The organism is Flavobacterium maritimum (genome assembly GCF_040049085.1).
Taxonomy (GTDB): Bacteria; Bacteroidota; Bacteroidia; order Flavobacteriales; family Flavobacteriaceae; genus Flavobacterium; species Flavobacterium maritimum.
Genome location: NZ_JBDLZY010000005.1, coordinates 335923 through 393593 on the forward strand (window position 1 = coordinate 335923; position 57671 = coordinate 393593).

The window sequence follows — 57671 nt, forward strand, 5'->3', positions numbered from 1 at the left end:
CTATTCGAATGATTTTGACCGAATTTTTCTATTTGTAAAAAGAATGAAGAAAGTGTTGGTGCGAAGTTTTTGTGGTTTGACTTTGAGGTAAAGAGGTGTCTTTGAATAGGTAGCAAAAACCTAAGTTCCGAAGTGTCGATAGAACTAGGACATATGAATTGCTCCTTGTTTTTTCAGAAAAGTGTTAAAAACAAAAAACCCGAATATTTCTATTCGGGTTTTGTGGTACCTCCAGGGATCGAACCAGGGACACATGGATTTTCAGTCCATTGCTCTACCATCTGAGCTAAGGTACCTCTCTTGTTGCGGGTGCAAATATAGAACGATTTTTAGTTTATCCAAATATTCGGGCTTATTATAAAGTAGAATTTTGAAAAAAAAATATTTGAAAACAAAAAACCCGAATTCCGAAGCGTCGTAACTATCCTGGTTTTGTGGTACCTCCAGTCCCGAAGGTTCGGGAGAACCGGGTACATGAATTAGTTTTCTGAAAAGTATTAAAAACAAAAAACCCGAATATTTCTATTCGGGTTTTGTGGTACCTCCAGGGATCGAACCAGGGACACATGGATTTTCAGTCCATTGCTCTACCATCTGAGCTAAGGTACCTTGCTTGTTGCGGGTGCAAATATAGGACGATTTTTAATTTATCCAAAACAATTATTAAAAAAAATCAATTCGTACCTTCGTGCCGACAAATGAAAAATTATGATTCTAACTGTTGATGTAGGGAATACCAGGATTAAAGGTGCTGTTTTTGAGGATAATGTCCTATTGGAGGACTTTGTTTTTATGAAAACTGAGCACGAAAAAAACATTCAAAATATTTTAAAAAAATATAAAAAAGTAACTCATTTGGTTGTTGCTTCTGTCGGATATCTCGAAAAAGACTCGTTTTTGCACTATAATAATAGCTTGAAAGTTCATTTTGTATCACACATAGATCCTTTTCCTTTTATAAATCATTATGCAACTCCACAAACTTTAGGGATCGATCGTATGGTATTGGCAGCCGGTGCAACTATTCAGTTTCCAAAACAAAACAGGTTGGTGATTGATGTTGGGACTTGTGTTACCTATGACTTTATAGATGAAAATGATGTTTATCTCGGAGGCGCCATTGCTCCTGGACTGAGGCTTCGTTACGAATCATTACATAATTATACAGCTAAGCTTCCTTTGCTCGCATCCAAAAGCCCAGATAGTTTTATTGGAAAATCTACAGCGGAGTCAATTCATTCCGGAGTGGTAAATGGTTTCGTCTATGAGATTGACGGTTTTATCGATGAATATAAGGCACACTATTCAAATTTTATAATAATTTTAACGGGTGGGGACACAGAATTTTTGGCTAAACGATTAAAAAATACCATATTTGCCAATTCAAATTTCCTTCTCGAGAGTTTGAACCAAACATTTCAATATAAAATCAAAAATGATTAAAAAAATTATAATAAGCGCTTGTTTGCTTTTTTCATTCATGTCTTTTGCACAACAAGGAACCGCTTCTCCTTACTCTTTTTTTGGAATTGGTGACATCAGATACAAAGGAACGGCTGATATTCGTTCTATGGCAGGAGTCGCAATTGAGCAGGACAGTATTCATATTAATTTAGATAATCCGGCCAGTTTTTCAAATTTAAAGCTTACAACTTTTGCAGTTGGAGGAGGGTATAGTTTAATAAAATTGAAAACAGATAGTGAAAAAGCAAATACTAACAGAGCGACTCTTGATTATTTAGCAGTTGGTATACCTACAGGCGGTAGATTAGGATTTGGTTTCGGATTAATTCCGTATTCTTCTGTTGGGTATCAAATAGAGTCTTTGTCGGCTGATCCAAGTGAGAACAACAATCGGTTTGATGGGACCGGTGGTTTGAATAAAGCGTTTTTTGGATTAGGATATAAGATAATGTCAGGACTAAGCATCGGTGCTGATGTAAATTATAATTTTGGAAAAATTCAGACCAATAGTTTGGAATTTATTACCGGTGTTCCGGTTGGGACCCAAGAAATTAATGATGTCCATTTGTCGGGAGTTAATTTTAACACCGGATTAATGTATCAGACTAAAATAAATAATAAGTGGACCTTTTATAGTAGTTTGGCCTATACAATAGAAAGTACTTTAAAATCAGAAAACACAAGAAATATTTCGACTGTAATTTATAATAGTAATTATAATTTGACTGTTGTAGACACAACCGATGATTTTGTAATAAAAACAGATTTACAAATGCCTGGTAAATTTACCTTTGGTGCAGGATTAGGAGAGTCCAAAAAATGGCTTTTAGGTGCTCAGATAACGATGAAAGATGCGGGAACTCTGGCTAATAACTATAATGAAATGGATAATGTTTCTTATGTGAAATCCAGAAGATACAGTATAGGGGGTTATTACATTCCTAAGTACAATTCGTTTTCTGGTTTTGCAAAAAGAATCGTTTACAGAGGAGGTTTTAAGTACGAAAAAACCGGATTGGTTGTTAATTCTGAAGATATAAATGACGTAGGTGTTACATTGGGAGCGGGAATGCCAATATCAGGGTCTTTTTCTAATATAAATATTGGTTTTGAATTTGGAAAAAAAGGAACTACATCCTCAAATCTTGTTCAGGAAAATTACGCTACAATTAGCGTAGGGATGTCCTTGAATGACAGATGGTTTGAAAAAAGAAAATTCAATTAATATAAAGATTAGCATATATAATCACGCATCATTTTGTTAAGATATGGCTTTTCTGAAAAAAAATATAGTATTTCCAATTGTCACGGTTTTGGCCGTGACACTCTTTTTTGGATGTGAAAGCAATTTCAAAGAAGTTCAAAAGATTAACTTTTCAGATTTTGTTCCCAGTAGTGACGCTGATGCGGTTAATTTAAAATATACCGATTCAGGTAGAATTACAGTTGTTTTGATAAGTCCAAAAATGCTGGATTTTGCCAGTGTTGATTTTCCTTTTACCGAATTCCCTAAAGGAATTGACGTTACATTGTATGATAAAAAAGGAAAGAGAACATTTATAAAATCAAACTACGCGGTATCTTATAAGCAAACCGGTATCATAGATTTGCAGGGAAAAGTTAAGATAACCTCAGATGTTGGGCAGGTTTTGGAGACGGAACAATTGTATTTCGATCAAAAAAACGAATGGTTTTTTACCGAAAGAAGATTTAAATTTACTGATCCCAAAGGAGCTTCAAACGGGCAGGGAATAGATTTTAGCAAAGATTTTAAAGTTGTCAATTCACAAAAAATAACCGGTGAGGTCCAGTCCGCCGAATAATTAAAATAAACACAAGCATGAGTTACCTTAAATTTACCCCTTATATTTATCTTGTTTTTGGAATCTATCTAATATATGATGGATTTACAAAGTTTAATGATCCTAATGAAAATCCATGGTTTAGTTTTGTCTTTGCAGGACTGGCAGTTTTTATGTTTTTCTTCAGAATGAAATTTACTAAAAAATTTGAAGACAGAAACAAAAGGTCGTAATTAATGGAAATAAGTATCATAATATTGTGTCTAATACTATGTGCCTTTTTTTCGGGAATGGAAATAGCTTTCATTTCTTCCAATAAAATTTATCTTGAAATCGAAAAAAAACAAGATAATTTTATTTCCAAAATACTTACTAAACTTACTGAAAAACCTTCTCAGTTTATTGTGGCCATGCTTATCGGCAACAATATAGCTTTGGTTGTTTATGGTTTTTTTATGGGTGAATTGCTGATGGGCTGGGTAGATGCTTTGGGATATCATTTTCTCGGAATGGTTAATTTGCTGGTTCAAACGGTTCTTTCCACATTGATCGTTTTAATAACGGCGGAGTTCTTACCGAAGGTTTTTTTTCAAATCTATGCTAATACGCTATTGAAGTTTTTTGCACTTCCAGCGTATTTTTTTTATAAGTTATTCTACTTTTTTTCTACCTTTTTTATTTGGGTTTCCGATTTTGTGTTGAGAAAATTTTTCAAAACGCAAGGAGACCAAGTGCAGTTGTACTTTAGTAAAGTAGAATTAGGGAATTACATCACGGAACAAATGAGTACTGTCGAAGATAGCGAAGAAATAGATTCTGAAATACAAATTTTTCAAAATGCGTTAGAGTTTTCAGGTGTAAAAGCCAGAGATGTGATGACACCAAGAACAGAAATTGCGGCTGTAGATATATACGATTCTGTGACGGAATTAAAAGAACTGTTTATAGATACCGGCTATTCTAAAATAGTAGTTTGTCAAAATTCATTAGACGACATAATAGGATATGTACATTCCTTTGATTTATTTAAAAAACCAAAAAGTATCAAAGAAGTTATGATTTCGGTTGAATTTGTACCGGAGGCTATTTATATTAAGGATGTGATGAATCTGTTAACTAAAAAAAGAAAAAGTGTTGCTGTCGTTTTGGATGAATATGGTGGTACTTCTGGAATCATCACGATGGAGGACATTGTAGAAGAACTCTTTGGTGAAATTGAAGATGAACATGATGCAGAGGAGGAACTAATTGAAAAAGAAATAGAAGAGGGAGTGTATCTTTTTTCAACCCGATTAGATGTAGAGTACTTAAATCAGACGTATAAACTGAATATTCCTGAAGATGATTCATACGGAACACTGGGTGGTTTTATAGTAGATTATACAAAAGATATTCCTCAAAAAGGAGACCTTATAACCATAGGAATCTATCATTTTGTTATTGAAGAAGCTACAAATAAGAAAATAGAATTGGTTAAAATGACTGTGCGGGAGTAATTTTTTTTAGAAAATTAAAATTTCTTGTAAAATAAAACGCTACTAGTATTATTATTAATTAGATAATTGTATTTTCGCAAACTGAATATAAAAATTAACAACAATAAAAATGGCAGTTTTAGCAAAAATTAGACAACGTTCCGCTTTATTGATAGCAGCTATTGCACTTGCATTATTTGCATTTATAGTACAAGATCTTATCGGTAAAGGTGGCTTTGGTCAAAACACAAAAGATGTAGGAAGTATCGATGGAAAAGATATTTCATTTGAAGACTTTAGAATTAAAGTTAGCAATGTTGAAAAAAGCGGTCAGGGAATTTCTTCCACAGAAGCTGCAAACAGAGTTTGGGACCAAGAAGTTTCTATTGCTCTATTGACATCTGAATTTGATAAATTAGGATTGAGAGTAGGTGAAAAACACATAATTGAAGTTTTCAAAGCTGACCAAAATATAGGTAAAAATCCAATGTTCTTGAACGCTGCCGGTATGTTTGATTTAGCAAAATTCAAAGAATATTTCAAATCAAATCCAGAGCAGGCTCAATATCTTGTTGACAGAGAGAAAGACGCTGAACTAAATGCTAAATTTCAAATTTACAACAACCTTATCAAAGCGGGAATTTATACAACTGAAAGTGAAGGGAAATTGAAATATGAAATGGAGTCTAATAAAGTAGAGTTCGCTTATGTTGCTGGTTTATATTCTACAATTAAAGACAGTGAAGTAAAAGTTACTGACGATGAGATTGTAGAGTACATGAAGAAAAATGAGAAAAAATACAAAGCTGATGAATCTCGTGAAGTGGAGTATGTTTTAATTGAAGATAAAGCTTCGACTGAAGATGAAAATGAAGTTAAAGCTAAAATAACTGCATTGTTATCTGGTAGTGTTGTATACAATCAGGCAACTGGTAAAAACGATACTTTACCTGGTTTTAGAACTGCTGCCAATACAATTGACTTTGTGAATTCAAATTCAGATGTTCCTTATGATTCTTCTTATGTTGCCAAAAAAGATTTACCTGCTATCGATGCAGATAAATTGTATAATTTAGCTCCAGGTGAAGTTTATGGTCCTTACAGATTTGGTAACTACTACTGTCTTTCAAAATCTTTAGGTAGAAAAACTGGTGTGAATGCAAAAGCTAGTCATATCTTAATTAGTTATGAAGGAACACAAGTGCCTAATAAAAAAGAGGTAAGAACAAAAGAGGAAGCTAAAGTTAAAGCGGAAGCAATTTTAGCTCAAGTAATTGCGAATCCAGATAGTTTCATGATGTTAGCATTTACTGCTTCTGATGATTCTTCTGCACAACAAGGTGGTGATTTAGGTTATTTTGGTCCAAACCAAATGGTAAAACCTTTTAATGACTTTGTGTTTAATAATGGAATTGGGAAAGTTGGTTTAGTTGAAACTACTTTCGGTTATCATATTATCAAAATTACTGATAAGCAAGACGGTATTCGTTTGGCTACGGTAGCACAAAAAGTAGAAGCTTCTGAAGCTACTTCTGATAAATTGTTTACTCAAGCAACCAAATTTGAAATGGAAGCTGCAGATAAAGACTTTGGTAAATTAGCTCAAGAAATGAAATTGACTGTTGCTGCTCCAGTTAATGTAAAAGCAATGGACGAAGCTTTTGGAGCTTTAGGAAGCCAAAGATCAATTGTAAGATGGGCATTCGAAGATGATACTAAAGTTGGTGATGTTAAGAGATTTGAGGTGGCTAATTTAGGTCACGTTATAGCAAAAGTTAAAAAGGTAGATAACTCAGGATTAGTAGCTGTTACTTTAGTAAGACCTTATGTTGAGCCAATTCTTAAAAACAAGAAAAAAGCTGAGTTGATCAAAGCAAAAATGACAGGAACTTCATTAGAAGCGATTGCTAAAGCTACAGGTTCAACAGTGCAACAAGTTTCAGGCGTAACTATGGAGAATCCGGTTTTAGCTGGAGGAGTAGGACAAGAGCCTAAAGTAGTTGGAAATGCATTTGCATTAGCTGCTAATAAATTATCAGCTCCAATTGAAGGAAACACTGGAGTTTATGTTGTTAAAAACATCAGTACTGTAAAAGCACCAGCTTTAAAAAGCCACGCTCCTTATATTACAAAATTGAAAGCGCAAAGTGGTTCTGATGCAAACAGAGTTGTTCCTGCATTGAAAGCTAACGCTAAAATTGAAGACAATAGAAGATTATTCAACTACTAGACTTTTGTTTAGAATAGTTTAAAAATAAAAACCCGATACATTTTAAATGTATCGGGTTTTTATTTAATCAGAAGTTAACTTGAAGAAGAAATAGGCTTCATCAAATAAGGCAAGCATAACTTTATAATATCATTTCGCTATAAGGGATTATGGTTTCATATCCTTTTGCGTTAAAATAGACGGTTGGGTTTTCTTTTGAGATTACCAAAACAAAATCACCTCCCCATGCCCCAAGGCTTTTTACAATACCTTTAAAATCTGGAAATAAGGCTTCCTTCACAGTTTTCATCTGAAGAATATTGCTCATGGCTACTTCATGTTTCTCTATCGCTAAAGCAAATGCTTTTAGTGTTTCTGCTGCAACGACAGACTGAGTTATGGCATTGTTCGTGATGATGTTTTTTTCCAGATGATTGTTCTTGTTATTGTAGTAGGAAGCGATGGCTACTTTGCTGCTCTGTTTTTGGTTTAGGTAAACAAAATATAAATTTTCTGTAAAGTCAGGATTAAAACTTACTTCTTCAACTTTCGCATTTCCTTCCTCTATGGAATACAAAATAGGAGAGTCGTTTTGTGCACAGGCAATGTCGTAACCACTGCCTCCAAAACTGTTTTTAAGAAGGATGAACGCATTAATTTGCAACCATTGTGCAATATTGTTTATTAAAGTGGAAGAGGTGCCCAAACCCCAGTTTTTAGGAAAGCTCAGTTCAGTAGTAACGATGTATCCTTCAGCATGATTTATGAAGTCTGGATTTAAGAGATAAGCTTCATGTAAAATTGTTGTCAATGTGGTTTTAACCGTTTCAATTTCGGAATTTATTTTGCTTGAAATTTCAGAAAATGAGATCGTTTCTTCAAACCAGATACTGCCGTCAAAATCATAACTTTTCCATTGAATCTCTTGGTTGCTTCCTTTTTGTACAATTAGGTTTTGTCCAAATTTTGTTGGCAATGCAAAAGCTTTGGCGCCATCTAATACCAAATATTCGCCTGTGATTAAAAGTTTTCCGTTACTGTAAAATGTCTGTTTCATGTATTCTTTTTTAGCCCCGATGGAAACGGCATCCTTTTGTTCTGGAGTTCAGAACAAAAGATAGAGTGTACAGCGGGATTAAGCTCCTAATGAATAGGGTGTTATTTTCTTAAATTTTCGATATAGTCCACCACGGCACTGTGTGAAACTACATGGTGTTTAAAATGTTTGCGAATTACGATGCGTTCCTCTTCATTGGCTTCAAATTGGTTCAGAATGTTGTTGAGATGCATTTTCATGTGCCCATCTTGAATTCCGGTTGTAGTCAGAGAACGCAGTGCAGCAAAGTTTTGTGCTAATCCTGCAACAGCAACAATTTTCATAAGCTCCTTTGCAGAAGGTTTTTCGAGCATTTCTAACGAAAGTTTTACCAGTGGATGTAAAGAAGTCAAACCGCCAACCGTTCCCAGAGCTAAAGGGATTTCGAGCCAAAAAGTAAAAATATCATTCTCTATTTTGGCATGGGAAAGACTGGAATATTGTCCGTTTCGTGAGGCATAAGCATGAATACCGGCTTCAACGGCACGGAAATCATTTCCTGTAGCCAAAACAACAGCATCTACACCATTCATGATTCCTTTATTATGGGTAACAGCGCGGAAAGGCTCAATTTCTGCGATTTGAACCGCTTGAACAAATCGTTCCGCAAACTCTTGTGGATTTTGAATGTGCTTTTCTTCTAAATCGGCTATCGGGCAGGAAACTTCAGCGCGGACAAGACAATTTGGAACATAATTAGAAAGAATGCTCATCACGACTTGAATGTCTTTTTCAGTCTCTGAAAATAATTCGTGGGATTGTGCTTCTTCTTTTAATGTCTTGGCAAATTGTTCCAAACACGAATTGATAAAGTTGGCACCCATACTGTCCTTCGTTTCAAAAGTAGCATGCAGTTGAAAGTAATTTGGAATTAAATCTGTTTTGTCTTTTAGGATAATATCGAGGATTCCACCACCACGTTTTTGCATGTTCTTGGTGATGTTTTCTGTATTTGTAAAAAACTTGACTTTAGTTTCGTTGAAAAAGCTGTTCAATTTTGAAGAATCGCCTTTGAAAATAAAGTGAACCTGACCAATCTTTTCGGTATCGATAACAGTTGCTTTGAAACCACCACGAGTGGACCAGAATTTTGCTGATTTTGCGGCTGCGGCAACAACAGAACTTTCTTCAATCGCCATAGGAATGGTACTGTTTTTTCCGTTGATTAAGAAGTTTGGAGCCACTCCAAGAGGGATATAGAAATTAGATATCGTGTTTTCGATAAATTCATCATGTAATTTCTGTAGATTTTCGTCAGAATTCCAATACTTTTTCAGTAGTTCTATGGCTTCCTGTGGATTAGTAAAATATTCTTTGGCAATCCAGTTTATTTTTTCTTCTTTGGATAATTTAGAAAATCCGGCAACGACTTTATTCATTCTCAATTAATTATAGGATAATTTTTTGCAAAGATACGGTTTAGCTGTTTTGGTTTTACCATAGAATATTCAATAAATATTTTTGTCGGATATTGTTTTTAACATTTAACACATCGAATGTGAAATAATTGTAAATTTTTCACTAAAATTGACGGTTTTTAAATTTAAATCAATCTTATGAATTCGAACAGGTTAACGACCTTACTTTTATTCTTGTGTTTTACTGTTTTTGGGCAACAAAAGATCACTGTAGAAGAGATTTTTAATGGCGCTTTTCGTGCCAAAGCAATGGATGAATTGCAGTCCTTAAAAAATACTAACCAATACACTGTATTAAATCTTGATTATAAAACCGGAAGTATGCAAATCGATTTATATGATTTTGCAACGCTAAAAAAGACGGCTACTTTAATTGATACAAAGGATCATAAAGAGTTGCCTAAAATAAGTAGTTACACTTTCGATTCTTCAGAGAAAATGATCTTGTTGGCTTGTAATTCTAATAAGATTTTCCGTCATTCATTTACAGCCGATTATTATTTGTATGATATTGCAACGAAGCAATTGACAAAATTGTTTGATTTTCAAATACAACAACCAACTTTTTCGCCGGACGGAAAAAAGATTGCTTATGCCAAAGAAAATAATCTTTATGTTTATGATCTGGCCACAAAAAAATCAACTCCAATTACAACAGACGGGAAGAGAAACAGTGTAATCAATGGAATTACTGACTGGGTTTATGAAGAGGAATTTGCTTTTGTGAAGGCATTCGATTGGAGTAAAGACAGTAAAAAAGTGGCTTACATTCGTTTTGACGAAACAAAAGTTCCTGAGTTTTCGATGTCGATGTTCCACAAAGAATTGTATCCTACAATCCGGACATTTAAGTATCCGAAAGCGGGTGAAAAAAATTCAGTAGTGTCTTTACATATTTATGATGTTAATACTACTGGTACCAAAGAAGTAAATTTAGGTAATTATTCGGATTTTTATATTGCCAGAATGCAATGGACAAATGATGCTAATGTTTTATCTGCCCAAGTATTGAACCGCCATCAAGATAATTTAGATTTATTGTTTATCGATGGTAATTCAGGAACTGCCAAAGTAGTTTTGAATGAAAAAGACAAAGCTTATGTTGATATAACGGATAATTTGACTTTCTTAAAAGATAATAGTTTTATTTGGACCAGTGAGAAAGGTGGTTTTAATCATATTTATCTATATGACAAAACGGGTAAACTCAAAAATCAAGTGACCAAAGGAAATTGGGAAGTGACTTCTTATTATGGTTTTGACGAAAAAACCAATACCATTTTTTATCAATCTACAGAAAACGGATCTATCAACAGAGATATTTACCGAATAAATTTAAATGGTAAAAGCAAGTTACGTTTGTCTCAAAATACGGGGACTAATGTCGCTACTTTAAGCCCAAACTTTCAATATTACATCAACAACTTCTCTAGCGCTTCACAACCAACAACCTATACGTTGAACGAAGCAAAATCAGGAAAACAAATTCAGGTTATTGAAAATAACGAAGGATTAGCTTCTAAACTAAAAGGCTATAATTTACCTTCAAAAGAATTTTTTGTTTTAAAAACGGAAAAAGGAAATGAATTGAATGCCTGGATGATCAAACCAAATGATTTTGACCCCGCCAAAAAGTATCCGGTTTTTATGTACCAATATTCGGGTCCGGGATCACAACAAGTGAACAATGACTGGAACAGTTCTGATGATTATTGGTTTATGATGTTAGCGCAGCAAGGCTATATCGTTGCTTGTGTTGACGGTCGTGGAACAGGTTTTAAAGGAGCTGATTTCAAGAAAGTAACCCAAAAAGAATTAGGGAAATACGAAGTGGAAGATCAAATTGATGCTGCCAAAGTAATAGGAAACTATACATTTGTGGATAAATCAAGAATGGGTATGTTTGGTTGGAGTTATGGAGGATTTATGGCTTCGAACTGTATCTTGAAAGGAAACGACGTTTTTAAAATGGCAATTGCTGTGGCACCAGTAACCAATTGGCGTTTTTATGACAGCGTGTATACGGAGAGATATATGCAGACACCACAAGAAAACCCGAGTGGGTATGATGAAAATTCACCAATAAACCATGTGGATAAATTGAAAGGAAAGTTTCTTTTAATTCATGGTTCAGGGGATGATAATGTACACGTACAGAATTCGATGCAAATGATGGAGGCCTTAATTCAGGCTAATAAACAATTTGATTCTCAAATTTATCCTGATAAAGACCACGGAATTCGAGGAGGAAAAACCAGAATACAATTGTATACTAAAATGACTAATTTTATCAAAGAAAATTTATAATTCAACCTTTATACCATAATCAAAAATAAATAACATGACAGAAGCTCAAGTAAAAACAGCACATCCAAAAGGACTTTGGGTATTGTTTGGAACAGAAATGTGGGAACGATTCAATTTCTATGGAATGCGGGCAATTTTAACATTATTCATGGTGAATTCTTTAATGATGAAAGAAGCAGACGCTTCGCTTATCTACGGAGGTTTCTTAGGTTTGTGTTATTTAACGCCAATGTTGGGAGGATTTATTGCTGATAGATTCTTCGGAAATAGAAACTGTATTCTCTTGGGTGGTTTAATGATGGCAATAGGACAATTTTTGTTGTTTTTTAGCGCCAGTATTTTCGGTTCAAACCTTTCTTTAGCCAATACTTTACTTTGGTCGGCTTTGGGAATCATTATTTTTGGTAATGGGTTTTTCAAGCCAAATATTTCTTCAATGGTGGGGAGTTTATACCCAAAACAAGAAAAAAGTAAATTAGATACTGCATTTACAATTTTTTACATGGGGATTAACCTAGGAGCTTTTTTGGGTCAGTTGATATGTCCAATTATTGGAGATGTTAAAGATGCGGGTGGTATTAGAGATATTCATGCTTTTAAATGGGGATTTTTGGCAGCATCCATCGCTATGTTAGTGGGAACCCTGATCTTTTACTTTTTGAAAGATAAATATGTGGTAACACCGGAAGGAAGACCTATTGGTGGATTGCCATCTAAAAATGAAGCTTCAGATTTTGAAGAGGGAGAATCTCAAAAAGCTGTATTTTCTTCTGTCGCTTTAATCGGAGCCGTTTTTGCTTTTGTTGGATTTGGATTTTTATTCCATTTTGCTTTCGGTCAAAACGTTATTTATTCTGTTATTTACGCCAGTGGACTTGCATTAGCGGGTTTAATTATTTCGGACTCTTCCTTAACCAAAATTGAAAGAGATAGAATTTTGGTTATTTATATTGTAGCTTTCTTTGTGATTTTCTTCTGGGCAGCTTTCGAGCAAGCAGGTTCTTCTTTAACTTTTATTGCAGATAATCAAACGGACAGAAATTTCTTTGGATGGCAAATGCCTCCTTCAATGGTTCAAATTTTTAACGGGCTATTCGTTGTCATTTTTGCGGTTCCTTTTAGTATGTTGTGGGATAAATTAAGAGCTAACGGAAGAGAACCAATTTCGCCAATGAAACAAGCTTTTGGTTTGGCTTTAATCGCAATAAGTTATTTTATCATTGCACATAATGTAAAAGATTTGGGTAACAATGGTTTGTTGGCTATCCAATGGTTAATCTTGTTGTACTTAATCCAAACGGCAGCTGAACTATGCTTGTCACCAATCGGTTTGTCTTTAGTGGGGAAATTATCACCAAAAAGATTTTCTTCTTTGTTGTATGGTGTTTTCTTTTTATCGAATGCAGCAGGTTATGCTTTAGCGGGAACATTAGGTTCAATTTTACCGGCTACTGGAGATAAATTTAATAAAGCGAAAGAATTAGGAATCGATTTGCAGGCAGTTTTAGATAAAAAAGTGACCCTTTCAGCGGACCAATTGGCTTTATTGGATAAGAATCAAATCAGTCCTAGCAATCCGATTTTTGTTGGATTTGAAATTCATAATCTTTTCGAATTCTTTATGGTATTCGTTATATTGACGGGACTTGCGGCAGTAATCTTGTTTGCACTTACTCCAAAATTGAAAAAAATGATGCATGGTGTCAACTAAATGAAAATACACTGTTTTTAATACCTACTTGGATTACTAAGTAGGTATTTTAATTTAAATTTTTTACTTATTTCAATAGTGAATATTGAAATCGATTTACAAATCATTTAAGAATTGTACTATGAACAGCAAACACCCAAAGGGATTAGCCTTTCTTTTTTTTACCGAAATGTGGGAACGTTTTGGTTATTATCTTATTATTGGAATTTTTGTCCTTTATATGATAGATCCGGCCGCTACTGGTGGATTGGCTTTTTCGGATAAAAATGCCGATGATATTTTTGGAACTTATATAGCTCTAACGTATTTGACTCCTTTTTTGGGAGGGTACTTAGCCGATCGATTTTTAGGATATTTTAAAGCCATTTATTTGGGTGGATTTTTAATGGCGTTGGGTTACATCGGGTTGAGTTTCCATGATGTGACTTTTTTTTATATTTCCATGGGACTTATCATCATAGGTAACGGATTTTTTAAGCCTAGTATTTCAACTTTAGTTGGGAATTTATATTCTACGGAGGAGTATAAAGCTAACAAAGATGCGGGATACAATATTTTCTATATGGGAATCAATCTCGGTGCTTTTGCTTGTAATATCATCGCTGCTTTTATGCGAAACCAATACGGATGGGGTGCTGCTTTTTTTACAGCAGGAATTGGAATGTTATTAGGCTTAGTTATTTTCTCTATCGGACGTAAACATTTAGATAGTGCCAATGTGATGAAACCAGTTCAAGAAGGAGATATTTCTTTAAGCCGAATCTTAGGAGTAGTTTTTTTACCAGCTATTATTTGCGGCGCGGTTGGATGGTTAATTCCTGGAACTATTTTTAAAAGTGATTCTACGGATGCCTTTATTTTTGCTTGTGTCCCAGTGATTATTTTCTACATCAGTTTGTATGTAAAAGCCAATAAAGAAGACAAACGGCCGCTAGGCGCTTTGCTGGCTATTTTTGCAGTAGGGATGTTGTTTTGGGCTGTTTTTAAACAAAATGGAACGGCATTGACTCGTTGGGCAAATTATTATACGGATAGACAAGTTACAGGAACAACTGAAAAAGCATTGTCTTCCATCTATTTAGTAGAAGAGAAAGATTTTGCTACTAAAGAAGTTCAAAAATACGATGCGCAATTTAAGGCCGAAAAAGATGCCAATAATGAGCCAGTAAAAGTTCAAGGTAAAGATGTTTATTTTACTAATGTTTCGGCTGAACAGCGAGCTGAACTGGAAAGCAATTCCAATCAAAAAGTATCATTAATCAATACCGAACTGTTTCAATCTATTAATCCGGGCTGGATTATTATTTTGACGCCCTTTGTGGTGGGCTTTTTTGCCTTTATGCGAAAAAAAGGAAAAGAACCGAGTACGCCTTCTAAAATTGTTTTAGGTTTGTTCATCTCCTCATTATCGTGTTTGGTGATGGTACTTGCGGTTTATTTTGGAAGTAATGGTGCTGTAAAAGTTTCGCCTTGGTGGCTTGTAGGAACTTATGGTGTAATTACCATTGGGGAACTATGTTTGTCACCAATGGGACTTTCTATTGTGTCCAAATTAAGTCCGCCGCGTTTAACTGCTTTGATGATGGGAGGCTTCTTTTTATCGATTTCTATTGGTAATAAACTTTCTGGTGTTTTGGCAAGTATGTGGTATGATTATGAGAACAAAGCTAATTTTTTCCTTGTAAATGCTTTATTGTTGCTTTTTGCAACTGTTTTGGGTTTACTAATTTTGAAACAGTTGAATGCAGTAATGAAAGAAAAAGGTATAAGCTAATGACAAGTATAGAACAGATTCAGGATTTTAAAGGCAAGTTTCCAAAACAATTGTGGTACTTGTTTTTCAGCGAAATGTGGGAGCGGTTTTGTTTCTATGGAATGCGTGGGATGTTAGTGATTTTTATGGTTGGTCAATTAGGAATGAATGAAAGAGTAGCCAACTTACAATATGGAGCTACACAAGCATGGGTTTACGCTTTTACTTTCATTGGAGGACTTTTTGCGGATAAAATTCTTGGCTTGAGAAAATCACTTTTTTGGGGTGGTATCCTAATGATAATCGGAAGTATTATTCTTGCTGTTGATCCTAAAGGCTTGTTTTTTACAGGCATTGGTTTTACGATTGTCGGGACAGGTTTTTTTAAACCAAATATTTCTTCAATGGTTGGCCAACTTTATAAAGAAGGTGATCCTAGAAGAGATGCTGGTTTTTCTTTCTTTTATATGGGCGTAAATCTTGGAGCATTTTTAGGGGGCTACATCTGTATAGCTGTAGCAGAAGGCTCTATGTGGAAATCGCTGGTGCCTGAACATCTTCGTTGGAATGTTGGTTTTGGATTTGCGGCAATTGTTATGATTGTTAGTTTATTGACTTTTACCCAGACTCAAAAGACCTTAGCCACAATCGGACTTTCTCCACTGAAGGAAATTGAAACTTCTAAAAGGAAACTATACGAAAGACTAACATATATTGGCTCGTTATTGATTATTCCCATTATTATTGTGATGGTGGCGAATACAGTTTATACGGACTATTTTATGATGTTTATTGGTCCTGCATCTATTTTGTATTTGTTTTATGAAATGAAAAACTTTTCATTAGCAGAGAATAAAAAATTATTAGCAGCTTTGACATTTATTATTTTTTCAATTTTCTTTTGGGCTTTCTTTGAACAAAGTGGTGGTTCATTAAGTTTATTTGCTGCCAACAACCTAAACAATACTATTTATGGATTAGAATTAAGTCCAAATGGGGTGAATAATTCTGCCAATTCATTGTTTGTAATCGGTTTTGCGGGAATTGTTGGTCTAGTTTGGTTGTGGATGGCTAAAAGAAAAATTGAACCCAATACAGTAGTGAAATTTGGATTGGCCTTTTTGTTTTTAGCGGGTGGTTTTTGGATTTTTTATTATTCAAAATTCTTTGCTGGGGAAGATGGAAAAACTTCTTTAGGATTATTCACTTTTGGATGGTTCATAATCACTTTTGGAGAATTGTGTTTGTCGCCGATCGGAATGAGTGCAATGACAAAACTGTCGCCTCACAAAACGCAAGCGGTAATCATGGGGATGTGGTTTTTGGCTAGTGCTTACGGTCAGTATTTTGCTGGGATTTTAGGGGCTAATATTGCCGAAGCTTCTGAAAATGCTTCCAATTTAGAGAAGCTTAACGTTTATGCTGACGGGTATTATCAGTTGGGTATTTATGCTTTAGTAGCAGGTGTAATTCTGATATTAATTTCTCCTTTAATAAAAAAACTAATGCAAGAAGTAAAATAATTAGTACTTTAGGCATTAATTTTGTGGAAATTCAGATAAACTAAAAAAAATGAAAAAGATATTTATAACTCTATTTTTCTTGACTGTTTCTTTTGCGGTTGAGGCCCAAGAATTGGTTTGGGAGACCAATGTCAATAAAGCAATGGAAGTTTCCAATAAAACCAAAAAACCAATGTTGTTGTTTTTTACTGGCAGCGACTGGTGTGGATGGTGTATCAGATTGCAAAAAGAAGTACTTAAAACTCCTGAGTTTGCCAAATGGGCTAAGGAAAATGTTGTATTGGTTGAGTTGGATTATCCAAGAAGAACACCACAAACTCCAGAAATAAAAAAACAAAATAATGAGTTGCAACAAGCTTTTGGGATACAAGGTTTCCCAACGATTTATTTTGCAAATGCGACTACCAAAGACGGGAAAGTTAATTTTCAAGGACTGGGAAATACGGGCTATGTGGCTGGAGGGCCAAGCGCCTGGCTTGCTGTAGCAGACGGAATTCTGAAAAAGAAGTAAGATTAGTTTAATTTATAGAATCCCTTTTCGCCAGTTGCGTGAAAAGGGATTTTTTGTTTACTGCAGCTACTTTCCCAAAGTTTCTGAATTGTTTTATAATTAGAAGCATCTGCAAGAACGATTTTTGGGCTCATACTTTGGAGTAGTCGCTCTAAATTAACTTTTGGGTTTTGTGTAAGGATTAAAATGTCAGGATTCCAATTTTTTGGATAAATCCCTAAGCTATCCAGAATAAGGATTTTATTCCCTTTGAAGAACATAAGATTCTGAACTTTTTTAGTGTCTTTTAAAGTGCTGGCATTACCCACTAGATAAGAGTTTAGGACACTGTTTTTAGATGAAGTTTTCAGGAGATCATCAGTACTGTAAAGGATGACATCTTTTCCTGTTCGTTCTGTAATCAGCGTATTTTTTTTAGAATTAAATAAAACCCACTCTTGTTGGTTGTTCGTGTCCCAGTCATTTTTTAGTAACATAACTTGCAAAATTATAAGTGATGTTAGGGTTGAAACCAACCTTTTGTAGCTTGGTTTTTTAAGCCAAAGTATCGTTGCCAGTATTAATAGGTAGCTGCTTAGTAGTACAGATGAATTAAAAGGAATGTCAGTTATTATAAATTCCTCTATTGAGGCAATCCCACCGATTATTTTATTCAGGTAGTAAATACTCCATTCCAATAGTTTGGATAATAATATTGGAATACAATCAAAAGCTGCCAATAGCATTACTAAAACACCTATAACCATAATAATTCCCATCAAAGGGATAATAATTAAATTGGTTATAAAAAATAAACCAGGAAATTGATGAAAGTAGAACAGACTCAAGGGGAAAGTGCCTATTTGTGCTGCAAAAGAAACGGTGAGGAGATCCCAAATGTATTTTGTGACTTTGTGTTTTGGTGTCCAAGAAGAGGCTAAAAGAGGTTGGAACCAGATGATGAAAAATAATGCTATATAACTCAATTGAAAACCTACATCAAATAAAAACGAAGGCTGAACGAGTAAAATGAGTAATATCGAGACCAGCAAAGTATGATAAATGTTAACACTTCTTCGTAAATGATGACCAATAGCCACGAATGAAAACATGGTGACAGAACGAACGACAGAAGGTGCTAGTCCAGCCATTATTCCGAAGAGAGTTAAGGAGATTAAAATGATAATTAACTTGAAAAAAGATCCTTTTCTGTTGTTAGGAAATGGTTTGAGAATGAAAGTTATGAAGATCAAAATAAACCCAATATGCAAACCCGATACGGATAGAATATGCACCGCACCTGCATATTGATAATCTTTAATGATTTCTGGGGAAATATCTTGTTGTTGTCCCAAAATTAGGGCTATGGCTACATTAAGGTCCATTTTGTTGAAGTCGTTTTTTTCTAAATTGGAAATAATTGTTGTTCTTAAATGGGAAGTGTAGTACCAAATATTCTTTTCAACTTTATCACTGATACTAATTTCGCGGGCGTCGGCATACAGTTGGGCATAGATTTGTTTGTTTTCAAGGTATTTGGCGTAATCGAATTGGTTTGGGTTTTTTGGAGCGTTGTTTTTATATAAAATACTTTTAATTTGTAAACGAGTCCCTATCTGGAAACTGTGATTTAAGCTGTCTTTTCTTATGTTGAATAGAACTCTACCGGTACGTTTAGAAGTATCTACTTGGCGGATAATCGCGATGTAGCGGTCGTTAAAATCAGTGCTTTTTAATTTTTCTCTGATTGTAAGAGATATTAAATGAGGTTTCTCAAAAATACCATTATAATGGATATAATTGGTTTTCTGGTAGGAGCCTGTGTGGATGATTAATGTGTTTATACCAATTGTAAAAGCAAGGAAATAAACAGTTATACCAAAATAAATTGTCCGATTGATTTCTTTTCTCAACCAAAAATAAACAATACAAAAAATACTTAGTGAAATAGTAAGTAAAACAAAAGCAAATTCAGGCTTGAGTCTTATATAAGAAGCTAGAAGAATGCCGGCGATAAAGCAGATCGTAATTCTGGCTAAAGGAAATTGTAGTACTTTCATTTTACTAAAGTACTACAATTTGTAGGAAATAACCGTAATTTAAAAGCAAAAATTATTAAGAGAAATCATTTGTACTTTTGGGATGATTGATAATTTAAAACTACTGTAAATCCGATACAATGAGTTTTGCTGTTTTTTCACTGGCGCCAATGCCTCCCAATTTTTCTTCCAGCAAGTCGTAATTATGCAGAATGGTTTTACGATGATCAGGCTCCAGTATTTTTTTTAATTCTTCACGAATGCGTTTTGGATTGCAATCATCTTGGATTAATTCAGTAACCACCTCTTCATCCATAATGAGGTTAACCAGAGAAATGTATTTTAGGGTAATTATTCGTTTTGCAATTTGATAAGAAATCCAATTTCCTTTGTAGCATACAACTTCTGGTACTTTAAAAAGAGCCGTTTCGAGTGTGGCTGTGCCCGAAGTGACTAATGCGGCGGTTGCGTTGCGTAATAAATTATAAGTTTTATTCGAGATGAATTTTATATTTTCATTAGAAATAAAACGTTCGTAAAAAGAAAAGTCCTGACTTGGTGCCCCGGCAATTACAAATTGATAATCCGGAAAATCATTAACAACGCTCAACATAACAGATAACATTTTGGTGATTTCCTGTTTTCGACTACCAGGCAAAATGGCAATAATAGGTTTGTCGTTTAGTTGGTTTTCTTTTCGGAAAACAGCCGCATCAATAGTTGGTTGATTATAAATAGCATCAATTAACGGATGACCAACAAATGCGACAGGATAATGATGTTTGTCCTCATAAAAATTTTTCTCGAATGGAAGGATCACATACATTTTGTCAACATCACGTTTGATATCTGTAATTCGGCTTTCTTTCCAAGCCCATATTTGTGGAGAAATATAGTAATGTGTTTTCATTCCCAATTCCTTGGCCCATTTTGCTATACGCATGTTAAAACCGGGATAATCAATGAAAATAAGCACATCAGGTTGAAATTCAAGAATGTCTTTTTTGCATATTTTGATATTATTCAAAATGGTTTTTAAATTAAAAACAACCTCGATAAATCCCATAAAAGCTAGTTCTCGGTAATGTTTTACCAAAGTACCGCCTACATTTTGCATTAAGTCGCCGCCCCAAAATCGGATATCGGCCTTAGGATCTTCTTTAAACAAAGCTTTCATCAAGTTTGATCCGTGCAAATCACCCGAAGCTTCTCCCGCAATAATGTAGTATTTCATGTTTTTTTCTTTAGAACCTTTTCATTGACGTTTAATCTGACAAAGGTATAAATAATAGATTTCTTAAATAAACAAAGTGATAGCAGCAAGAGTAATAACTGCCAAAACGACGCCTCTTGCCATAAGTTCTTTGTTTAGTTTTAATAAAACGGCAAAAATAATCAGGTCAAGTATGGAGCCCAAGGTTATTATTTTGCCCAAATTGCCTTGTGATTTGATAATTTCTATTCCTGTTACAAAATCATAGTCAGTAAAAAAAGTTACAAAAATAAAACTACCCAAAAGAGAAGTTATAATTCCAATAATAAAACCCCACAGTAAATCTATTTTATTCATTCCATTTCCAATTATTAAGTTGTTGCATGCTATGATAGGCTGTTAAATCAAATTGAACAGGTACAACTGAGATGTAGCCGTTGTCTAACGCCCATTCGTCAGTATCTTCTCCTTTATCCTGGTTGACAAATTCGCCGGCTAGCCAGTAATAATCTTTTCCTTGCGGTGTTTTTCGTTTATCAAATTTTTCCATCCACATTGCTTTAGCTTGTCGACAGACTTTTATCCCCTTGATATTTTCTTTTTTTAATTTCGGAAAATTCACATTTAAAATAACCCCTTCTGGTAATCCTTTTTCAACTACTTCTAAAGTGATTTTCCTTACAAATGATTTTATGGTTTCAAAATCTGCATTCCAGTCATAATCGGATAAGGAGAAACCTATGGCAGGAATCCCTTCAATGCCTGCTTCTACTGCCGCACTCATTGTTCCTGAATATATGACGTTGATGGATGAATTTGAACCGTGGTTAATTCCCGAAACACATAAGTCTGGTTTTCGTTTCAAGATTTCATTTACGGCCAATTTCACACAATCTACAGGTGTTCCTGAGCAACTGTATTCGGTAATGATGTCGTTGTCTTTTGAAATTTTATTCAAATACAAAGTGCTATTTATAGTGATGGCATGTCCCATAGCGCTTTGTGGTTTATCTGGGGCGACAACTACTACTTCTCCTATTTCTGACATGACAGCTATTAGTGCCCGAATTCCAGGTGCTTGAACTCCGTCATCATTGGTTACTAATATTAATGGGGTGTTTTTTTTCATTGTTTTTTTGCTTTCAAAAAAGGAAATATTAACTTACTGTTTAAGCAAATTTATTCGCTCAATATTGTAATTTACAAACAAAGAAAACAAAATTTATCAACTTGAAACATTAATATTAGGAGAAAAAGAACAATTTTATATCTTTAACAAAAAATTATGGGGGCCTTGCAAATGATGGCATAGTTTTTACCGTAACTTAGATTAAAAAATTGATGAATACTATTATTGATTATATGAAAAGAAATTATAAAATACTCCTTGTAATAGCATGCCTATCAGTAACCTTGTTGGCATTTAAGATTAATACAGGTAATGGGGATGAGACTAATCCTGATAAAGATAAATTACTTTTGGAGTTGCTGACTTTTGTAATTGAAAAAGGGCATTATAGCCCAGCAACAATTGATGATAATTTTTCAAAGGGTGTTTACAAAGATTATATTGAGGCTTTGGATCCATCAAAACGATTTTTCAGACAATCAGATATCGATGAATTTTCAAAATATGAAACTCAGTTGGATAATCAATTACTGAATAAGGATTTGACTTTTTTTGATTTAACTTACACAAGATTAATCAAAAGAATGGAAGAGAGTAAGGCTATTTACAAAGCTATTTTGAGCAAACCTTTTGATTATACTATTGACGAAAGTTTTAATACAGATTATGAAAATGCTCCCTATGCAAAAAGTACTGCCGAGTTAAATAACAGATGGCGCAAACAGATTAAATTGTCTACTCTTTCATCATTGATTGATCGTTTGGATATGCAGGAAAATAAAAAGAAGGGTACTGCTGGGCACATTGCAAATGATCCTATAAATCAACTTAAGCAAGGAGAAAAAATTGAGGAGAGTTATAATGAAAAGAGTAAAGTAGACTCCGCAGTTGACAGTGGGAAGCCAAAAACTTTTGAAGAATTAGAAAAAGAAACAAGAGAGAGTTCTATAAAATCTTTGGATGAGTATTTTGGGTTTATAAAAGATTTAGATAGGAGCGATTGGTTTTCAGTTTACATAAATTCAATTACCGCTCGTTTTGATCCTCATACAAATTATCTTGCTCCTGAAGAAAAAGAACGTTTTGATGTAAGTATTAGCGGAAAACTGGAAGGAATTGGAGCTCGTCTTCAAAAGAAAAATGATTTTACCGAGATTTCTGAACTTATTTCAGGAGGACCTGCTTGGAGAGGAAAACAATTGGAAGCGGGTGATTTGATAATGAAAGTGGCGCAAGGCAATCAACAACCGGTAGATGTGGTGGGAATGCGTTTGGATGATGTTGTTAAGAAGATTAAAGGACCTAAAGGAACCGAAGTTCGACTTACAGTAAAAAAAGTTGATGGAACCATTACAGTTATTTCTATAATAAGAGATATTGTAGAAATTGAGGAAACGTATGCTAAATCTAGTATTGTCAATAAAAACGGATTGAAGTATGGTGTGATTTATTTGCCAAAATTTTATATCGATTTTGAAAATAAGGATGGTAGAGATGCTGGGAAAGATATTGCACTTGAAGTAGATCGTTTGAAAAAAGCAGGAGTAAGCGGAATCGTTCTTGATGTTCGTGATGATGGAGGAGGATCGTTATCAACAGTAGTTGATATTGCAGGTTTGTTTATTGAAGAAGGACCAATTGTACAAATTAAATCTGCAGGAAGAAAGAAAGAAGTGTTGTATGATAAAGATCAGAAGATTGAATGGGATGGACCATTGGTAATTATGGTTAATAGTTTTTCTGCTTCTGCTTCAGAGATTTTGGCCGCTGCAATTCAAGATTATAAGAGAGGAATTATTATTGGAAGCAAGCAGACTTATGGAAAAGGGACTGTTCAAAATGTAATTGATTTGAATCAATTTGTGCGTAGTAGTTCTATGGGGGATTTAGGTGCTTTAAAAACAACAACGCAAAAATTTTACAGAATAAACGGTGGGTCGACACAACTGGAAGGTGTTAGCAGTGATGTAGTTATGCCAGATAGATATGCCTACTTGAAAATGGGAGAAAGAGATGTTGATAATGCTATGCCTTGGGATAAAATTGACCAAGCTCCTTACAGTATTTGGAAGAACAACAGTAATTTTAATCAGGCAATAATTAACAGTAAAAATAGAATTGCGCAAAATCAACAATTTCAACTGGTTGAAGATAATGCGAAATGGATAGATAGCCGAAGCAAAGAAAATGTTTATAGCTTGCATATTGAAAAATTCAAAATAGCTCAGAGTGAAATTGAAGAGAAAGCAAAAAAATATAAACCTATTCTTGATTATAAAAACTCCTTAAAGTTCACTTCTTTGCCTTACGAAAACGAAATGATGGCTAAAGATGCTACTTTAAAAGAAAAAAGAGATCGTTGGCATGAAGCATTGTCAAAAGATATTTATGTTGAAGAGGCTTTAAATGTATTGGATGACTTGCAATCAACAGTGGTTGTTAAAAAGAATGTTTCGAATAATTTGAAAAAAGAAAAATTAGTGAAATCATAGGAAACTCCATTTTTTTGATTGGAATAATAGCTAAAGTGCTCCAAAAATTCAATAAGAATTTTTGGAGCATTTTTAGTTTTAACTTTAGTTATTAGTTTGAAATTTGATAATCTGGAGAAAGTAGTTGTGAAAAGAGGGATCTAATATCTTTAATTTTTAATGGTTGAATTGTAAATTAGGCTTCCTGTTTAGTACTTTTTTTCTTGATTGGAATCATTAGCAATTGGAGGAATTTTGGTTGGATTTTGAGAAAGAAGGAAAAAATAAATTTTTTAAGATTTTTTCGTTGCTGCATCCAATAAGAAATATAATAGATTAATTAAAATCTATACCCAACTTGGATCAAATATCTAAATCCGAAATTAGTTGTATTTGTAGATCCTTTCTTTTTAAATTCTCCTTCATCAATAACACCACTATATCCAGGGAATTTTTCTTGTAAAGCCTCATTTAATTTATCAAAAAATAGTTCTTTGTCTTCATCTGATAAATTCGTGTCCAGCGTTGCTTCTAATTTATAATTGGCAACACCAGGGCCAATTAAAATCAAATCTATTGCGAGTCGTTTCCATAGAATGAATTGATATCCCAACTCAGCACCAATAGTATTTATAGTAAAATCAAGTTCTGAGTTTACCTTTCCATTATACCCAGAAGTTGCTAATGACCAAGTATGTTCTTTATTGAAATAATTGTAGGAATAAAACGGTCCAACATATACTCCTCTTGGAGCATTATATTTGTTTTCTTTAGAGAGATAAAAACGATAATCGGCTGAAATATGTAGTCCTTTTTCAGAACGAATGGTCTCCATTTCTAATTCATCAGTGTTGATTATGTTGAGGTCGGGGAGTGAGGCTTGACCAACATTGACACTGAAAGAACGGTTTTTACTTAGCACCCTTTCATAACCAAAAACCAATGATCTGTCACCAAAGATCATTGGATTCGTTAAATTGAAATGTATGGTGTTTTTAAATTCTCTTCCATTGTTTTTTACAGTATCAGCTGTTTGAGCTTTAGTAGAAAAACTAATCATTACAATAGCTATTGATGAAATGATACACACTATAGAATGGATCTTTTCTAAGTTGAGTTTTAAAGTTTCCATGATTTTATTTTAGTATAAGTTTATTTATGCTAATGTTTAGTTTATAATGGAGTTAGTAAATGGAATACAATATGAATTTTTGAGTGTTATCCAAGATGTTAATTTCTTGTAATTATGTCTATACGCATCTCCTTATTAGAATCAAAAGTTATAAGGAAGATGGTGGTTCCTTCAAATGTAATATTGGATTTAAGGGCTTAAATGCACATTAAAGTTACGTATTAATTTTTTCTTAGATGTGAAAATGGAGGAATTTAATAAAGAATTTTGATAATGAAAAGGGTGTTAAAATCGTCAATGATTTCAATAGCTTAATGTCTTTAATTTGGAAAATAGGCTTATGAAATCTTGTTTATTATTAAAATTGTTGCAGTAGGTTCCCCTTTTTAGCTCATTGATGTTGGTTGATATAACTATAAGAGCGAGGTATACTTTTATTGTTTAGGAATATTTGAAATTCTAAGAGTTTTAATCGTAGAGATTGGAATAATAGGTATTGTTTTATAACTACTGGTAAAAGTTGTTCTCTTTTAGAACAATATTAATGAATAGGATAGTTGAAGTGACTACTTAAGAATTACCATTCATTTACTTTATTGGCATCCATTTTTAGAAATATAAAAAGTAGGATTGTAAACCCCCAAAGCCCCGACCCCCCATAAGAGAAGAAAGGTAGCGGTACTCCAATTGTTGGAAAAATACCGACAACCATAGCGATATTTACAAAAAAATGAATAAACAATATACCGGCAACACAATAGCCATACACTCTACTGAATTTTGTCTTTTGTCTTTCTGCTAAATATATAACGCGAAGTAATAAACCAGCAAATAAAGCAATTACTACAAGCGAACCTACAAATCCCCATTCTTCTCCTACCGTAGTAAAGATGTAGTCGGTATGTTGTTCTGGTACAAATCCCCCTTTGGTTTGTGTTCCTTCAAGAAAGCCCTTACCAAACCATCCTCCAGATCCGATAGCTATCTCTGATTGGTTGGTGTTGTATCCAATACCTTTCATATCCACGGATTTTCCTAATAAGATATTGAAACGATCCCTATGGTGTTGTTTGAAAACATTTTCAAAAACATAATTTACTGACAAAACAAATCCAGATATCAAGACTAGAAGAATTCCGCTTAAAACTATATTTCTATCCGCTAACCTAGATTTGTAATGGATAATCGCTAGGGCCAATAAGGCTATTAAAATAACATATTGTGGTTCTAATATTAATGTTAAAACAAATAAAAGAATAGTGATAAAACCGGTCCATACGTACCAAGCCGGTAAACCTTCGCGATATAAAACAATAATAAAAACACTATAAATTAAGGCGCTTCCCGGATCGGGCTGTGGTAATATTAGTATAACAGGTAAAAACACTATAGCAAGTGCCTGAATTTGTCTGTTTACGTCTTTCAAATTGATTTGAGTGTCACTTAAATATTTGGCTAAAGCCAATGCTGTGGCCGCTTTTGCAAATTCAGAGGGTTGTATTGTGAAACTTCCGAAACCATACCAACAACGTTGTCCTGCAATAGTTTTACCAAAGACGAAAAGGCCTGCTAATGAAAGTAACGAAATTCCAAAAATAATACTCGCATATTTCTCATAAAATTTGCCGTCAACGTAAAGGACGACGAAGATTAAAGGGATGGTTAATATGATGAATATAAGTTGTTTGTCTGAAGTTCCATCCATAGAAGACAAGGAGGATGAATAAATGTTTAACCATCCCATAAGTACTAAAACACTATAGATAATGACGCATATCCAGTCAAGATTGTTTGTTATGCTTTGGTTTTTCATTTGAAGTGAATGGCTTATTAATTTTGTTTAGTAGTATCTACTTTTATTTTTGGAATTATTGTTTTGCTTTTTAAAATAGAATCTTGTTTTCTTAATTCTAATTTAACAGCCTCAGAAAGGCCTCCTAATTTAGCATATTCGCCTTGTAAACTTTTATTAAGAATTCGGGTTTCTAAATCAGTTCTGGTTATTTTTTGTCTAAGATATTTTTCAATCATTAAACTGGCAATTGGTCCGGCTATTGTAGCTCCAAATCCTCCATTTTCAACCATAACCGCAATAGCTATTTTTGGATTGTCTTTTGGTGCAAAAGCCACAAATATGGAATGGTCTTTTAGTTGAACCCTTTTTCCGTCTATTTTGGCAAAATTTTCAGCGGTACCTGTTTTTCCACAAATATCAATACCTTCTACTTTTAAGTGGTAGGCAGTTCCCTGATTATATACATCGAATAAACCACTAATTATTGGTTTAAAATATTTCTTATCTACCGTGGTGACATGTTTGGTTGTAAATTTCTTGTCGATTGTTTGTCCTTCAATCCTTTTGATGATGTGAGGCGTGTAATAGTAACCTTCGTTTGCAATTGTAGCCATCATGTTCGCCAGTTGAATAGGAGTCATTAGAACTTCTCCTTGACCGATAGAATTCGAAATGATAGTTGTGCTTCTCCATCCTCCATTAGGATATATTCTTTTGTAGGTTTTTGAATCAGGCACTTTACCTTTTCTACCTGCTGGTAAATCATAGCCCATGAATTCTCCAAGTCCGAAACTTTTCACATGATTGCTCCAGACGTCCACTGCATAAGCGGGTTTTTTGTATTTATTTATGGTTTTCATGTAAGCAGTTGCAAAATAGGCATTGCAGGATTCATATATACCTCTGTGCAATTGGAGTGCTCCTCCATGACAGTGGCATCTCATAAATCTTCCTCTGGCATAGCTGAATCCATGATTACAGAATACGGTTGTTTCTTCATCGATTACCCCCTCTTGAAGGGCAACTAAACCAGTCAATATTTTAAATGGCGAGCCAGGAGGGTATTCAGCCAATAAGCCACGATCATAAAGTGGTTTTGCGATAGAGTCACGATACAACTGAGTATAGTTTTTAGATCTTTGTCTGCCAACTAATATTGAGGGATCATAAGATGGTGCGGTAACAAGGGCTAAAATTTCTCCTGTTTTGGGTTCGATAGCGACAATTCCTCCTCTTTTGTTAATCATCAGTGCTTGCCCATATTTTTGAAGTTCCGCATCAATTGTTAGATTAATATCTTCGCCTTGAACGGCTATTGTATCGTATTTTCCATCTTTAAACGAGCCTATTTCTCTGTTATATTTGTCTTTTTGTACATATTTTACTCCCTTGATTCCGCGTAAAATTTCTTCGTAGCTTTCTTCAACACCTTGCTTTCCAATCAAGTCTCCACTATTGTAATAAGGATTTTTTTCTATTAATTTTTCATTGACCTGAGTAATAAAACCAAAGATATTTGCTCCAAAATCTACTTCATAATCTCGAAGGGAACGTTTTTGAAAATAAAAGCCTTCGAATTTTCTAATTTTTTCTTGAAATGCAGCAAATTCAGCTTTATTTAATTGAGGTAAAAAAACAGATGGTAGTCTCGGGCTGTAAACATTAGCCTTTTCCATTTTTTTTATAAAGTCTTCTTTCGTAATATTCAGTAATTGACAAAATTCTAAAGTGTCAATGTTCTTTAGGTCTCGGGGAATAACCATGATATCATAAGAGGGCTGATTGGCTACTAACAGTTTACCATTTCGATCATAAATATAGCCTCTTTCAGGATAATCGTATTTTATTTTTATGGCATTATTGTCTGACTTCAATTTGAAGGAATCATCAATAATTTGTAAATAAAATATTCGTAACACCAGTAATGATGCTGCAACAATGATTAAGGATGGCAGCAAGACTTTTCTCATCGTTTATTAGGCTTAATAAGGTATATTATTATGATGCAAATTATAATCGTAAATATTGTACTCAGTGCCGTTCTAAGCAGGATGTCCCAAATAAAGCTAAATTGGAAAGCTTCTAACACGAACAATACAAGGTGGTGTATTAAGACCGATAGCAATATAAATGAGAATCGTTCAGGGGTTAATACATCGTTCAATTTTACGGTTTGGTATTCGTAGCTTAGACCAAATGAGAATTTGAAAAGGTACGGTCTGTAAAAGGCTAGTGCCAAACAAGAAGTGGCGTGAATTCCTCCCGAATTGCTGAACATATCCATCACCAGTCCTAGAAGAAAACTGGCAATTAACAGTCCTGATTTATTACCGTTTACAGGATATAATATTATGAAAAGTACATATGGAAACGGACTTACAAATCCGAAAAAATTCATATTATTGAAAACAATAATTTGTACTGCCAATAACAGGATAAATCGGAAAATATTGACTAACAAAGTGCTATTCATTGTCTTCTCTTTTTTCTAAATTGATAAGTTCTTGGCGGTCTTTACTTTTTATAATATATACATGACCCAAATTTGTCATGTCGTTGAAAAGTTTTATATCCAATGTATAGTAATTGGTTTCGTTGTCAGTGTATATTTTTTCAATGGTACCAATGTTGATATTTTCCGGAAATATGACTGATTGTCCGCCGGTTACGATGGTGTCGCCTTTTCGGATTGCTGCCAATCTGGGTACATCGATCAACTGAACAATACCTGTACTTTTACCATTCCAAATCAAAGATCCGAAGTGATTTGATTTTTTAATTTTGGCGTTGATCTGAGATTTTTTATTCAAGATACTCAATACTGTTGAGTAATGAGCAGAAGTGTTATCTATGATTCCGATAATTCCTAAACTGTTAATTACACCCATATCGGGTTTTACACCTTGTAGTTCGCCTGAATTTAATGTTAAATAATTTTCATGAACATTATAGGAGTTGTGAATCACTTTTGAAACAATAATGTCTTTTGGTTTAACACCTTTTATACTGTCTAATTTTTGTAATTGGACAGTGTCTTTTTTGTTAAACAAAAGACTTTTCAAATAAGCATTCTCCAGGGCAAGTTCATCATTTTGAGTTCTTAAATTAAGGTATTCATTGATGTTATTCACTTTCTCGTAAACACCACCACTCAAAAAATTAGCAGAACTAATTATTTTGCTTCTATGGAAAGAGTGAGATTGAATGGTGAGTGCTAAAGAAATGCCTAAAAGCAGCAAAAACAGTAATCGATTACTGTTTTTAAAAATAAAATTAAATATTTGCTGCATTTTTTAAATGTATAATGTAAAATTGTACGTCTTATTTATGATCTGAGTATTGAAAAATAAGAATGCCTTGGAACGCAAACTATATATCAATTCAATTATTTAATCAAGATGCTTTTAAATTTCACGATGTTTTTAAGGGCCATTCCAGTTCCTCTAACAACTGCTCTTAATGGATCTTCCGCAATATAAACAGGTAAATCTGTTTTTTGAGAAATTCTTTTATCCAAGCCTCTTAACATAGATCCTCCACCTGCAAGATAGATTCCTGTGTTGTAAATATCAGCTGCTAATTCAGGAGGTGTTTGTGATAAAGTTTCCATTACAGCATCTTCAATCCTTTGAATAGATTTGTCTAGTGCTTTTGCGATTTCTCTGTATGAAACTTCTACTTGTTTTGGTTTTCCGGTAAGTAAATCTCTACCTTGAACAGACATATCTTCTGGAGGTGTCTCTAAATCTTCAATAGCAGCTCCAATTTGGATTTTTATTTTTTCAGCAGTACTTTCTCCAACAAAAAGATTGTGTTGGGTACGCATATAATAAACAATGTCATTTGTGAATACATCACCGGCAATTTTAACCGATTTGTCACATACAATTCCACCTAGGGCAATTACTGCAATTTCAGTTGTTCCTCCACCTATGTCAACAATCATGTTTCCTTTAGGTTGCATGATGTCAATACCGATACCAATTGCCGCAGCCATTGGCTCGTGTATTAAATAGACTTCCTTACCATTTACTCTCTCACAAGATTCTTTAACGGCTCTCATCTCCACTTCGGTAATACCGGAAGGGATACAAACAACCATTCTTAAAGCTGGAGTAAACATTCTTTTTTTCAATGCCGGTATGCTTTTTATAAACATACTGATCATTTTTTCAGAAGCATCAAAATCTGCAATTACACCATCTTTCAAAGGTCTTATCGTCTTAATGTTTTCATGTGTCTTACCCTGCATCATGTTGGCTTCCTTACCAACTGCAATAATTTTACCCGAAATTCTGTCTCGGGCAACTATTGAAGGGCTGTCAATAACAACTTTATCATTGTGTATGATTAAAGTGTTTGCGGTACCAAGATCTATCGCAATATCCTCGGTCATGAAATCAAAAAATCCCATAAGTTTTTTAGGGGTTTAAAATTTATAAAATATTAATGTGCAAAGTTAAACAAATTAATGTTTAAAATGACGTGTTCCTGTAAATACCATTGCAACTTTGTTTTCATTGCAGTAATCGATACTTAATTGGTCTTTGATAGAACCTCCAGGTTGGATAACAGCTGTTATTCCTGCCTTTTTTGCGATTTCAACGCAATCAGGGAAAGGGAAAAATGCATCACTTGCCATTACAGCTCCATGCAAATCAAAACCAAAGGTCTTTGCTTTTTCTATTGCTTGTAGCAAGGCATCAACACGTGATGTTTGCCCTGTTCCAGATGCAATAAGCGTGCCATTTTTCACAAAAACAATTGTATTTGATTTTGTGTTTTTACAAATCTTTGAAGCAAATATCAAATCTTCTATTTCCTGTTCTGAAGGACTTGTAATAGTAACGGTTTTTAAATCCGCTTTATTGTCAGTGATATTATTTCTATCTTGAACTAAAAGACCGTTTAAGCAAGTGCGAACTTGTCTTTGAGGTAGGGCTACTTCATTTTGAATTAAAATAATTCTGTTTTTCTTTTCTTCCAAAATTGTAATGGCTGCTTCGTCATATGCAGGAGCGATTACCACTTCACAAAATAATTTGTTTATCTCTGTTGCTGTTTCAACATCTATTTTTGTATTCGAAATCAAAACACCACCAAAAGCTGAAGTAGGATCGCAGGCCAACGCAGCTAAGTAAGCTTCGCCGATTGTTTTTCTTGAGGCTAGACCACAAGCATTATTATGTTTTAAAATAGCAAAAGTTGGTCCGTCATTTTTAAATTCGGTAATCAAATTCACAGCGGCATCTACATCAAGTAAGTTGTTGTATGATAACTCTTTTCCGTGCACTTTGTTGAACATTGCATCAAAATCACCAAAGAAAAATCCTTTTTGATGTGGGTTTTCTCCATATCTCAAGACCTGACCATTTGCAATACTTTCTTTGTATATTGTTTCGTCAGTATTGAAATAATTGAAAATTGCAGTGTCATAGTGAGAGGAAACGTGAAAGGCTTTTGTAGCCAATAATTTTCTGTCAGCAATTGTTGTTGCGCCGTTTTGATTGGTAATTAAATCCAAAAGCAAGCTGTATTGGTCAACTGATGCAACAATTACAGTGTCTTTAAAGTTTTTTGCGGCAGCACGAATTAAAGAAATACCACCAATATCAATTTTTTCAATTATATCTTCTTCACTCGCACCTGAAGCTACTGTTTTTTCAAATGGGTATAAATCAACAATAACTAAATCAATTTGCGGGATATCAAATTCTTTCATTTGTTGCACATCACTTTGATTGTCCTGACGGTTTAGGATTCCTCCAAAAACTTTCGGGTGCAAAGTTTTTACTCTGCCACCAAGGATAGACGGATAAGAAGTTACATCTTCAACAGGAACTACAGGAATTCCTAAGTTTTTTATGAAATCTTCGGTTCCACCGGTAGAATAAAGTGTAACATTTTGCGAATGTAGTTTTCTTACAATTGGTTCAAGACCTTCCTTTGAAAAAACGGATATTAATGCCGATTGAATTGTTTTAGTTGTGCTCATTGTGTAGTTATAATTATCAGAGTGCAAAAATAGTTTTTTTTTGATTATAAAATTCAATCAATTGCTGTAACATTCTTCTAAAATGTAACACCTATGAGTCAGTGGATTTTTATTAGGTTTTTGATTTAAATTTATAGAAATTTACTTTAACGCAAATTTTGGTTATATGTTAGTCTACCTTCGATTATTAAAAGAGAGTTTTAGTTTTGCAATGAATGCTTTAAGCAACAATAAATTGAGAACTTTGCTGTCTTTATTGGGTGTCACTATTGGGATTTTTTCAATTATAGCGGTACTTGCAGCTGTCGATTCTTTGGATAGAAAAATCACGAAAGATTTGAGCAGTTTAGATAAAAACACGATCTACCTGATGAAGTTTTCTTTTGGGCCTTCTGATATTCCTCAATGGAAGAGAGAACAATTTCCGAATGTAAAGTATGATGAATATACCTATATGAAGGATGCGATGACCAACACGGATCAAATGGGTTATCAAATATTTACAAGAAGGGAATCTATAAAATATGATGCAAATACAGTGAGTGATGTTAATATTGTTCCGGTTTCTCATGAATTCATAGATATTCAAGGTTTGGAGTTTGATAAAGGAAGGTTTTATAACGAGTCTGAAGCTAATTCTGGGTCTACAGTAATTGTTTTGGGAAATGAAATAGCAAAATCGTTATTCGATGAGTCGGAGCCGATTGGTAAAAATGTTCGCTTGTATGGAAAGCGTTTTACTGTTATTGGTGTTTTGAAAAAACAGGGAGCTGGTTTATTTGGAGATAGTGATGATACTTCGGCTTTTATTCCTGTAAATTTTGTGAGACAATTGTATGGCGATAATAATGATAATTTGACTAATGTCATTATTTTTAAACCTGTCAGTGGGGTGGATATGGAGGCATACAAGGAAGAGATTTCTCAAAAATTAAGAAACTATCGTGGTCTGAAAGCTGGTGAAATTGATAATTTTTTTATTAATGTCTTTTCTGGATTTACCGATTTTATAGATGGTATTTTAGGTCAGATGAATCTTGTTGGGTGGGTAATTAGTGGTTTTTCATTACTGGTGGGCGGTTTCGGAATTGCCAATATTATGTTTGTTTCCGTAAAAGAGCGTACTAATTTAATTGGGATACAAAAATCATTAGGAGCCAAAAATAGATTTATATTATTTCAGTTTTTGTTTGAAGCCATTATTCTTTCTGTGATTGGAGGAATTGTCGGTTTGTTTTTAGTTTGGATTATCTCCGTTATTTTGACCAAAGCATTAGATTTTGAATTTGTCCTTGGAATGGGGAATATCCTTTTAGGAACGGGTCTTGCTGCGATTATTGGATTGATTTCTGGAATTCTTCCTGCTATTACAGCATCAAAACTGGATCCTGTAGAGGCGATTAGAACCGGGATGTAGGTTTTTGAAGGTTCTGAGATTCTAAGTTGGGTGCAAATTCCAAAGAAGCGAACAAATTATAAAGGCAATAAATTTTTTTTCATAATTTAAGGTCTAAAATAAAGATATAAAAAAAATCCCATCTGCAATTTATTTTGGCAGATGGGATTTTTTATGTTTATAGAAGTTCGAAAACTATCTAATTGTATTGTTTTGAATCAAATCGATGTACAAGTTAATTTTGTCTTTCAATTCTTTTCTTGGAGTAATAAAGTCTAAGAAACCATGTTCCAGAAGAAACTCTGCGGTTTGAAAACCTTCCGGCAAATCTTTACCTGTTGTGTCTCTTACTACCCTTGGTCCTGCAAATCCGATTAATGCTCCAGGTTCAGAGATATTTATATCTCCAAGCATAGCGTAAGAAGCGGTTGTTCCTCCAGTTGTAGGGTCAGTACACAATGAAATATAAGGTAATTTTGCTTCAGCAAGTTGAACTAACTTAACCGATGTTTTTGCTAATTGCATCAATGAATAAGCCGCTTCCATCATACGCGCTCCACCTGATTTAGAAATCATGATGAAAGGCATGTTGTTTTTGATGGCATGATCAATTCCACGTACAATTTTTTCTCCTACAACACCTCCTATTGAACCACCAATAAAGGCGAAATCCATACAACAGATTACAACATCTTTACCTTTGGATTTTCCAACTCCAGTACGCACAGCGTCTTTAAGTTTGGTTTTTTCCATTACGTCTTTTAAACGATCTGAATATTTTTTGGTATCAACGAAATGCAAAGTATCTTTAGAAGTCATATTTTTATCTAATTCAACAAATTCATTATTGTCGAATAAGATTTCAAAATACGTATCACTTCCAATTCTAACATGGAAATCATCCTCGGGACTCACAAATAAGTTGCGGGCCAATTCTTCGGCATCAATAATTTTTCCAGTCGGAGACTTATACCAAAGTCCTTTTGGAACATCCATTTTGTCTTCAGTAGCGGTAGTAATACCTTTTTCTTTTCTTTTAAACCAAGCCATTTATTCAGTATTCAGTGTTCAGTAATCAAGTATTCAGTGTTCAGTTTTTAGTGTTCCTTAATTAGTGTTCAATAATCATTTTTTTGATAACTGAACACTAAAAAACAGAACACTGAACACTATTTTTATAGTGTATTCACGTTGTTTAAGTCAGCAAAAGCTTGCTCAAGTCTAGCGTTGAATGTGATTTCACTTTCACGCAACCATTTTCTTGGATCGTAATATTTCTTGTTAGGAACATCAGCTCCGTCAGGATTTCCGATTTGAGTTTTTAGGTAATCAATGTTTTTAACCATATAATCACGGATGCCTTCTGTAAATGCAAATTGTAAATCTGTATCGATGTTCATTTTAATTACACCATAACCAATAGCTTCTCTGATTTCTTCTAATGTAGAACCAGATCCACCGTGGAAAACGAAATCAACCGGGTTATGTCCTGTTTGGAATTTTTCTTGAACGTAGTCTTGAGAATTTTTTAAGATTTTCGGAGTTAATTTTACGTTTCCTGGTTTGTAAACACCGTGAACGTTTCCAAAAGAAGCTGCGATTGTAAATCTTGGGCTTACTTTTGATAATTCTTCGTAAGCATAAGATACTTCAGAAGGTTGAGTATATAGTTTTGAACTGTCAACATCAGAATTGTCAACACCGTCTTCTTCACCACCTGTAATTCCAAGTTCGATTTCCAAAGTCATTCCCATTTTGCTCATTCTAGCTAAATAACCTTTGCAAATTTCGATGTTTTCTTCGATAGGCTCTTCAGATAAATCAATCATGTGAGAAGAGAATAATGGTTTTCCTGTTTCTGCAAAATGTTTTTCAGAAGCATCTAATAAACCATCAATCCAAGGTAATAATTTTTTAGCGCAGTGATCAGTATGCAATATTACTGTTGCTCCGTATGCTTCCGCTAATGTATGAATATGTAAGGCTCCAGCAATTCCACCAGCAATAGCTGCTTTTTCACCAGCATTAGAAAGTCCTTTTCCAGCGTTAAATTGTGCTCCTCCATTTGAAAATTGGATAATAACTGGGGCATTAAGTTTAGCGGCTGTTTCAAGAACACCATTAATTGTGTTTGATCCAGTAACATTTACTGCAGGAAGTGCAAATCCTTTTTCTTTTGCATATTTGAAAATTTCCTGTACTTGATCTCCTGTAGCTACGCCCGGTTTTATGTTGTGTGCCATTGTAATTTTTTTAAATTGTTTTTTTAGTTTTTAGTTTGCAAAAATAAGAATTAATTAGCATTAGAACGGATAATTTATTCCAAAATTTAAAACGGAGTTGGCAAAATTATATTCATTGAACCATCGTTTGCCGTTTTCATTGGCCGGATTGTAGGTTTTGAAACCTAAATCAAAGCGAATAACAAAAAAACTTAAATCGTATCGCAACCCAAATCCAGTTCCTAATGCAATTTCTTTTAAGTCTTTTAATCCGTTAAAAGTGGCTTTTTCTAAAGTCATATTATCAAGGACATTCCAGATGTTGCCGGCATCAGCAAATAAGGCTCCTTTAAGACTGCCAAAAACTTTAAATCTAAATTCACCGCTAAGGGCAATTTTCATATTTGCTTCATTAAAGTCGTTTATGGCTCCGGTACTTCCCGGTCCTAAACCATAGGGTGCCCATGCTCTGTTGTCATTTGATCCCCCAGCATAATAACTTCGGGAGAAAGGAATGTAGTCCGCATTTCCAAAGGGAATTGCAATACCAAAAAAGCTCCTGACAGCTAAAACTTTTTCTTTGGATAAGTCCCAATGCTTGATATAGTCAAATTCTGTTTTTATATATTCAGAATACTCTAAATTAAAGATTTCGTAATGACCTTTTTCATTTTTAGGCAAATTTGCGGTTTTAGAGATCAAGGATAAAAGAGATCCTGCAGATTCTATTTTAGTTTTAAAAAGATAAAAATTGTTGTCAGATAAATCTTTTTTCGTTGTTTTTGTAAAGGTAAAACTGGTTGCTAGAATAAAATCATTCTCAGTAAGTCGCATTCTTCTTTCTTCAATGCCTTCCACTGTTTGATATTCTTCATCCTGAGGAGTCAAAACAGTGTTTCCTGATAACACATCGTTTGTAAAACCGGACGTACCGGATTCGATTATCAAATCACCATTCTCTACGTAATCAGGATTGGTGTTGAAGTCTTGAGCAATATTGTTTAATGCATCGTATGAAGAGCTGTATACATTGAAATAGTTCTGTGGATTAAGGTTTCTGACGAATTGGGCATTAAAAAGATCAAACCGGGCTGTATTGTTTCTTTTTGGAGTCCAATTATAGGAGAATATACCCGTGACATTTTCTTTATCCAGTCCAATATTTCTCTGTTTTGCAATACCGGTCGTGATAAGTGTCGACGGAATCATACTTTTGGGAATGATTTTTTCTGTATTGAAAGGCATGAAAATTCGGGGAAAATTCAATTTTAAATCTAATCCATATTCTGAAACATTAAAAAAAGTATTGTTAGGATTAGCTAAATCTTGTGAGGATCCAATGTTTCCACGGGCGGCAAATTCTAAGGTTTCAGCTCCGTTAAAAACGTTTCGAATCGTTTCAGAAGCACTCATTCCGATCCCAAAGTCTTGTATATTAGAATGTGTGACATCAAATGTAGCCCCAAAACTGTACTTTTTTCGTGGAGTTAAATATACTTTCGCAATCAAAGATTGAGCTGTAGAATCTCTTTTGTCTACCTCGTACTGTATAGATGGGTAATTAAAAATTTTAAGATTATTTAAATAACGAGTTGTCAGTACTGTTTTATAATCAGCGAATAAAGTTCCTTTGGTGACAAATATAGCATCGGTTATGGCTTTCGGTCTATATCTTAATTTGCCTCTGCTATAAAGGTTAAAGTTATTGTAAGTAGTACTGTCAGTGATTTTTAGATCTTTATCAGATGGGGAATAGTCAGTGTAAATATCCACATCACTTATTTTATATATTTTAAAAGGTTCCGTTCTACTGGAATCTCTTTCTTGATACGTATAGTTATTAATGACCAAATTTATATTTGCCTGATTTACTTTTTTAATAGTATCAACATCAAAGGTGACATAATTGGGCTGAAAGTAATAAGCGCCATTGTTTCTGAAATTAGTGGTAATTCTGTTTTTCTCATTTTCAAAATCCTCTGTTTTGTATTGGTTTCCGGATTTTAAAAATGTATTGGATTTGTTTATTTCATATAATGAGTCTAAAGCGGGTGTTGAAATAGTTGTCTTTAATGTGTCTAAGGTGTATGGTTTTCCAGTAGTTACAGTGTATTTTATTTTTGCTTTTTTTGTGCTGATGGTGTCTATTTTATAGTCGGTAGTAACATTAAAATAACCGTTATTAAAATAATAATATTTTAATCTCAAGGCAGATTTGTCTGCTTTTGTTTTATCAATAATTACGGGAGCTTCACCGGTTTTTTTCAAAAAGTCATGAATGCCATAGTACCAAAAAGATTTGCCCAATCGATCTACTTGCTTTGCCGATAACCATTTTGACATGCGCTCGTATTTACCGGGGTTGTTGTCGAATTTTGCTTGATAAGTGGAGTCCGGATTTAAATTAGCCATATTGTATATGTTCAATCGCAGGGGAAAACCCAATAAGTTTCCGTTTGGTGTTTGATACAACTGATTAAAAATATTTTCGTCACGGATTGTTTTGTTATTTGCTGAAATTTCGTTTTTTGTGAGTAGTAATTTACCCTCTGGAACTCTTTTTACAGCATTACATGCGCAAATTACTATTGCAATTAGAATAAATGCTGCTATTTTTGTGGAAATCTTTTTCAAGTGTTCTAAAATATTTAATTCAAAAGTACATTTTTTTATGGTTAGTAAAAACCAAATAAAGCTTATATCGAGTTTGCACCAAAAAAAACAACGAATCGCGAATCAATTGTTTTTTGCCGAAGGAGTAAAAGTAATTCAGGAACTTTTGCAATCTAATTTTAAACTTGAACATTTATATACCACGCAAAATGATTTTGAGGAGGTTTCAAGTGTAAAAAAAAGCTTGATAAACGAAAGTGATTTAAAAAAAATTAGCGCTTTGGCAACTCCAAACACTTGTTTAGCTGTTTTTAAAATGCCTAAAGAAAAAGAAATTGTCGAGGCAGGTTTGATTCTCGCTCTTGACAGTATTCGTGATCCGGGAAATTTAGGAACCATATTGCGTTTGTGTGATTGGTTTGGAATTAATCAATTATTATGTTCAAAAGAAACGGTTGATATTTTTAATCCTAAAGTCGTTCAGGCCACCATGGGATCCATAACCAGAGTAAATGTAAATTATATTGATCTGAATGCTTTCATTGCACAAACAAAGTTGCCTGTTTTTGGAACTTTCATGGATGGAACCAATATATACAGTACCAATCTGCCTCAGGAAGGAATTATTATTATGGGCAATGAAGCCAATGGAATTTCCGAAGATTTAGAAAAATTAATTAAAAACAGACTAACAATCCCTCGTTTTGGAGATCTCCAAAAAACGGAAAGTTTGAATGTGGCTACAGCAACAGCAATTGTTCTAAGTGAATTTCGCAGAGGTAAATTTTAGTGTTCAGTATTCAGTATTCTGTCGCTATTTACTATGAGAACGGAATGTTGAGACCAAATACCATAAACTGTTTTTTAATGAAAAGTGAAATTGATGAAAATTGCCCTGGATTTCATCGATTCAATATTGCCGGTCCAAGGGCTGTTTGGGTCATCATCGGGAATTAATTCATTGTTGATTCCAAATGAACCTCTTATTGAAGGAGAAAAAATGAAATATTCCGAAAATATATCAATACCAAAGCCCAATTCATAATTAGTTGTCCAGGCGTCTACTCTAAAACGTTGTTCTTCATTATCGTCTATGGATTTTGAATTGCTTGATAAATTTAAATTTGCTGATACACCACCTAATAAATAAGGGCGAATATTTCCAGTTCTTAAAGACGAGAATTTCAGGAGTAAAGGAAAATGAATATAGGTACTGTTCACTTCCCTCAGAGCATCGTTTTCAGTTGTGAAATTGGGAAAATGCAAATCTCTTTTTGCGATATAAAGTCCAGGTTCAAATCGTAAATTGATATATTCCTGAAGTCTCAAATCTGCAACTACACCCACATTGAACCCTGTTGTTTTGTCAACCTGAATATCCGGACCTACAGTTTTATAATCTATTTTGAAATCATAGGAATTGAATCCTAAAAAGAATCCAAAATAGAGTTTTTGTTTTTGCCAGTTTTCCAAATTGATAATAGGGTCTTTGCTGAATATACTTTTGGTAAACTGAGCATGACCATTTATGGTTAAGGAAAATAAAATTAAAAAAAATATTTTTTTCATATTTTGGCAGAAAATTTCTTCAGTATTATTTTTTAGAAGCTGAGTAGATAGTAGCAACTCCAAATGTTTGCGGCATTGCTTCCACATCTATAAACCCAATTTTTCTCAAAATATTGTTTAATGCTTCACCATACGGGAAAGCGGCGGCAGATTCCGATAAATAGCCATACGCTACATCGTCTTTAGAAAACAATTTTCCAATGATCGGCAGGATGTTTTTACTGTAAAAATTATAACCTTGTTTATAAGGGGTTTTGTCCGGCACCGAGGTTTCCAAAATCACAAACAAACCGTTAGGTTTTAATACTCTTAAAATTTCTGCTAATCCTTTTTCGAGATTTTCAAAATTTCTAACACCGAAAGCAACGGTAATAGCGTCAAAATAGTTGTCTTCAAAAGGCATGTTTTCAGAATCACCCAAAACCATTTCGATGGTGTTTGATAGGTTTTTTGCCGTAATTTTTTTCTTGCCCACTTCCAGCATCCCTTCGGAAATGTCTAGTCCAATGATTTTTTCAGCTTTGGTTTGGGCCATTAAAATGGCTAAGTCTCCAGTTCCTGTGGCAATATCCAGGATGGTTTTTGGATTGGATTTTGAAACCATTTGCAGTACTTTTTTACGCCATTTAATATCTATACCAAAAGAAATGACACGGTTAAGATTGTCATAATTTCCGGAAATGGTATCAAACATTTGTGCAACTTGTTCTTTCTTACCTAAGGAAGAATTTTTATAGGGAGTTATTTTTTCAGACATTTTTTTAATTTGTACAAATATAATACAAACTATACAAACTATAAATGGGTTTCAAAATAAGGGGAGAACTTTATTTTTATGAATTTAGGAGGCCATTTTTTTTCTTATTTCAAATAAAAAGGGCGGGTATTTGGAGGTAGAAAATAGCATTTTGATGAAATATCACTAAAAGTGGGTATTGTGACGAATGTTTTTATTGATCAAATTTGCTCTATAAAAATTTAAATATTTTTGCAATGATTAATAGGGATTTAATGACTCAAATCAAATGGATGGTTTTTGCCTTGCTAATCTCATTTGTTCTTGTAAGCTGTTTTGAAGGTGCTGTTTTTTTTAACAGTATCGTATTTAAAGGGCAAAACACGTTCTTAGGATTAAATTTGTTTTTGGAAATTTTAATTTTCTTTGTCTTTAGTACCTTCGTGGTATTTGGTATTAAAGGCTTTTTTGAGATGTACTCTCAAAAAACTTCAAATGTCATAACCTTCATTTCTGGGGTTTTATTGGTATTTGTAATTTTTATTTTATGTTATCAAATACTCTTTCAAGAGTAGGTCATTTCCCTAAATCATTGTGAAAAAAAACATCCCTGATTGAGGGATGTTTTTTTTTATTTTCTAATGAAAGTCTGATAGGTGTAATCGTAAAGATGTTTTTCATCTTTGGTGTTAAATTCGGATTCAATAATTTCCCATTCCTCAGGGCTAATCTCTGGAAAAAAAGCATCTGCTTCAAAATGATCATGCACTCTGGTGATCTCGATTTTGTCTGAGAAAGAAAGTCCCAGGGTGTAAATTTCTCCTCCACCTATAATGTAAGAAACTTCTTCTGCAGGGCAAATTGCGATGGCTTTCTCAATACTATCTACAACAATACAGCCCTCTGGGCAATATTCTTTTTGACGGCTAATTACAATATGGGTTCTGTTCGGTAATGGTTTAGGAAAACTTTCGAATGTTTTTCTTCCCATAATAATATGGTGTCCAGAAGTAAGGGCTTTAAATCTTTTAAAATCATTTGGAAGATGCCAGACTAATTCGTTGTTTTTTCCAAGAGCATTATTTTCGGCTACAGCCGCAATCATTATAATCATATTTTCATGTTTGTTTTAAGAATCTTCGTTTACTTTACTTTGTAGTTGGTCTATTCTTTTTTTCTGTAAAGCCACAAGACGATCTATTTGTTCTCTTTCCCAATTTTTATTCATAAAACGATCAGTTATGTACACTTTGATAAAGTGTAAAATAAAAAGAAAAAGCCATAATGTAATTAACCAAATATGCCAGTCTGAATTGATGCCGATGCCAAAAAAATTATGGGCAACAAATAAAAATAAACTTCCTATAAGTAATAATACAAAATGAAAATAGAGCCTTTTTTTTTGCTTAATACGTCTTCTGGCGTATTCATATTGTTCGTGTTGTTCTTTTTCCATGAATTTAAATTTAGATTATAAAGGTAAAATTTATTTCTGAAAGTCATTCTTCTGATTATTGAATATTTAATCCGAAAAGGATTTCTTATTTAGGATACAAAAAATATCGTAGTTTAAATTAAGAATAAAATCAAAAACAGGGGAAGTTTTTGTTATTATCCTAAAACTTCTTTTGGCTCTTTGTAGGTTCAAATGATTTCGCTTCCTTTGTCACATAAATCTAAAAATGAAATAGTTATGTCAATAAAGAAACAATTTATAAAAACAAAACCAGTTTGTAAGGTTACTTTTTCAGTAGATGCAAAAGAAGCAAATTCAGTATCAGTAGTGGGTGATTTCAATAATTGGGATGTTGCTGAAGGAGCTTTAAGTAAATTAAAGAACGGAACTTTTAAAGGTGCTTACGATTTGAATAAAGATGCGTCTTATGAATTCAAATATGTAATTGACGGCGAGTTTGTTAATGAGCCGGAGGCAGATTCTTTTAAATGGAATGATTTTGCCGGTACAGAAAATAGTGTTTTATCGGTATAATAATTATATAGAAAAATCCGCTGTGAAGCGGATTTTTTTATTTTAAGGGTAATTTGAATTAAGACGAGACGTTTGGAACAGGTTTATTAAGCAAAAAATAGCTATTTAATAGCTGTTGTGAGTCCGTTTCCCCATCGGTATTGGATTCCAATTCCGACTAAATCATAATTATTGCCAGTTCTTGCTGACACTCCGCTGCTAGCGAATAACTTGGCAGAATATAGTTTAGTTATCGGGAAGCTTAATGTTCCTCCTAAGCGCCAATTTTCTTGTAAATCATTATTTATTAAATTGTCTACAGTACTTCTTCCACCTTGATAATAGGTGGCATCAACGGCAAGCCATATTCCCTTGCTGAAAGAGTATATACTGTGACCTTGTAATGAATACAAGATGTCTTGTTCCCTGGTTTTACCTCCAAAGAAATTATTGTTATCACCGTAAAAAGTGGTGCTCGCTGCCAGTTCAAAAATCCAATTTTTGACGGTTTTTGATGCTCCTATTTCTGATTTAAATGACCATCTATTGGTGCCAATATTGACTAATTTGCTTGAGTCGTATTGTCCAGTGGGTACTGTTGTTTGTAAACTTATTCCAACCACAAGATCTTGTGTATGATTTTTGAAATCTTTTAAGGTTAAAGGTGGGGCTCCGATAATATTTACGGATAGTCGAAATTTGGTATCTGTTAATCCGTTTATCTCTCGGCTAGTCGGTTCATCATTATATAGGGCTGTTCCGTTTAGCCATGTGTATGGGATAACAGCATCAATTTTTGCAGATGTCCCAGCAAAACGGAATGATCTTGCATATGCAATTATTGCAGTTGAAATATTTAATTTGGCATTGGTGATTGGTAAATTAGGTCCAAATGATAAATCACCATGGGAGTATGCATACCCGTTAATTAAAAAATTTAGCCCAATAGGTATATTAGTGTAGGTTCTAGGCTCCAGTTCTTGAGCATTTAGACTGGCTTGATTGTTTAAGTACGTTAAGATTAAAAGGATTAAGATAATGTTCTTACGTTTCATGCCCGAATATTTATTTTTGTATTGACAGCATGAGTATACACTACAATTCTTTGTAAAAGTTTATTACAACCTGTTTTTTACTCTTTAAAATAAAATATCGTGCTATTTGCTGTTTTTATTTTGTAGTCATAAATGTAAGAAAAATATATTTATGAATACTTAAACTGCAACATTTCCTTTTATAAGTGCGTGTGGTTCATATCCTTCCAATGTAAAGTCCTCAAAATCGAAATCGAAAATGTTTTTTATTTCGGGATTCAAAATCATTTTTGGCAATGGTTTTGGTTCACGAGACAATTGTAATTCGAGTTGTTCAAAGTGATTGTTGTAAATGTGCGCATCACCAAAAGTGTGGATGAATTCGCCTACGCCTAAATCACAAACCTGTGCAATCATCATTGTTAGCAGGGCATAGGAAGCAATGTTAAAAGGTACGCCCAGAAAAATATCGGCGCTGCGTTGGTATAACTGACAAGATAATTTTCCGTCAGAAACATAAAACTGAAAAAAGGCGTGACAAGGAGGTAAAGCAGCTTTATTGTTGGCTACATTTTCGTCAAATGATTTTCCTGTATCCGGAAGTACAGAAGGATTCCAAGCCGAAACCAGCATTCTGCGACTGTTTGGATTGGTTTTTAGCTCTTTGATAAGTTCTGAAATCTGGTCTATTTCTTCGCTATTCCAGTTGCGCCATTGGTGGCCGTATACTGGTCCTAAATCGCCATTGGCATCAGCCCAGGCATCCCAAATTTTCACTCCGTTTTCTTGAAGGTAGCCAATGTTGGTATCTCCTTTCAAGAACCAAAGCAGTTCATAAATGATTGATTTTAGATGTAATTTTTTGGTGGTAACCATTGGAAAACCTTCGTTCAGGTCAAAACGCATTTGGTATCCAAATACACTTTTTGTTCCAGTTCCTGTTCGGTCTCCTTTTTGGCAACCATTCTGCATGACATGTTGTACTAAATCTAAATATTGCTTCATGTGTTTGATGCTTTATGCTGTAGGCTACGAGCTGTATGCTAAAGTTGATAGTTTTTTTGCTTAAGCATAGAGCCTAGAGCTTAATACTTTTTTAAGATTCTCTTTTTGAAATTTCGTCTCTGATTTTCGCCGCTTTTTCGTAATCTTCATGGGATACGGCCTGATCAAGTAATTCGTTTAATTCCTGTAGACTATGTTTGGAATAGGTTTCGCCCGATTTATTACTTTCCTCTTCCTGACCAAATGTTTCCGGATGAGAAAGGACATCATCTATTTCCTGAGAATCTTTATTGGCATCCGAAAGATTTGATTTTAAATATATTCCGGCTTTGTCGAGAATGTTTTTATAGGTAAAAATAGGAGCGTTAAATCGTAAGGCCAAAGCAATAGCGTCAGAAGTACGGGCGTCTATTATTTCCTCTATTTTGTCTCTTTCGCAAATGATGCTCGAGTAAAAAACACCATCCACTAGTTTATGGATGATCACTTGTTTTACTACAATATCAAATCGATCAGCAAAATTTTTGAATAAATCATGGGTTAAAGGGCGAGGAGGTTTTATTTCTTTTTCTAAAGCAATAGCAATAGATTGGGCTTCAAAAGCACCTATGACAATTGGTAATTTTCTTTCGCCGTCAACCTCGTTCAAAATCAATGCATATGCTCCATTTTGAGTTTGACTGTAAGAGATTCCTTTTATGGATAATTTAACTAAGCTCATTTTTTTTATATGAAAAGTATAAAGGGCCCTGTTTAAGAGTTGTTGTATTAAAAATAAAGTACAATTTTAATAAAAAAAGGGCAACAAAAAAGCTACCGGAAAACAAAGATACGATTATCTTGTTTTTGGTAGCTATAATTGATTATAAAATATTTTAAATTACGAATGCTGTGCTTTAAAAGCTTTTAGTTTTTCGATTAATTGAGGTACGATTTCAAAAGCATCACCTACAACTCCGTAGTCTGCAACTTTGAAGAAAGGTGCTTCCGGATCGCTGTTGATAACCACTTTTACTTTTGAGGAATTAACTCCGGCAATATGTTGTATTGCTCCAGAAATTCCAATAGCGATGTATAAATTGGTTGCCACCGGTTTTCCTGTTTGTCCTACGTGTTCTCCGTGAGGTCTCCATCCTAAATCAGAAACTGGTTTTGAACAGGCTGTTGCAGCTCCAAGTACAGCAGCTAACTCTTCAATCATTCCCCAGTTTTCAGGTCCTTTTAAACCACGTCCGCCAGATACTACAATATCTGCATCTGCAATAGAAACTTTTCCTGAGCCTTTTTCCACTGATTCTACTTTTACTCCAAAATCATTGTCTCCAATGCTTGGATTAAAATCTTCTTCTGATGTTGTTGTGGCGTTTTCGAAAATTCCATAGGAGTTTTTGGCAAGACCAAGTACTTTCACATCGGTAGTGATTTCAGTAATATTGAAAGCTTTATTTGAAAAAGCAGTTCTTTTTACTTGAAAAGGGGAAGTGCTTACTGGTAATCCAACCACATTGGAAGCATAACCTGCTTCTAAGGCAACTGCCACAAGTGATGACAGGTAAATGCTGTCAGTTGTAGACGAAAGTAACACTAATTTAGCGTTCTCTTTTTCAGCGGCTTGTTTGATTATATCAGCGTATGCTTTTGCTGTAAAACCGGATAATTTATCATTGTTTACTTTTAATACTTTGTCTACTCCGTATTTAGATAATTCCGAAACGTCTCCAGCGTTTATCGTTACGGCTGTAACGGTTGTTCCTAAAGTTTCAGCTACTTTTTTTGCATAGGAAGCCAATTCGAAAGCTACTTTCTTAAATTTTCCTTCTGCGTATTCTGCATATATTAATATTGACATGATTTTTTTATTTAAAGTTTCAGGTTTAAAGTTTAAAGTTTCTTAACTGAAAACTGCGACTGAACACTGATTACTAGATTACTTTCGCTTCGTTATGTAAAAGGTTGATTAATTCATCTAAATTGTCTGCGGAGATTAGTTTTACTGCAGATTTAGGAGCCGGTTTTTCAAATTTAACCGATTTTGTATTTACGTTGGCCTCTACAGGTTCCACAATGGCTAATGCTTTTGTTCTTGCTGTCATGATTCCTCTCATATTTGGAATACGTAAGTCTTTTTCTTCTACTAATCCTTTTTGGCCACCAATGATTAATGGCAAGGTTGTGTTTACGGTTTCTTTACCACCATCTATTTCACGAACGGCTTTCACATTGTTGCCTTCAACTGTAAGGCTTACACATGAGTTTAAAAAATTGTACCCTAAAATTCCGGCAATCATACCCGGAACCATTCCTCCATTGTAATCTAAGGATTCTTTTCCTGCGATGATAATGTCGTATCCACCGTTTTTGATTACTTCGGCAAGTTGTTTGGCTACGTAAAAGCCATCAGCAGGATTTGCGTTTACGCGGATGGCTTCATTAGCTCCAATGGCTAACGCTTTTCTTAGTGTTGGTTCTGTTTCAGGTCCTCCAACATTCACTACAGTAACTGTCGCTCCTTGTTGTTCTTGGAACCAGATGGCGCGAGTTAATCCAAATTCATCATTAGGATTGATTACATATTGTACGCCATTGGTATCGAATTCAGAATCGCCATTGACAAAATTGATTTTTGAAGTAGTATCAGGAACGTGGCTGATGCAAACTAATATTTTCATAGGTTTATATTTTGATTTTCTAAAAAGCTTGACAAATTTAAAATAATAATCCGAATAATTTACTATGCGCGCATAATATTTTTTTACAACTATTACGTTTTCGTAAGTCTAATGTTAATTTGTTGCTATTTTAATTGAAACTATATTATTTAGAGCAAAAGCTTCCAGTTATTTTTTACTTTGTTTAGTGTTTAATTTTGTAGCTTTTTTTAACAAAATAATTTTAATTGTTTGGATTATACGCAAGCAGTGGGGTTCTGGATAGACCAGGTGTTGTAATTATATCGATTTCGTAGCCCGGATAGCAGCGATATCCTTCCTGTGGCTTCTTTAGCCAGAGGAGGATATAGCGTATAGCCGGAAATAGCTCCTGATTATTTTAAAGTGATTTATGCTCTTAAGTGATATAAAATATTTATTTTTGCTTTTCGAAAATTACACACATACAATATAAAATATGAGAACGATACAATTTAGAGAGGCCATTTGCGAAGCAATGAGTGAAGAAATGCGTCACGATGAGTCCATATACTTAATGGGTGAAGAAGTTGCTGAATATAATGGTGCTTATAAAGCGTCTAAAGGAATGCTTGCTGAATTTGGCGAAAAAAGAGTAATCGATACTCCAATTGCAGAGTTAGGTTTTACTGGTATTGCAGTAGGATCAGCGATGAATGGATGTCGTCCGATTGTAGAATACATGACGTTCAATTTCTGTTTAGTGGGGATTGACCAAATTATAAATAACGCTGCCAAAATGCGTCAGATGACAGGAGGACAATTTAATGTGCCTATTGTTTTTCGTGGACCAACTGCTTCAGCAGGACAATTAGGAGCGACTCACTCACAAGCTTTAGAGAATTGGTTTGCTAATACTCCGGGTCTTAAAGTTGTGGTTCCATCTAATGTTTATGATGCAAAAGGATTGTTGAAATCTGCGATTCGTGATAATGATCCTGTTATTTTCATGGAATCTGAGCAAATGTATGGTGATAAAGGGGAAGTTCCTGAAGGGGAATACACAATTCCATTAGGTGTTGCTGATATCAAACGTGAAGGAACGGATGTAACTATTGTTTCTTTTGGAAAAATCATCAAAGAAGCTTATATCGCTGCTGATGAATTGGCCAAAGAAGGAATTTCATGTGAAATCGTTGATTTAAGAACGGTTCGTCCGATGGATCATGATACGATTTTAACTTCGGTTAAAAAAACTAACAGATTGGTAATTCTTGAAGAGGCTTGGCCTTTTGCAAGTGTTTCTTCAGAGATTGCCTATATTGTTCAAGAACGTGCTTTCGATTTTCTGGATGCGCCTATCCAACGTATCACTACTGCTGATACTCCTGCGCCATATTCTCCAGTATTGCTTAAAGAATGGTTACCAAATGCAGCAGATGTTGTGAAGGCAGTGAAAAAAGTAATGTATAAAAAATAAGTATTTAAATTATAGGATTTTTAGGCTAAAATTAACAATCTAAATGGCCTAATTTCAGATAATCTAAATTTCTAATTACTATATTTGAAACTTCATCAGAATAGCTCTGATGAAGTTTTTTTTTAAATATGAAAAAAGTATTATTTCTCGGTTTGTTTTTGTTATTTGCAATGTCTCACACCATTTTTGCGCAAACAAAAGTGAGTGGAATTGTGGTAGATAAAGCGGATCAACCTATTCCTTTTGCTAATGTGGTTTTTAAAGGTTCTAATACAGGGATTGTCACTAATGAAGACGGTCGTTTTTATATTGAATCTCCAAAAAACTATACTACTTTAATAATATCTTCGGCAGGTTTTTCCGAAAAGGAAATTACCCTGGAAAAATTGGTAAATTATAATTTTAAAATTCAGCTAAGTGAAGCCGAAAGCCTAAAAGAAGTAGTTGTTTTTACCGGGAAAACCTCTAAAAAGAATAATCCCGCACTTGATATACTGCGAAAAATATGGGAAAGAAAACGTAAAAACGGATTGTATCTGTTTGACCAGTATCAAATGGAAAAGTATGAGAAAGTGGAGTTTGACATGAATAGTATTGATAGTGCGTTTATGAAAAACAAAATTTTCAAAGGCATGGAGTTCATTTTTGATCAGGTTGATACTTCTCGAGTTACCGGAAAAACATATTTACCCATTTTTATAAATGAAGCGATATCGGATGTGTACGGCGATAACAAAATCAAGAAAGTAAAGAATGTTGTGAAAGCCAATAAAACGTCAGGTTTTGATGGGAACCAGCAAATTTTGGCTTTTGTGAAAGATTTGTATTCTGACTATAATATTTACGATAATCACCTTACTTTTTTTGATAAAAGTTTCACGAGCCCGCTGTCGAAAACGGGAATTGATGTGTACAATTATATATTAAAAGATAGTGCTTACATTGATAAAAAGTGGTGCTACAATATTGTCTTTTATCCGAGACGTAAGAACGAATTGACTTTCAAAGGAGATTTTTGGGTGAATGATACAACATTTGCCATAAAAAAAATCAATATGGCAGTTACTAAGAGTGCCAATATTAACTGGGTAAAAGATATTTACATCGAGCAGGAATTCGAAACGATGAATGACTCTGTATTTCTGCTGACGCGAGATTACTTGATGTCTGATTTTGCTTTAAATAAAAAAGAAAAATCAAAGGGAGTATATGGTAAGCGAACCAGTTTCTATCGAAATCATGAATTTAATAAGCCAAAACCTGCTGCTTTTTACAAAGAAGAAGTGAATTTTATTGACAATGCGGTATATAATAAGTCCGATGAGTATTGGAATGAAAACCGGTTCGAAGATTTAACCAAAGATGAATTGGGTGTATATAAGATGCTCGATACTTTGCAAACCGTCAAAAGATTTAAGCAATTGACTAACTTCGTTACTGTAATTGCCAGTAATTATATCGAATTCAATAATTTTGATTACGGACCTATTTTTTCCACTTTCGGGTATAACGAGATTGAAGGATTACGCATACGAACTGGAGGTAGAACCTATTTTGGCCCCAATGACCCTTGGCGATTGCAAGCGTATACGGCCTATGGATTGTCGGATGATAAATTCAAATACGGGATTTCGGGGAAATGGATGATAGATAAGAAAAACCGAATTATACTTTCTGCAGGAAACAGACGCGATATAGAACAGATTGGAGCCAGTCTTACCACCACCAGTGACATTTTGGGGAGAAGTAATGCATCATCTGCTTTGTTTAGTACGGGAGATAATGGGAAATTGACCAATATCAGGTTGACTAAACTGACCGCCGAAATTGAGCCTGTCAAAAACCTGACTTTTATGGTTGGAGTAACGAACCGAAGTTTGGAATCGGCATCACCAACATTTAGTCTGGATTATTATTCTACTTTACCAACTGCGGAAAATCCTGCCGGAGTTGTAGAAAGTAAGGTTAGACAATCGGAAGCCAACGTTCAAGTGGAGTTTACGCCCAATAGAGAAACCGTTAATTTTGGTGTGGAACGAGGCGTAATAGATAATCCGTACAGTCGTCTTTTTGTGAATTATAGTCATGGATTTGAAGGGGTTATGGATAGTGATTTTAGATATGATAAACTTCAAATATATTATAAACAACCTATTATTATTGGTCCTTTGGGACGAACAAATATCATTGTTGAGTTAGGGAAAACTTTTGGAACAGTGCCTTTGGGATTAATGAGTGTGATTCCGGGAAATCAAACTTATTTTACCGCAGAGAACACTTTTAGTAATCTTAATTATTACGAGTTTATAAGCGATGAATATGCGACAATGCAATGGGAGCATAATTTTAACGGAAGATTTTTTGCTAGGGTTCCTTTTATGCGAAAATTAAATTGGAGAGAATTTGTAGGTGTTAAAGCGGTTTATGGAAGTATTTCGGATGCGAATAGAGCTATCAATGCTTCGGGAGTGCCATATAATGCTCCTGAGGACGTATATTGGGAATATTCTGCGGGAATAGGAAATATTTTTAAATTGTTCCGTGTTGATTTCGCTTGGAGAGGCAATTATCGTAATGTTCCAGATACTAATAATTTTACAGTAAAATTGGCTTTTGGTTTTCATTTCTAGAAGCTATTTCTTTCGAAGTTTCGGGGCCATCTGAGCTAAAAAACAGTTTATGCAAAACGCTATTGAATACCTTTCAGAAAATGATCCGATTTTTAAACGTATCATTGAAAAATATGGATTGCCCATCATTCCAAAGAGACCTGAAGGGTTTGAGACTTTGGTACTTTTAATCTTGGAACAACAAGTTTCTATCGATTCTGCCAAAGCCACTTTTTTAAAACTAAAAGAAAAAGAAAATAATTTTCATCCAGAAAAGTTAGTTTCCCTATCCGATGAAGAATTTAGAGCAGTTGGAGTAAGCCGTCAAAAAACCACATACATTAGAGCTTTGTCAACGGCGATTATTAATGGTGATATTCAATTGGAAAGTCTTGGGACCAAAACTGCAGTTGAAGTACGTGAAGAACTGATTAAAATCAAGGGAATTGGAAACTGGACCATCGATATCTATTTGATGTTTTGTTTGCAAGAGCCAGATTTACTTCCGTTAGGCGATATCGCAGTTGTCAATACCATAAAAGAGTTACTTGATATTCATAAGAAAGAGGAAATGGAAGTTCATTCAGAACGGTGGATTCCACATCGATCTATGGCTACTTTTCTTTTGTGGCATTATTATCTGAATAAGAGAAACAGAAAGATCGTCTATTGATTTTGAATATCGAAATCGTAATAGAAGATAACGCTAATTTTTTATTGTTAAAACCTAGAGTTTACTTATTTTTGCGCCATAAAAATATAGAAAAGACTAAATAGAAATGACCGCAGACAAATTAACAACTTTCGATGTATTAATCGAAATACCAAGAGGAAGCAGAAATAAATACGAATATGATTTCGCAATAAAAAGAATGCGTTTTGACAGAATGTTATTCTCGTCAATGATGTATCCGGCAGATTACGGATTTATACCAGAAACATTAGCATTAGACGGAGATCCATTAGATGTTTTGGTATTGGTAAACGAACCTACTTTTCCCGGATGTGTGATGGAAGTGAAGCCAATTGGTGTTTTCCACATGGCAGATGATAAAGGACCAGATGAAAAAGTAATCTGTGTGCCGGTTTCAGATCCAATCTGGAATTCATTAGAAAACTTGACTGATATTAATCCACACTTGTTAAAAGAAATTGAGCATTTCTTTCAAGTTTATAAAGACTTAGAACATAAACAAGTTGATGTTGAAGGTTGGGGAGATGTGAATGAGGCATACGCTATCATAAAAGAATGTACCGAGCGTTTTAATCAAATTGAAAATAAACCAGAGGGATTATTTAGTATAAAATAAAATTACCCTATGAATTTTATAAAAAAAGCAATATTCTATAATGAGTGTTGCTTTTTTTTGTTTAAATTCGTTTCATAACATAGAATTTACTAATCAAATAACCAATTTTTTTTTATGAATACAATTATGATTTATTTGCCAATTGTAATGGCAATTATTGGACTTTTGTTCATGTGGGTTAAAAGAGCCTGGGTGCTCAAACAAGATGCTGGAGATGGTAAAATGAAAGAGATTTCAGATTATATATATGAAGGCGCTTTAGCTTTCCTGAAAGCAGAATATAGGTTGTTAGCTTTCTTTGTCCTTGGGGCAAGTATCGTTTTGGCAGGGATTTCTTTTATAGTTCCTACCACACATATATTAATAGTTGTTGCTTTTATTTTTGGAGCTTTTTTCTCTGCTTTGGCTGGGAATATGGGGATGAAAATAGCAACGAAAACAAATGTTAGAACCACTCAAGCGGCCCGTACCAGTTTGCCGCAAGCTTTAAAAGTTTCTTTTGGCGGTGGAACTGTAATGGGATTAGGTGTAGCCGGTTTAGCTGTTTTAGGTTTGACCGGTTTTTTTATAGTATTCTTCCAATATTTTATGCATGGTGCCTGGACTTCATCAGAAGACATGACCAAAGTTTTAGAAACATTGGCAGGATTTTCTCTTGGTGCTGAATCGATTGCTTTATTTGCTCGTGTTGGTGGTGGTATTTATACTAAGGCTGCTGATGTTGGTGCCGATTTAGTTGGTAAAGTAGAAGCAGGAATTCCAGAAGATGATCCTCGTAACCCTGCAACTATTGCGGATAACGTAGGAGATAACGTAGGAGACGTTGCAGGTATGGGTGCCGATTTATTTGGTTCTTATGTCGCAACAGTTTTGGCTGCCATGGTTTTGGGTAATTATGTTATCAAAGATATGGGGGGAAATATTCAAGATGCTTTTGGAGGAATCGGGCCTATTTTATTACCAATGGCAATTGCCGGTTTTGGAATTCTATTCTCTATCATCGGAACAACTTTGGTAAAAATATCAGATGATAATGCAAAAGAAGCTCAGGTTCAAAAAGCCTTAAACATTGGGAATTGGGTTTCTATCGTTTTGACTTTAATTGCATGTTACTTTTTAGTGCAGTATATGTTGCCAGCCACTATGAAAATGGAATTCTATGGAGAAGGATTAAAAGAAATTTCTTCAATGAGGGTTTTTTATGCGACTATTGTTGGTTTAATTGTAGGAGGAGCTATTTCTTCAGTAACGGAATATTATACAGGTTTGGGTACTAATCCAGTTATGGCTATTGTACAAAAATCGAGTACTGGTGCAGGAACTAACGTTATTGCAGGTCTGGCGACAGGGATGATATCTACTTTTCCAACGGTCTTATTGTTTGCTGCTGCCATTTGGTCGTCTTATGCATTTGCAGGATTTTATGGTGTAGCTCTAGCAGCTTCAGCAATGATGGCCACAACAGCGATGCAATTAGCTATTGATGCTTTTGGTCCTATATCTGATAATGCGGGTGGAATTGCAGAAATGAGTGAATTACCAAAAGAAGTTCGTACACGTACAGATATTTTGGATTCAGTTGGAAATACAACTGCTGCGACCGGAAAAGGATTCGCAATTGCTTCGGCAGCGTTGACTTCATTGGCTTTGTTTGCGGCTTATGTTACCTTTACAGGAATTGATGGAATTAATATCTTTAAAGCACCGGTTTTGGCTATGTTATTTGTGGGTGGAATGATTCCGGTTGTTTTCTCTGCCTTAGCTATGAATTCTGTTGGAAAAGCCGCGATGGACATGGTTTATGAAGTGCGTCGTCAGTTTAAGGAAATTCCAGGGATTATGGAAGGAACCGGAAAACCGGAATATGCAAAATGTGTTGATATTTCTACTAAAGCGGCATTACGTGAAATGATGTTGCCGGGAATTATGACTATTGGTTTTCCTATTGCTATTGTTCTTTTAGGGAAATTAGTTTACGGTGATAATAATCAATTAATTGCGGAAATGCTTGGGGGTTATATGGCAGGTGTTACTGTTTCAGGTGTGCTTTGGGCTGTTTTTCAAAACAATGCCGGAGGAGCTTGGGATAATGCCAAAAAGTCTTTCGAAGCAGGTGTTATGATTAACGGTGAAATGACATATAAAGGTTCTGATGCGCATAAAGCGGCAGTAACTGGAGATACAGTGGGGGATCCTTTCAAAGATACATCAGGTCCATCTATGAATATTTTAATCAAATTGACTTGTTTAATTGGGTTGGTTATTGCTCCAATATTAGGAGAAGGTAGTACAGGGTCTCATGATAAAAGCATGAAATGTACTATGGAAATGAAGTCTTGCGCAATGGGTGAGGGAATGATGGGTAAATGCGATATGAGTAAATGCGCAACCATGACGAAAGAAGAATGTGCCAAAATGTGTGATGAAAAAGGATGCACGCCAGAGCAAAAAGAAATGTGTATGTCTCACTATGATAAAGACGGAAAATTTAAGTCAAAAGAGGGTAAGTCTTGCTGTGCTAAAAAAGAGCAAGTAAAAAAAGAAGTCCGAGTTCAGATCATGAACAAAGATGGGAAAGCGAAAGCGACTGTGACGACTTCGGAAAATGGTGAAGAAAATGTTCAGGTTTTTGAAGGATCATTAGAAGAAGTCAAAGCAAAAGTAGAAGCTTTGAAATAGTAGTGAGTCTGCGACTGATTATAAAAATGCCCCAAATTTTTGGGGCATTTTTTTGTTTTTTAATGAAGATGTTTCGTCAGATATCCTATTTATTTTGATGAATTCAATTTTTGGTTTTTTGAAAATTCACTAGAGCGTTTCTAAGTTTATATCCATATCTTGCACTGAAATTGCGACAATTATTATAAATACAACTCCCAAGGAGCCTGCGATTATACCAATGTTTCCCCATGTTGATGCTGTTTTGTCAAAAACGCTTATTCTTTTTAAATCGCTTTCAGTTAGGGGGATTTTTTCAATACCGTTTTTTGTTTTTATACTGCCATAATATACTCCGTCAATTTGTTCAATTTTTGTAAGTTTAAGTTTTGTGTCATCGGTTTTAACGACTAAAACTTTTCCATTTGTAGCTGCGGCTTCATCTAAAGTTGAGGTTTCTTTTTTATAAGCGACACAACTTTGAAGAGTAATTAGAAAGGCTAAAAGTAAAGAAGCAAATTTGCTTTTAAAATAGTTGATTTTCATGGTTTTTTAGATTTAAATTAATAATCAGAAAAACCAGTAAATTAGCACAGAATCGGGTATGATAAATTTTGGAAACAAAAAATCAACACTTTTTATGTTTTTAAAGTGTTGATATATAAAGGTATAAATAAATTTAATAAGGTTTTTGTAAATGAAGGTTTATTTTCTAAAACAAACCATTCATCTCGGCATTAATTCGGTTAAGGATAGTCCCTAAATCTTCCGGATTGTCAACAAAATTAATGTTGTCAACATCAATAATTAATAGCTTTCCTTTACTGTAGGTATGAATCCAAGCTTCATAACGCTCGTTCAAACGGCTCAGATAGTCGATAGAAATTGAGTTTTCGTATTCGCGACCGCGTTTGTGAATTTGTCCTACTAAGTTTGGAATGGAACTTCTTAGATAAATCAATAAATCTGGTGGTTTAACCAATGACTCCATTAACTCAAAAAGCGTAGAATAATTTTGAAAATCACGATTGGTCATTAAACCCATTGCATAAAGATTGGGCGCAAAAATATGGGCGTCTTCATAAATGGTTCTGTCTTGAATGATTTTTTTACCGCTTTCACGAATTTGCATCACTTGGCGAAAACGACTATTCAAGAAATAAATTTGTAAATTAAAAGACCAACGCTCCATCTGATGGTAAAAATCATCCAGATAAGGGTTGTCTACAACGTCTTCAAAATGGGGTTCCCATTTGAAATGTTTCGCCAATAAGCGTGTTAATGTCGTTTTTCCTGAGCCTATATTTCCTGCTACTGCTATGTGCATTACGGTGTTGCGATTTTATAATTTGTAATTACTCCTTTTGTAAAAATAGATAAAATTTGGTCTTGGAAGTAGAATTTTTCAAAGGTTTTTTCTG

Annotated in this window: 48 protein-coding genes and 2 tRNA genes (1 of these 50 running past the window's edge); 20 read left to right on the forward strand and 30 right to left on the reverse strand. The window is 34.3% G+C overall.

The genetic code is table 11. The features are described 5' to 3' along the window. Nucleotides 1–223: 223 nt before the first annotated feature. Nucleotides 224–296: transfer RNA gene (locus ABEB23_RS12740), tRNA-Phe, on the reverse strand. Nucleotides 297–536: 240 nt separating this feature from the next. Continuing rightward, nucleotides 537–609: transfer RNA gene (locus ABEB23_RS12745), tRNA-Phe, on the reverse strand. Nucleotides 610–708: 99 nt separating this feature from the next. Between ABEB23_RS12745 and ABEB23_RS12750 the strand changes: the two genes are divergently transcribed. The 6 genes from ABEB23_RS12750 to ABEB23_RS12775 all read left to right on the forward strand — a co-directional run bounded on the left by ABEB23_RS12750 (nucleotide 709) and on the right by ABEB23_RS12775 (nucleotide 6971). Beyond that, nucleotides 709–1443 (forward strand): type III pantothenate kinase, encoded by a 735-nt coding sequence (locus tag ABEB23_RS12750; RefSeq protein WP_348812984.1) that lies wholly within the window; start codon nucleotides 709–711, stop codon nucleotides 1441–1443. After that, a complete protein-coding gene (gene bamG, locus ABEB23_RS12755) occupies nucleotides 1436–2689 on the forward strand; it encodes a BamG family beta-barrel-assembly machinery protein (protein ID WP_348812985.1) in 1254 nt (417 codons plus the stop codon). Before ABEB23_RS12750 ends, bamG begins: the two co-directional genes overlap by 8 nt. A gap of 43 nt (nucleotides 2690–2732) precedes the next feature. Continuing rightward, a complete protein-coding gene (gene lptC / locus ABEB23_RS12760; protein WP_348812986.1) occupies nucleotides 2733–3287 on the forward strand; it encodes an LPS export ABC transporter periplasmic protein LptC in 555 nt (184 codons plus the stop codon). A 17-nt stretch (nucleotides 3288–3304) separates the two neighbouring features. Continuing rightward, on the forward strand, nucleotides 3305–3499 hold the full coding sequence (locus tag ABEB23_RS12765; RefSeq protein WP_348812987.1) for a hypothetical protein: 195 nt from the start codon (nucleotides 3305–3307) through the stop codon (nucleotides 3497–3499). Between the two features lie 3 nt (nucleotides 3500–3502). Next, nucleotides 3503–4762 (forward strand): hemolysin family protein, encoded by a 1260-nt coding sequence (locus tag ABEB23_RS12770; protein WP_348812988.1) that lies wholly within the window; start codon nucleotides 3503–3505, stop codon nucleotides 4760–4762. 109 nt (nucleotides 4763–4871) lie between these two features. Beyond that, entirely contained in the window at nucleotides 4872–6971 is a 2100-nt protein-coding gene (locus ABEB23_RS12775) for a peptidylprolyl isomerase (RefSeq protein ID WP_348812989.1), read from the forward strand. Nucleotides 6972–7092: 121 nt separating this feature from the next. Here the strand turns inward: ABEB23_RS12775 and ABEB23_RS12780 are convergent, their stop codons facing one another. Beyond that, nucleotides 7093–8007 carry a GYDIA family GHMP kinase gene (locus tag ABEB23_RS12780; protein WP_348812990.1) on the reverse strand — a complete coding sequence of 305 codons (915 nt, stop codon included), beginning with the start codon at nucleotides 8005–8007 and terminating at the stop codon, nucleotides 7093–7095. 101 nt (nucleotides 8008–8108) lie between these two features. Continuing rightward, complete coding sequence (locus ABEB23_RS12785) at nucleotides 8109–9425, reverse strand: hydroxymethylglutaryl-CoA reductase, degradative (protein ID WP_348812991.1); 1317 nt, start codon at nucleotides 9423–9425, stop codon at nucleotides 8109–8111. A gap of 177 nt (nucleotides 9426–9602) precedes the next feature. Between ABEB23_RS12785 and ABEB23_RS12790 the strand changes: the two genes are divergently transcribed. From ABEB23_RS12790 to ABEB23_RS12810, 5 genes are all read left to right on the forward strand, one after another. Then, the gene (locus tag ABEB23_RS12790) at nucleotides 9603–11771 is read left to right on the forward strand and encodes a S9 family peptidase (protein ID WP_348812992.1); all 2169 of its coding nucleotides are present in this window, start codon (nucleotides 9603–9605) and stop codon (nucleotides 11769–11771) included. 34 nt (nucleotides 11772–11805) lie between these two features. Beyond that, entirely contained in the window at nucleotides 11806–13482 is a 1677-nt protein-coding gene (locus ABEB23_RS12795) for a peptide MFS transporter (RefSeq protein ID WP_348812993.1), read from the forward strand. 121 nt (nucleotides 13483–13603) lie between these two features. Continuing rightward, complete coding sequence (locus ABEB23_RS12800) at nucleotides 13604–15256, forward strand: peptide MFS transporter (RefSeq protein WP_348812994.1); 1653 nt, start codon at nucleotides 13604–13606, stop codon at nucleotides 15254–15256. Then, a complete protein-coding gene (locus tag ABEB23_RS12805) occupies nucleotides 15256–16758 on the forward strand; it encodes a peptide MFS transporter (RefSeq protein WP_348812995.1) in 1503 nt (500 codons plus the stop codon). The genes ABEB23_RS12800 and ABEB23_RS12805 overlap by 1 nt, the downstream gene beginning before the upstream one ends. Nucleotides 16759–16807: 49 nt before the next feature. Beyond that, nucleotides 16808–17269, forward strand: a complete 462-nt coding sequence (locus ABEB23_RS12810; RefSeq protein WP_348812996.1) for a thioredoxin family protein — start codon at nucleotides 16808–16810, stop codon at nucleotides 17267–17269. A gap of 2 nt (nucleotides 17270–17271) precedes the next feature. Here the strand turns inward: ABEB23_RS12810 and ABEB23_RS12815 are convergent, their stop codons facing one another. From ABEB23_RS12815 to surE, 4 genes are all read right to left on the reverse strand, one after another. Then, complete coding sequence (locus ABEB23_RS12815; protein WP_348812997.1) at nucleotides 17272–19308, reverse strand: ComEC/Rec2 family competence protein; 2037 nt, start codon at nucleotides 19306–19308, stop codon at nucleotides 17272–17274. 100 nt (nucleotides 19309–19408) lie between these two features. Next, nucleotides 19409–20521 carry a lipid-A-disaccharide synthase gene (lpxB, locus tag ABEB23_RS12820; RefSeq protein ID WP_348812998.1) on the reverse strand — a complete coding sequence of 371 codons (1113 nt, stop codon included), beginning with the start codon at nucleotides 20519–20521 and terminating at the stop codon, nucleotides 19409–19411. A gap of 63 nt (nucleotides 20522–20584) precedes the next feature. Beyond that, nucleotides 20585–20857, reverse strand: coding sequence for a hypothetical protein (locus tag ABEB23_RS12825; RefSeq protein ID WP_348812999.1), 273 nt, complete (start codon nucleotides 20855–20857; stop codon nucleotides 20585–20587). Continuing rightward, complete coding sequence (surE, locus tag ABEB23_RS12830; protein WP_348813000.1) at nucleotides 20850–21629, reverse strand: 5'/3'-nucleotidase SurE; 780 nt, start codon at nucleotides 21627–21629, stop codon at nucleotides 20850–20852. Before surE ends, ABEB23_RS12825 begins: the two co-directional genes overlap by 8 nt. A gap of 212 nt (nucleotides 21630–21841) precedes the next feature. On the opposite strand from surE, the gene ABEB23_RS12835 reads away from it, so the two are divergent. Beyond that, nucleotides 21842–24121, forward strand: a complete 2280-nt coding sequence (locus tag ABEB23_RS12835) for a carboxy terminal-processing peptidase (RefSeq protein ID WP_348813001.1) — start codon at nucleotides 21842–21844, stop codon at nucleotides 24119–24121. Nucleotides 24122–24440: 319 nt separating this feature from the next. On the opposite strand, the gene ABEB23_RS12840 is transcribed toward ABEB23_RS12835, so the two are convergent. The 7 genes from ABEB23_RS12840 to purH form a co-directional block, all read right to left on the reverse strand. Then, nucleotides 24441–25232 (reverse strand): hypothetical protein, encoded by a 792-nt coding sequence (locus tag ABEB23_RS12840; RefSeq protein ID WP_348813002.1) that lies wholly within the window; start codon nucleotides 25230–25232, stop codon nucleotides 24441–24443. A gap of 577 nt (nucleotides 25233–25809) precedes the next feature. Then, nucleotides 25810–27045, reverse strand: coding sequence for a rod shape-determining protein RodA (rodA, locus tag ABEB23_RS12845; protein ID WP_348813003.1), 1236 nt, complete (start codon nucleotides 27043–27045; stop codon nucleotides 25810–25812). A gap of 17 nt (nucleotides 27046–27062) precedes the next feature. Beyond that, nucleotides 27063–28997, reverse strand: a complete 1935-nt coding sequence (mrdA, locus tag ABEB23_RS12850; protein ID WP_348813004.1) for a penicillin-binding protein 2 — start codon at nucleotides 28995–28997, stop codon at nucleotides 27063–27065. Continuing rightward, the gene (locus tag ABEB23_RS12855; RefSeq protein WP_348813005.1) at nucleotides 28994–29500 is read right to left on the reverse strand and encodes a rod shape-determining protein MreD; all 507 of its coding nucleotides are present in this window, start codon (nucleotides 29498–29500) and stop codon (nucleotides 28994–28996) included. The genes mrdA and ABEB23_RS12855 overlap by 4 nt, the downstream gene beginning before the upstream one ends. Beyond that, on the reverse strand, nucleotides 29493–30317 hold the full coding sequence (gene mreC, locus ABEB23_RS12860) for a rod shape-determining protein MreC (RefSeq protein WP_348813006.1): 825 nt from the start codon (nucleotides 30315–30317) through the stop codon (nucleotides 29493–29495). Before mreC ends, ABEB23_RS12855 begins: the two co-directional genes overlap by 8 nt. A gap of 95 nt (nucleotides 30318–30412) precedes the next feature. Then, on the reverse strand, nucleotides 30413–31441 hold the full coding sequence (locus ABEB23_RS12865) for a rod shape-determining protein (protein ID WP_086454445.1): 1029 nt from the start codon (nucleotides 31439–31441) through the stop codon (nucleotides 30413–30415). Nucleotides 31442–31495: 54 nt separating this feature from the next. After that, entirely contained in the window at nucleotides 31496–33022 is a 1527-nt protein-coding gene (purH, locus tag ABEB23_RS12870; RefSeq protein ID WP_348813007.1) for a bifunctional phosphoribosylaminoimidazolecarboxamide formyltransferase/IMP cyclohydrolase, read from the reverse strand. A 166-nt stretch (nucleotides 33023–33188) separates the two neighbouring features. Here purH and ABEB23_RS12875 point away from each other — a divergent pair, with 166 nt between their 5' ends. After that, complete coding sequence (locus ABEB23_RS12875) at nucleotides 33189–34439, forward strand: ABC transporter permease (protein ID WP_348813008.1); 1251 nt, start codon at nucleotides 33189–33191, stop codon at nucleotides 34437–34439. Between the two features lie 174 nt (nucleotides 34440–34613). On the opposite strand, the gene accD is transcribed toward ABEB23_RS12875, so the two are convergent. From accD to tamL, 3 genes are all read right to left on the reverse strand, one after another. Beyond that, a complete protein-coding gene (accD, locus tag ABEB23_RS12880; RefSeq protein WP_348813009.1) occupies nucleotides 34614–35468 on the reverse strand; it encodes an acetyl-CoA carboxylase, carboxyltransferase subunit beta in 855 nt (284 codons plus the stop codon). A gap of 125 nt (nucleotides 35469–35593) precedes the next feature. Next, nucleotides 35594–36661 (reverse strand): class II fructose-bisphosphate aldolase, encoded by a 1068-nt coding sequence (gene fbaA / locus ABEB23_RS12885; protein WP_348813010.1) that lies wholly within the window; start codon nucleotides 36659–36661, stop codon nucleotides 35594–35596. 60 nt (nucleotides 36662–36721) lie between these two features. Further along, nucleotides 36722–39274, reverse strand: coding sequence for a translocation and assembly module lipoprotein TamL (gene tamL, locus ABEB23_RS12890; RefSeq protein ID WP_348813011.1), 2553 nt, complete (start codon nucleotides 39272–39274; stop codon nucleotides 36722–36724). A gap of 37 nt (nucleotides 39275–39311) precedes the next feature. Here tamL and ABEB23_RS12895 point away from each other — a divergent pair, with 37 nt between their 5' ends. Beyond that, the gene (locus tag ABEB23_RS12895; RefSeq protein WP_348813012.1) at nucleotides 39312–40043 is read left to right on the forward strand and encodes a TrmH family RNA methyltransferase; all 732 of its coding nucleotides are present in this window, start codon (nucleotides 39312–39314) and stop codon (nucleotides 40041–40043) included. Between the two features lie 74 nt (nucleotides 40044–40117). On the opposite strand, the gene porT is transcribed toward ABEB23_RS12895, so the two are convergent. The 4 genes from porT to ABEB23_RS12915 all read right to left on the reverse strand — a co-directional run bounded on the left by porT (nucleotide 40118) and on the right by ABEB23_RS12915 (nucleotide 43014). Continuing rightward, nucleotides 40118–40822, reverse strand: coding sequence for a type IX secretion/gliding motility protein PorT/SprT (gene porT, locus ABEB23_RS12900; protein ID WP_348813013.1), 705 nt, complete (start codon nucleotides 40820–40822; stop codon nucleotides 40118–40120). Between the two features lie 25 nt (nucleotides 40823–40847). Then, nucleotides 40848–41579 carry a bifunctional demethylmenaquinone methyltransferase/2-methoxy-6-polyprenyl-1,4-benzoquinol methylase UbiE gene (gene ubiE / locus ABEB23_RS12905; RefSeq protein ID WP_348813014.1) on the reverse strand — a complete coding sequence of 244 codons (732 nt, stop codon included), beginning with the start codon at nucleotides 41577–41579 and terminating at the stop codon, nucleotides 40848–40850. A gap of 610 nt (nucleotides 41580–42189) precedes the next feature. After that, nucleotides 42190–42672 carry a dihydrofolate reductase gene (locus ABEB23_RS12910; RefSeq protein ID WP_348813015.1) on the reverse strand — a complete coding sequence of 161 codons (483 nt, stop codon included), beginning with the start codon at nucleotides 42670–42672 and terminating at the stop codon, nucleotides 42190–42192. 15 nt (nucleotides 42673–42687) lie between these two features. Next, a complete protein-coding gene (locus ABEB23_RS12915; protein ID WP_348813016.1) occupies nucleotides 42688–43014 on the reverse strand; it encodes a 2TM domain-containing protein in 327 nt (108 codons plus the stop codon). A gap of 237 nt (nucleotides 43015–43251) precedes the next feature. Here ABEB23_RS12915 and ABEB23_RS12920 point away from each other — a divergent pair, with 237 nt between their 5' ends. Then, nucleotides 43252–43548: an isoamylase early set domain-containing protein gene (locus tag ABEB23_RS12920; RefSeq protein WP_348813017.1), complete on the forward strand. Its 297-nt coding sequence runs from the start codon at nucleotides 43252–43254 to the stop codon at nucleotides 43546–43548. Nucleotides 43549–43649: 101 nt separating this feature from the next. On the opposite strand, the gene ABEB23_RS12925 is transcribed toward ABEB23_RS12920, so the two are convergent. The 5 genes from ABEB23_RS12925 to ABEB23_RS12945 form a co-directional block, all read right to left on the reverse strand. Then, a complete protein-coding gene (locus tag ABEB23_RS12925) occupies nucleotides 43650–44582 on the reverse strand; it encodes a transporter (protein WP_348813018.1) in 933 nt (310 codons plus the stop codon). Nucleotides 44583–44741: 159 nt separating this feature from the next. Then, entirely contained in the window at nucleotides 44742–45566 is an 825-nt protein-coding gene (locus tag ABEB23_RS12930; protein WP_348813019.1) for a thymidylate synthase, read from the reverse strand. A gap of 91 nt (nucleotides 45567–45657) precedes the next feature. Then, nucleotides 45658–46287 (reverse strand): bifunctional nuclease domain-containing protein, encoded by a 630-nt coding sequence (locus ABEB23_RS12935; RefSeq protein ID WP_348813020.1) that lies wholly within the window; start codon nucleotides 46285–46287, stop codon nucleotides 45658–45660. A 159-nt stretch (nucleotides 46288–46446) separates the two neighbouring features. Continuing rightward, nucleotides 46447–47415: an electron transfer flavoprotein subunit alpha/FixB family protein gene (locus ABEB23_RS12940; RefSeq protein ID WP_348813021.1), complete on the reverse strand. Its 969-nt coding sequence runs from the start codon at nucleotides 47413–47415 to the stop codon at nucleotides 46447–46449. A 73-nt stretch (nucleotides 47416–47488) separates the two neighbouring features. Beyond that, nucleotides 47489–48235, reverse strand: coding sequence for an electron transfer flavoprotein subunit beta/FixA family protein (locus ABEB23_RS12945; RefSeq protein WP_348813022.1), 747 nt, complete (start codon nucleotides 48233–48235; stop codon nucleotides 47489–47491). Nucleotides 48236–48692: 457 nt separating this feature from the next. Here ABEB23_RS12945 and ABEB23_RS12950 point away from each other — a divergent pair, with 457 nt between their 5' ends. From ABEB23_RS12950 to ABEB23_RS12970, 5 genes are all read left to right on the forward strand, one after another. Next, entirely contained in the window at nucleotides 48693–49673 is a 981-nt protein-coding gene (locus ABEB23_RS12950) for a pyruvate dehydrogenase complex E1 component subunit beta (RefSeq protein ID WP_348813023.1), read from the forward strand. A 128-nt stretch (nucleotides 49674–49801) separates the two neighbouring features. Further along, nucleotides 49802–52303 carry a DUF5686 and carboxypeptidase-like regulatory domain-containing protein gene (locus tag ABEB23_RS12955; RefSeq protein WP_348813024.1) on the forward strand — a complete coding sequence of 834 codons (2502 nt, stop codon included), beginning with the start codon at nucleotides 49802–49804 and terminating at the stop codon, nucleotides 52301–52303. A gap of 49 nt (nucleotides 52304–52352) precedes the next feature. Next, the gene (locus tag ABEB23_RS12960) at nucleotides 52353–52955 is read left to right on the forward strand and encodes a DNA-3-methyladenine glycosylase family protein (RefSeq protein ID WP_348813025.1); all 603 of its coding nucleotides are present in this window, start codon (nucleotides 52353–52355) and stop codon (nucleotides 52953–52955) included. Nucleotides 52956–53061: 106 nt separating this feature from the next. Further along, nucleotides 53062–53592, forward strand: coding sequence for an inorganic diphosphatase (locus tag ABEB23_RS12965; protein WP_348813026.1), 531 nt, complete (start codon nucleotides 53062–53064; stop codon nucleotides 53590–53592). Nucleotides 53593–53706: 114 nt separating this feature from the next. Next, a complete protein-coding gene (locus ABEB23_RS12970; RefSeq protein ID WP_348813027.1) occupies nucleotides 53707–56271 on the forward strand; it encodes a sodium-translocating pyrophosphatase in 2565 nt (854 codons plus the stop codon). Nucleotides 56272–56400: 129 nt separating this feature from the next. On the opposite strand, the gene ABEB23_RS12975 is transcribed toward ABEB23_RS12970, so the two are convergent. The 3 genes from ABEB23_RS12975 to ABEB23_RS12985 form a co-directional block, all read right to left on the reverse strand. Continuing rightward, entirely contained in the window at nucleotides 56401–56796 is a 396-nt protein-coding gene (locus ABEB23_RS12975; RefSeq protein WP_348813028.1) for a hypothetical protein, read from the reverse strand. A gap of 166 nt (nucleotides 56797–56962) precedes the next feature. Further along, the gene (locus tag ABEB23_RS12980; RefSeq protein ID WP_348813029.1) at nucleotides 56963–57577 is read right to left on the reverse strand and encodes a deoxynucleoside kinase; all 615 of its coding nucleotides are present in this window, start codon (nucleotides 57575–57577) and stop codon (nucleotides 56963–56965) included. Beyond that, on the reverse strand, nucleotides 57577–57671 hold the final stretch of the coding sequence (locus tag ABEB23_RS12985; protein WP_348813030.1) for a hypothetical protein. 697 nt of this gene lie beyond the right edge of the window; only the last 95 of its 792 coding nucleotides appear in the window; the start codon falls outside the window, past its right edge; it ends in the stop codon at nucleotides 57577–57579. Before ABEB23_RS12985 ends, ABEB23_RS12980 begins: the two co-directional genes overlap by 1 nt.

Coding starts and splice junctions, on each gene's coding strand:
- ABEB23_RS12750 (WP_348812984.1), top strand. CDS start 709: ATGATTCTAACTGTTGATGTAGGGAATACCAGGATTAAAGGTGCTGTT.
- bamG (WP_348812985.1), top strand. CDS start 1,436: ATGATTAAAAAAATTATAATAAGCGCTTGTTTGCTTTTTTCATTCATG.
- lptC (WP_348812986.1), top strand. CDS start 2,733: ATGGCTTTTCTGAAAAAAAATATAGTATTTCCAATTGTCACGGTTTTG.
- ABEB23_RS12765 (WP_348812987.1), top strand. CDS start 3,305: ATGAGTTACCTTAAATTTACCCCTTATATTTATCTTGTTTTTGGAATC.
- ABEB23_RS12770 (WP_348812988.1), top strand. CDS start 3,503: ATGGAAATAAGTATCATAATATTGTGTCTAATACTATGTGCCTTTTTT.
- ABEB23_RS12775 (WP_348812989.1), top strand. CDS start 4,872: ATGGCAGTTTTAGCAAAAATTAGACAACGTTCCGCTTTATTGATAGCA.
- ABEB23_RS12780 (WP_348812990.1), bottom strand. CDS start 8,007: ATGAAACAGACATTTTACAGTAACGGAAAACTTTTAATCACAGGCGAA.
- ABEB23_RS12785 (WP_348812991.1), bottom strand. CDS start 9,425: ATGAATAAAGTCGTTGCCGGATTTTCTAAATTATCCAAAGAAGAAAAA.
- ABEB23_RS12790 (WP_348812992.1), top strand. CDS start 9,603: ATGAATTCGAACAGGTTAACGACCTTACTTTTATTCTTGTGTTTTACT.
- ABEB23_RS12795 (WP_348812993.1), top strand. CDS start 11,806: ATGACAGAAGCTCAAGTAAAAACAGCACATCCAAAAGGACTTTGGGTA.
- ABEB23_RS12800 (WP_348812994.1), top strand. CDS start 13,604: ATGAACAGCAAACACCCAAAGGGATTAGCCTTTCTTTTTTTTACCGAA.
- ABEB23_RS12805 (WP_348812995.1), top strand. CDS start 15,256: ATGACAAGTATAGAACAGATTCAGGATTTTAAAGGCAAGTTTCCAAAA.
- ABEB23_RS12810 (WP_348812996.1), top strand. CDS start 16,808: ATGAAAAAGATATTTATAACTCTATTTTTCTTGACTGTTTCTTTTGCG.
- ABEB23_RS12815 (WP_348812997.1), bottom strand. CDS start 19,308: ATGAAAGTACTACAATTTCCTTTAGCCAGAATTACGATCTGCTTTATC.
- lpxB (WP_348812998.1), bottom strand. CDS start 20,521: ATGAAATACTACATTATTGCGGGAGAAGCTTCGGGTGATTTGCACGGA.
- ABEB23_RS12825 (WP_348812999.1), bottom strand. CDS start 20,857: ATGAATAAAATAGATTTACTGTGGGGTTTTATTATTGGAATTATAACT.
- surE (WP_348813000.1), bottom strand. CDS start 21,629: ATGAAAAAAAACACCCCATTAATATTAGTAACCAATGATGACGGAGTT.
- ABEB23_RS12835 (WP_348813001.1), top strand. CDS start 21,842: ATGAATACTATTATTGATTATATGAAAAGAAATTATAAAATACTCCTT.
- ABEB23_RS12840 (WP_348813002.1), bottom strand. CDS start 25,232: ATGGAAACTTTAAAACTCAACTTAGAAAAGATCCATTCTATAGTGTGT.
- rodA (WP_348813003.1), bottom strand. CDS start 27,045: ATGAAAAACCAAAGCATAACAAACAATCTTGACTGGATATGCGTCATT.
- mrdA (WP_348813004.1), bottom strand. CDS start 28,997: ATGAGAAAAGTCTTGCTGCCATCCTTAATCATTGTTGCAGCATCATTA.
- ABEB23_RS12855 (WP_348813005.1), bottom strand. CDS start 29,500: ATGAATAGCACTTTGTTAGTCAATATTTTCCGATTTATCCTGTTATTG.
- mreC (WP_348813006.1), bottom strand. CDS start 30,317: ATGCAGCAAATATTTAATTTTATTTTTAAAAACAGTAATCGATTACTG.
- ABEB23_RS12865 (WP_086454445.1), bottom strand. CDS start 31,441: ATGGGATTTTTTGATTTCATGACCGAGGATATTGCGATAGATCTTGGT.
- purH (WP_348813007.1), bottom strand. CDS start 33,022: ATGAGCACAACTAAAACAATTCAATCGGCATTAATATCCGTTTTTTCA.
- ABEB23_RS12875 (WP_348813008.1), top strand. CDS start 33,189: ATGTTAGTCTACCTTCGATTATTAAAAGAGAGTTTTAGTTTTGCAATG.
- accD (WP_348813009.1), bottom strand. CDS start 35,468: ATGGCTTGGTTTAAAAGAAAAGAAAAAGGTATTACTACCGCTACTGAA.
- fbaA (WP_348813010.1), bottom strand. CDS start 36,661: ATGGCACACAACATAAAACCGGGCGTAGCTACAGGAGATCAAGTACAG.
- ABEB23_RS12895 (WP_348813012.1), top strand. CDS start 39,312: ATGGTTAGTAAAAACCAAATAAAGCTTATATCGAGTTTGCACCAAAAA.
- porT (WP_348813013.1), bottom strand. CDS start 40,822: ATGAAAAAAATATTTTTTTTAATTTTATTTTCCTTAACCATAAATGGT.
- ubiE (WP_348813014.1), bottom strand. CDS start 41,579: ATGTCTGAAAAAATAACTCCCTATAAAAATTCTTCCTTAGGTAAGAAA.
- ABEB23_RS12910 (WP_348813015.1), bottom strand. CDS start 42,672: ATGATTATAATGATTGCGGCTGTAGCCGAAAATAATGCTCTTGGAAAA.
- ABEB23_RS12915 (WP_348813016.1), bottom strand. CDS start 43,014: ATGGAAAAAGAACAACACGAACAATATGAATACGCCAGAAGACGTATT.
- ABEB23_RS12920 (WP_348813017.1), top strand. CDS start 43,252: ATGTCAATAAAGAAACAATTTATAAAAACAAAACCAGTTTGTAAGGTT.
- ABEB23_RS12925 (WP_348813018.1), bottom strand. CDS start 44,582: ATGAAACGTAAGAACATTATCTTAATCCTTTTAATCTTAACGTACTTA.
- ABEB23_RS12930 (WP_348813019.1), bottom strand. CDS start 45,566: ATGAAGCAATATTTAGATTTAGTACAACATGTCATGCAGAATGGTTGC.
- ABEB23_RS12935 (WP_348813020.1), bottom strand. CDS start 46,287: ATGAGCTTAGTTAAATTATCCATAAAAGGAATCTCTTACAGTCAAACT.
- ABEB23_RS12940 (WP_348813021.1), bottom strand. CDS start 47,415: ATGTCAATATTAATATATGCAGAATACGCAGAAGGAAAATTTAAGAAA.
- ABEB23_RS12945 (WP_348813022.1), bottom strand. CDS start 48,235: ATGAAAATATTAGTTTGCATCAGCCACGTTCCTGATACTACTTCAAAA.
- ABEB23_RS12950 (WP_348813023.1), top strand. CDS start 48,693: ATGAGAACGATACAATTTAGAGAGGCCATTTGCGAAGCAATGAGTGAA.
- ABEB23_RS12955 (WP_348813024.1), top strand. CDS start 49,802: ATGAAAAAAGTATTATTTCTCGGTTTGTTTTTGTTATTTGCAATGTCT.
- ABEB23_RS12960 (WP_348813025.1), top strand. CDS start 52,353: ATGCAAAACGCTATTGAATACCTTTCAGAAAATGATCCGATTTTTAAA.
- ABEB23_RS12965 (WP_348813026.1), top strand. CDS start 53,062: ATGACCGCAGACAAATTAACAACTTTCGATGTATTAATCGAAATACCA.
- ABEB23_RS12970 (WP_348813027.1), top strand. CDS start 53,707: ATGAATACAATTATGATTTATTTGCCAATTGTAATGGCAATTATTGGA.
- ABEB23_RS12975 (WP_348813028.1), bottom strand. CDS start 56,796: ATGAAAATCAACTATTTTAAAAGCAAATTTGCTTCTTTACTTTTAGCC.
- ABEB23_RS12980 (WP_348813029.1), bottom strand. CDS start 57,577: ATGCACATAGCAGTAGCAGGAAATATAGGCTCAGGAAAAACGACATTA.